This window comes from Yersinia aldovae ATCC 35236 (assembly GCF_000173735.1).
In the GTDB taxonomy this organism is placed as follows: Bacteria; Pseudomonadota; Gammaproteobacteria; order Enterobacterales; family Enterobacteriaceae; genus Yersinia; species Yersinia aldovae.
This window is the reverse complement of record NZ_ACCB01000022.1, coordinates 1-57671: the sequence shown is the minus strand read 5'-3', so window position 1 is coordinate 57671 and position 57671 is coordinate 1. Positions and strand designations below refer to the sequence as shown.

Genomic DNA, 57671 nt, shown 5'->3' with positions numbered 1-57671 from the left:
GGGGGTCACAGATGTTACTCTACGTGACAATTTACTAATGGCAACAATATGTTGGCGATAGTGTCAGGTATGGAAACCGTGGATGTTAAGGAAAAATAACGTTAATTACGCTTTTATTCGTGGTAAATACTGATTTTAAATTAAGACGTCAGCTTATTTTCTGTAAATAATATGTGATGCAGGGGTTAATTAAAAATAATTCCGAGGCGTCATAAATAGGCACCTCGGAATCACTCAGTTAGAAATTATATTTAATTGAGTAAATGATACCATCTTGTAAAAAATCTTCGCCTAATTTGTTATAGGCATAACGATACTGAATACCGGTAGTAAATTGCTTAACCGGTGTCCACCAAAGCGCGATGGCGCCATTTACCCCATTACGGCCACCATTACCTGCGGCATAACGCTCTGCACGGTTGAATTCAAGCTCGTTCCAGTTGGTGATACTGAATTTTTCTTCAAAAGCGGTAAAGTCATAACCGGCAACCCAACCGACCACATAACCGTTGTTACCTGAATAGTAAGTCTGGTCAACATAGTGCAGTGCGACGAAAGGCTTCATCCACACGCCAGCGACGGTGGCGTTATAGCCGATCCCGTACAGGGTATTTACTTCGTGGAAGTTGCTGTAATTGTTGCCTTCAGCGCTGGGCAGTGAGTAAGTGCCGTAAACATGACCATACAAGTTGAAACCGCTATCGCCTAAATAGTAACGACCCGTCGTTTTGAAGGTATAGCGTTGATTATCACCCGGTTGTGCTGTCTTTGAGTTGAATGGGTTTTCCAGGTCAAAGAAACCGTAAACCTCGCCCCAGCTAAAGCCAGCGCCGCCTTCCAACTCGATATAGGCGAAGTCATCTTTATGTGAAGAATCACCTGATTTATGCGTAGTGCTGCGGGTCCAGTCAAGGTAGTTCATGCTGATATTACCAAACCCCCACTGGTACTCAGCTTGAGCTGCCGGAGCCAAAGTGATTGCAGTCAGTGCGAGCGCACCGATAAGAATTTTACGCATAAATGCCTCTGTGTAGTTAAAAGATGTCAGAAGAAACAAAAGGACACAGTCCTTAACAAAAAGTGCGCTCATCATAGTCTCACAGCACGAAAGGATAAATAGTTCAGAGTGATGGAGATCTCGTTTTATGAATAATAATTTGCAAGGGTTGCTGAAACTTGTGATGTGGCTCAATAATTGATTGGTGATGTATTTGGCAGATTTATTCATCAGGTATAAAAAAGCCAGCACAAGTACCGGCCTTATGTTGTCAATATGGTGTATTACGCGAGTTTTTCCCGCCTGAGTGCCAGATAATCCAGTATCCCGCCTAACACCATGCCCACCACGCTGAGCTGAATTCCGCGCAATAGCAAGATATCGGCCACTTCTGTTGCAGAAGTCCAATCCAGTGCATTGGTGATAAGCAAAATTAGCCATGCTGCAAGTAATGCGCAGCCGATGGTTAAGAAGCGCAGCGCCCAACGGTAGGCATTTTTAAAGGCGGTTCGAGGTAGAAATTCATCCGTTTTCTGGGTGTGTTCCAGTGTTTGGCGACAGATATAGAGCAGTATTAACCCTGGAATGGCTGCTGCAATTGAGAATAAATAGAAAAGAGGCCAGCCATGAGTCTCAACAAACCAACCCGCAATAGGGCCGACATAAACTCGCCCCACAGCCGAGAGTGCTGAGAGCAAAGCAAATTGTGTCGCGGAGAACGATTTATTACACAGTGTCATCAGCAAGGCGACAAAAGCGGCAGTTCCCATGCCACCACACAGGTTTTCCAGGAAGATGGCGCTGCCCATCGATAAGATATTTTTATCAGTGATGGATAGCAGCCAATAACCCACATTCGAGATTGCCTGCAAAATACCGAATATCATCAAAGCACGGAATAAACTCAGCCGCTGCATTAACAGGCCGCCATATAACGCACCAATAATGGTAGCAATCAGCCCCAGAGTCTTGTTAACCAGCCCCACTTCGCCAGCATCAAAACCAACGCCACGGATTAAAAATGTGGTGCTTAAGCTGGCCGCAAAAGCATCACCCATTTTGTACAATACGATCAATAGCAGGATCAACCAGGCATTGTTGCGACCAAAAAAATCACGTAATGGTGCGACGATTGCCTCTTCCAGCGTTTTTGGCGGAGCAATTCGGAGGTCGGGTTCAGGAGCGAAAATGGTGGCGAATACGCCAATTAACATTAAACCAGCCATCAGCCAGTAAGTGGATTGCCAGCCAAGATAGCGATCGGCAATCCATAGCGCCAACCCGCCAGAAACTAACATCGCCAGCCGGTAGCCTAATACTGATATGGCAGCCCCCGTGCCGCGTTCTTCTGCCGTGAGTAAGTCGGTCTTATAGGCATCAAAAACAATATCTTGCGATGCAGAACAGAACGCGACCAACACCGCAATAGCCGCCAGCCACCATAAATGTTTAGCCGGTTCCATAAAGCCCATCGCGACAATGGCGACGATTAATAACAGTTGGCTGATGATCAACCAGCCGCGCCGTCGCCCCAGAAAGGAAGGGGTGTAGCGATCCATCAACGGGGACCAGAGGAACTTAAAGACGTAGGCTTGACCAACCAAAGAGAAAATACCAATGGTCTTTAGGCTGACGTTTTCAACCGTCATCCAGGCTTGCAACGTACCACCGGTCAGAGCTAAGGGAAGGCCCGAAGCAAACCCCAACAATAAAAGTACCAGTGAATTACGTTGGGTAAAAAGGTTCGAATAGCGATTGGACATGGGTAACCTACATGCTCCGCCCTATGGCCGCAGCAGAGCATTCTGTTAAGCCGAAATAATGATATTAAGCGAACACAGGATTAACGGGCGTTTTGTTTGATAAAGCTACTGACACTGGTATCTTGCGCCATATCCGCGATCACATCGCTCAACACCGTGTTAACAGCATTGGTGATTTTTTCGTTAGTGGCGGTAAATGCGCCCTGAACGTTGTAAGACGCACGGTAGTTTTTAACCTGCTTGTTGCCGTTTTTCGCCGTAGCAGTGATAGAAATATCGGCTTTGGTGGTGATGTTGTAGCGCAAATTACCTTCCTGAACGTCGGCAAATAGTTGATTTACCACAATTTGCAAATCAACTGGAGCATTAGTGCCAATCATATAACCACGGGCTGTCATTTGCTTTTCGAGCACTTCTTGTAACAGGAAACGCAGATCACGAGACGGTGTTAATACGACCAGTTGGCCATCACGATTCACTTTAGCCAAGGCAGAATCCTGGCGCTGATCGGCGCCATTAATGCTGATAGTCACCCCCATCAGCGTTGGATCTTGGGGTGGCAAGACCACTTTCGGGGTAACGTTCAAGGTGTTGTTACTGGCCGCACAGCCCGCCAGTATAAAAACAGCCAACAGCGGGAAAAGAATTTTTTTTAGCATGTTCACTTTCTCAATAGTTATGGAATTCTTTAATAAACAGAGCGGGATAGCTGCCATATTATTTTGCGAATTTGCAGTTGCAACATCATAACACTGCCATTGGCCGGGGGAAGATCCCGATGGAGAGAAATTCAGCAAAAAAGCGTTTTCCCTTCGGTCATCTTCCATTCTCGCGAAAGACCTTACAAGTTAACCTTTCAACTGGCTATCGGATTTGCCCCATAGCGCTGCACCTATAAGGTGGAGATGTGCAAGATATTTTGTAGCTTAAATGTTATAAAACAGCGAAAATCAACTACTATTGCAATAGTAGCGTGGGCAGTTTTTTTGCCTCAGTAGTAAGGAGAGTTAAGATGATTTTGATTCGGGAACAAATTGAAGAAAAACTAAAATTGGCATTCGAACCGGATCATCTGGAGGTGATTAATGAAAGTTATCGCCACAATGTTCCGGCCGGTTCTGAAAGTCATTTTAAAATAGTGATCGTCAGCGATAAATTTCAAGATCAACGCTTTTTAAGCCGTCATCGTGCGATTTATGGTGTGTTGGCTGATGAACTGGCGGGCAGTGTCCATGCGCTGGCATTGCACACTTATACCCAAAAAGAGTGGGAGGGGTTGCAAGATACTGTACCTCGCTCGCCGTCTTGCCGTGGTGCAGGTACATTGGCTTAATTTGTTCATTTTATCGGAAATAGAGTGAATAGCAGTAGTAATTCTGACCTAATTTAGGGTATTAAGTAGATGAGAATTTTGCAAACGGCCTCAGGGCCGTTTGTGTTTCTGTATAGGCGACACCGTTGTTTCATTAGTGTGCCGCAGGAGTTTTAGCCGAGGGATCAACTCACGCGTGAATTTTACCGCGACAACATTCGCTTGCTTTCCTCGACTCATACCCTGCGCACCGCTATAATGTCGCGTCTTATTTTTCCGGAATGGTTTCGGGACGCTTCTGACATCTGGGATACTCGGTTCTGTTTAATGCGGCCGTCCCGGTTCTTAGAAGGTGTTTTCAGAGTTCGCATCATTCCTGAAAGGGGAGTGGTGGTGCTTCGTTTGCAGCTTCTGGAGTTGACCGAGCACTGTAATTTTTTTGAGGTAACAAGATGCAAGTTTCTGTTGAAACCACCCAAGGCCTTGGCCGCCGTGTAACAATTACCGTTGCTGCTGACAGCATTGAGAAAGCCGTAAAAAGCGAATTAGTGAAAGCCGCTAAAAATGTTCGAATTGACGGCTTCCGTAAAGGCCATGTGCCAATGAACATCGTTGAACAACGTTACGGCGCTTCTGTTCGCCAGGACGTTTTAGGTTCCCTGATGCAACGTAACTTCGTTGATGCGATCATTAAAGAAAAAATCAACCCAGCTGGCGCACCTAACTATGTGCCGGGCGAGTACAAAGAGGGTGAAGATTTTACTTATTCCGTTGAGTTTGAAGTCTATCCAGAAGTTGAGCTGAAAGATCTGGAAAGCATTGAAGTAGAAAAGCCAGTTGTTGAAGTAAATGACGCTGACGTTGATACCATGCTGGAAACGCTGCGCAAGCAACAAGCTACCTGGAAAGAAGCTGACGCTGTAGCAACGGCTGAAGATCGCGCAACTCTGGATTTCACCGGTTCTATCGACGGTGAAGAGTTTGAAGGCGGCAAAGCGACTGATTTCGTACTGGCAATGGGTCAGGGTCGTATGATCCCAGGCTTCGAAGAAGGTGTTATCGGCCACAAAGCCGGTGAAGAATTCACCATCGACGTAAACTTCCCAGAAGATTACCACGCAGAAAACCTGAAAGGTAAATCCGCTAAATTCGACATCGTGTTGAAGAAAGTTGAAGTGCGTGAACTGCCAGAACTGACTGAAGAATTCATCAAACGTTTCGGCGTTGCTGATGGTTCAGTTGCCGGTCTGCGTGCTGAAGTACGTAAAAACATGGAGCGTGAGCTGAAAGGCGCAGTACGTAACCGTGTGAAAACTCAGGCAATCGACGGTTTAGTTAGCGCGAATGAAATCGACGTTCCAGCGGCACTGATCGAAGGTGAGATCGACGTTCTGCGCCGTCAGGCTGCACAGCGTTTCGGTGGCAACGAAAAACAAGCTGCTGAACTGCCACGCGAATTGTTCGAAGAACAAGCTAAACGTCGCGTTGTTGTCGGTCTGTTGCTGGGCGAAGTTATCAGCCAGCATGAACTGAAAGCTGATGAAGATCGTGTTAAAGCATTGATCGAAGAAATGGCTTCTGCTTATGAAGATCCACAAGAAGTTATTGAGTTCTACAGCAAGAACAAAGAGCTGATGAACAATATGCGTAACGTTGCTCTGGAAGAACAAGCGGTAGAAACTCTGCTGTCTAAAGCCAAAGTCACTGAAAAACCAACGACCTTTAGTGAACTGATGAATCAGACCACGGCGGCGTAATAGTTTTTAGCGCATCAAACCGGATATAATCTATCTGGTGTATTGAAAAAGCCCGTAGCCCTCTGGTCACGGGCTTTTTCTTTTAGTAACAATAATCCCTCAATAGTATGATTAATCTGGCATGTTTCTGAGTAATCTGCGCTATATTTGAAAAGTGAATGAAGTGCTTAACCGATAATTAAACTATAGGGCGTCGGGATTACGGCAGAGGTAACGAAGGTCGGCTGAAAAGAGCATTGTTGGGTTAAAAAACGTGATTAGGCTAAAAAGATGTCAGTGGGGCTTGAAAATGAAGAGTAATCCCCCAATTAACCTAACAGACGTTCATATAAGGTGTTGATGAAACACTGGCTGATTGCCACGGTCGAATGTATCTGGATAACCAGACGGCTTGCACGCGACCTTGATGCATGAATATAGTCATCATTACTTATCTCAAGTAGAATCGGTTATGAATGGCGCCAAAGTAAATTCTATTAGGAGACGGTAATGTCATACAGTGGCGAACGAGATCAATTTGCACCTAACATGGCTCTGGTGCCTATGGTGGTTGAGCAGACTTCACGCGGGGAACGTTCTTACGATATCTTCTCCCGTCTGTTGAAAGAGCGCATTATTTTCCTGACCGGCCAGGTTGAAGACCATATGGCCAACCTGATCACTGCACAGATGCTATTTTTGGAAGCGGAAAATCCAGAAAAAGATATCTTCCTGTATATCAACTCACCTGGTGGGGTGATCACTGCCGGGATGTCAATTTATGACACCATGCAATTCATTAAGCCAGATGTGAGCACGATTTGTATGGGGCAGGCGTGTTCAATGGGGGCATTCCTGTTGACGGCTGGCGCTAAGGGTAAACGTTTCTGCTTGCCGAATTCACGGGTCATGATTCACCAACCGCTGGGTGGTTTCCAGGGGCAGGCCACAGATATTGAAATTCATGCCAAAGAGATTTTGAAAGTGAAATCACGCATGAATGAACTGATGGCACATCACACGGGCAAATCTCTCGAAGAAATAGAGAGAGATACGGAACGTGACCGTTTCCTGTCTGCGCAGCAGGCTGTAGAATACGGATTAGTTGATTCCGTGTTTACCCGTCGTGACTAACGACTTATTTCTGTGAGCCGATATACTATAGTTGTAGGTAAACAACCGTTGTAGGTAAACAACAGTGGAATGGAAATAGAACAATTCGTGTAATCGAACCGTTGTATTGCACCGTGTTGAGTGCCTGCCTGATATATCGGCTGCCCGCTGAACGTTAGCGTGGTGTCCAGAAATAGCGAGAATAGTCTCACTGCCACCCTAGTTTCCGGTATGGCAGATACTGAAGAAGAGGTTTACTGATGACAGATAAGCGCAAAGACGGTTCTGGAAAGCTGCTGTATTGCTCTTTCTGCGGCAAAAGCCAGCATGAAGTGCGTAAGCTAATTGCCGGGCCGTCAGTGTATATCTGCGATGAATGTGTCGATTTGTGCAATGACATTATTCGCGAAGAGATCAAAGAAGTTGCCCCGCACCGGGAGCGTAGCTCGCTGCCAACGCCGCACGAAATTCGCCACCACCTTGATGATTATGTCATCGGGCAAGAACCGGCGAAGAAAGTGCTGGCCGTTGCTGTGTACAACCACTACAAACGTCTGCGTAACGGTGATACCAGTAATGGTATCGAGCTGGGTAAAAGTAACATTCTGCTGATTGGCCCGACCGGTAGTGGTAAAACGCTGTTGGCGGAGACATTAGCTCGCTTCCTGGATGTGCCATTTACAATGGCAGATGCGACCACGCTAACTGAAGCAGGTTACGTGGGCGAAGATGTTGAAAACATCATTCAGAAGTTATTGCAGAAATGTGATTACGATGTGCAGAAAGCGCAACGTGGTATCGTCTATATCGATGAAATTGATAAGATTTCTCGTAAGTCTGATAACCCATCTATCACCCGTGACGTGTCAGGTGAAGGTGTGCAACAGGCTCTGTTGAAATTAATTGAAGGGACGATTGCCGCTGTGCCACCACAAGGCGGGCGTAAGCATCCACAGCAGGAGTTCTTGCAGGTTGATACCTCAAAAATTCTGTTTATCTGTGGTGGTGCTTTTGCGGGCCTGGACAAAGTTATCGGCCAGCGCATTAACACCGGTACCGGTATTGGTTTCGGGGCGACGGTAAAAGGCAAGTCAGAAAAGGCAACCGAAGGCGAGTTGTTGAGCCAGGCTGAACCAGAAGACTTAATTAAATTCGGTTTGATTCCTGAGTTTATTGGTCGTCTGCCCGTGGTTGCAACCTTGAGTGAACTGAGCGAAGACGCGCTGATTCAGATCCTGAAAGAACCGAAAAATGCGCTGACTAAACAGTATCAGGCGTTGTTCAATCTTGAAGGTGTTGAGCTTGAGTTCCGTGATGAAGCGTTGACCGCTATTGCCAAGAAAGCGATGGCGCGTAAAACAGGTGCTCGTGGCCTGCGCTCTATCGTGGAAGGTGCCTTGCTCGATACCATGTACGACTTACCGTCAATGGACAGTGTGGAGAAAGTGGTGGTAGATGAGTCAGTTATTGCTGGTCAATCTGCGCCAATGCTAATTTACGGTCAACCGGAAGCGCAGGCCTCTGGCGAATAATTAGCCAAATAATCCAGGTGGTTAGTGTGACAATGGGGGATTTTATCCCCCATTTCTTTTTCCTCGCATTGTTATCGTTGAATGTAAGACATTCGTCCCCATATACTCAAATACCTATTTAGTGAAACTCGTGATGACTCGTGTTTCACGAGATTCCCAGTAATCTGGCGGAAGCTAAACTAAGAGAGAGCTCTATGAACCCTGAGCGTTCCGAACGCATAGAAATCCCCGTATTGCCTCTGCGCGATGTGGTGGTTTATCCGCATATGGTGATCCCACTGTTTGTTGGCCGGGAGAAGTCGATTCGGTGCCTGGAAGCGGCAATGGACCATGATAAAAAAATCATGCTGGTTGCGCAGAAAGAAGCCTCGACGGATGAGCCTGGTATCAATGATCTGTTTTCAGTCGGCACTGTAGCCTCGATTTTACAAATGTTAAAGCTGCCTGATGGTACGGTAAAAGTGCTGGTTGAAGGGCTACAGCGTGCGCGTATCACCACGCTTTCCGACAGCGGCGAGCATTTTGCGGCCCAGGCTGAATATCTTGAAGCACCCGTGATGGATGACCGTGAGCAAGAGGTCTTGGTGCGCACGGCGATTAATCAGTTTGAAGGCTATATCAAACTGAACAAAAAGATCCCACCAGAAGTTCTGGCTTCGTTGCACAGTATTGATGATGCAGCGCGTCTTGCAGATACTATTGCAGCGCATATGCCATTGAAATTGAATGATAAACAAGCTGTTCTGGAAATGTTCGATATCACCGAGCGTCTGGAATATCTGATGGCAATGATGGAATCCGAAATCGATCTGTTGCAGGTCGAAAAGCGGATTCGTAATCGTGTCAAAAAGCAGATGGAAAAGAGCCAGCGCGAGTACTATCTGAATGAGCAAATGAAAGCCATTCAGAAAGAACTGGGTGAAATGGACGATACGCCGGATGAACATGAAGCGCTGAAGCGTAAAATTGAAGCGGCTAAAATGCCGAAAGATGCGCGCGAAAAAACGGAAGCGGAACTGCAAAAACTGAAAATGATGTCACCGATGTCGGCGGAAGCTACCGTGGTGCGTGGTTACATCGATTGGATGTTGCAGGTGCCGTGGAACAGCCGCAGTAAAGTTAAAAAAGACTTGGTAAAAGCGCAGGAAGTTCTGGATATCGATCACTACGGTCTGGAACGCGTTAAAGATCGCATATTGGAATACCTCGCAGTCCAGAGCCGGGTCAGCAAAATTAAAGGGCCAATCCTGTGTCTGGTTGGGCCTCCAGGGGTGGGTAAAACCTCGCTCGGGCAGTCTATTGCTCGGGCAACAGGCCGTCAGTATGTGCGTATGGCGCTGGGTGGTGTGCGTGATGAAGCGGAAATCCGTGGCCACCGTCGTACCTATATTGGCTCGATGCCGGGGAAATTGATCCAGAAAATGGCGAAAGTTGGGGTGAAAAACCCACTCTTCCTGTTGGATGAAATCGATAAAATGGCCTCCGATATGCGCGGTGATCCGGCGTCTGCCTTGTTGGAGGTATTAGATCCAGAGCAAAACGTGGCGTTTAACGATCACTATCTGGAAGTGGATTACGATCTGTCGGATGTGATGTTTGTTGCGACCTCTAACTCCATGAATATTCCAGCACCGTTGCTGGATCGTATGGAGGTGATTCGTCTGTCCGGCTATACCGAAGATGAGAAACTCAACATTGCCAAGCAGCATTTGCTGCCAAAACAATTTGAGCGCAACGCCATTAAGAAAGGCGAGCTGACCATCGATGACAGCGCCATCATGAGCATTATCCGTTATTACACCCGTGAAGCTGGGGTGCGTAGTCTGGAACGTGAAATCTCCAAACTGTGTCGTAAAGCAGTAAAAAATCTGCTGATGGATAAAACGGTTAAACACATCGAAATCAACGGTGACAACCTGAAAGATTTCCTTGGCGTGCAGAAAGTCGATTATGGCCGTGCTGATACTGAAAACCGTGTCGGTCAGGTGACTGGCCTGGCATGGACAGAAGTGGGCGGTGATTTGCTGACCATCGAAACCGCGTGTGTACCGGGCAAGGGCAAGCTGACTTACACCGGTTCACTGGGTGAAGTGATGCAAGAATCCATCCAGGCTGCGCTGACGGTAGTGCGTGCGCGTGCGGATAAATTAGGGATTAACCCTGATTTCTACGAAAAACGTGACATTCATGTGCATGTGCCTGAAGGTGCCACGCCGAAAGATGGCCCAAGTGCCGGTATTGCAATGTGTACCGCGCTGGTTTCTTGTTTAACCGGTAACCCGGTGCGTGCTGATGTGGCGATGACCGGTGAAATTACCTTACGTGGTCTGGTATTGCCAATCGGTGGTTTGAAAGAGAAATTACTGGCCGCTCACCGTGGTGGGATTAAAGTTGTGTTGATCCCAGATGATAACAAACGTGATTTGGAAGAAATTCCAGACAATGTTATCGCCGATCTGGAAATTCATCCGGTTAAACGAATTGATGATGTTTTAGCCATTGCATTGCAAAATCCCGCCTTCGGGGCACAGCCGGTAGCGTCAAAATAGTGACGGATCGCAAGAAGTATTGATAAAACTGATGCTGGTAAGTGAAATGCTACTTGCCAGCTATTTTTTGTGCCGCTAAGTTAGTTCGGCTGTCCGGCAAAAGTTTAAGTCTTTGGGCTGCTTGCCAAGGCTGGGCAGGATTGATATAACAGCTGCGCTGTCGTGTTGTCCGTAGGGATTTTCGGCGCGACAATAGAATTTTAAAGGGGATGAAAGAGTGAATAAGTCACAACTGATCGACAAAATTGCCGCAGGTGCTGATATTTCTAAAGCGGCCGCTGGGCGCGCATTGGATGCAATTATTGCTTCTGTTACTGAATCTTTGAAAGAAGGGGATGACGTAGCTCTGGTTGGTTTTGGTACTTTTGCAGTACGTGAGCGTTCTGCACGTACTGGCCGTAACCCTCAGACAGGCAAAGAAATCAGTATTCCAGCAGCCAAAGTACCAGGCTTCCGCGCCGGTAAAGGTCTGAAAGACGCTGTAAACTGATTGCCGCGTCAATACTCAGCGGTGTTTGTGTTAAACAATAACCTGACGCAATTGAGTTGGTAAGGTAAGATACAAGGCGCATCGTTAATGATGCGTCTTTTTTTTCGTTTAGTTGCCGTGCTGACATCATATATGGGCCTGGCGTAAGTCTGCCAACGGCTGAGCGTTGATAAGTAAAGTAAGATAAGTACGGTAACAAAAGACAGTAAGCAGTTTTAACGCGCAGCAGCACAATGGGCTGTCGCAAGGAATGCTGGGTTTATTTAGACCTGCGCAACAGTTTTAATCCACATTACAGCGGAGTATTGTCACATTATGATGGACAATTTACGCGCGGCTGCTAATAACGTCGTGCTCAAAATCATTCTGGCCCTGATCATGTTGTCCTTTATCCTGACCGGGGTTGGCAGCTATTTGATTGGAGGCTCCAACGACTATGCAGCCAAAGTTAACGGCCAAGACATTAGCCGTGCCCAGCTAGAACAAGCTATGCAGAGTGAACGTGGCCGCTTGCAACAGCAATTGGGCGAACAGTTCTCCGCGTTGGCCGCGAACGAAGGTTACATGCTGCAACTGCGTCAGCAGGTGCTCGGGCAGTTGGTCAACAATATGCTGCTTGACCAATATGCTCAAAAATTGGGTCTGAGTGCCAGTGATGCGCAAGTGAAAGAGGCCATCCGTCAGGCACCTTATTTCCAGACCGATAATAAGTTCGACAATAACAAGTATCTCGAACTGGTTAACCGGATGGGATATACCCCTGAGCAATTCGCGCAATTACAACGTCAGCAGCTTATCAATCAACAATTGCTGCAAGCCTTTGGTGATACCGGATTTGTCCTGCCAATCGAAGCACAGGCGATGTCAGAGCTGATTTTGCAGCAACGCGACGTTCGTTTGGCCACCATTGACCTTAAAGCTCTTCAAGCACAGCAGAAAGTGACCGATGAAGAGCTGAAAGCGTATTACGAGCAAAATAAAAATAGCTTTATTGCACCGGAACAGATGAAAGTCAGTTTCATTGCGATGGATGCTGCCGCGATGCAAGACAAAATCACGGTAACTGAAGAAGATATCGCTGCGTATTACGAGCAACATAAAAGCAGCTATACCCAACCTGAACGCCGTAACTACAGTGTCATTCAGTTTAAAACAGAAGCTGAAGCCAAAGCTGCGTTGGATGAACTGAAAAAAGGTGCTGATTTTGCTGCGATGGCAAAAGAGAAATCGACTGACATCATTTCGCGCAAAAACGGCGGTGAGTTGGGTTGGTTGGAGCCTGAAACGACCGCTGATGAGCTGAAACAAGCGAATCTTACGGAAAAAGGCCAGTTATCTGATGTGGTTAAATCCTCTGTGGGTTATTTGATTGTTCGTTTAAACGACATCAAACCAGAACTGGTTAAGCCGCTGTCAGAAGTGCATGAGGCACTGGCTAAGCAGGTTAAGCAGGAAAAAGCGGTTGACGCATACTATGCGTTACAGCAAAAAGTGAGTGAAGCTGCAACCAGTGATAACGAGTCACTGGCGTCAGCAGAAGAAGTCGCCGGCGCTAAAGCCCAGCAGACCGGGTGGTTTACCCGTGATGCGGTGCCAACTGAGGTTAATTTCAAACCTGTGGTTCAGGCAATCTTTGACGGTGGTCTGGTTGGTGAGAGTGGCGCACCCGGCAGCAACTCAGATGTCATTACTGTTGATGGCGATCGTGCTTTTGTTATCCGCATTGTCGGTCACAAACCAGAAGGGATAGAACCATTTGATCAAGTTCGTGATCAGGTCGCGGAATTGGTAAAACGTCAGAAAGCAGAGCAAGAAGCCCGTCTTGATGGCGAGAAGATTCTGACGGCACTGAAACAAGGTAAAGGTGAAGAGGCCATGAAAGCCGCTGGCCTCACCTTCGGCGAGAAGAAAACCTTGTCACGCGCGCCAGATGGTGATCGATTAGTACAAACTATCTTTGCGCTGGCTCATCCGCAGAAAGACCAACCAGTATATGGTTTGTCTCAGGATCGCCAGGACAACATCGTATTGATCGAACTGCTGTCCGTGACGCCGGGTAAATTACCGGAAGGCGAAATGAAGACCTTTACCGCTAAAATGGCCGAAGGAGCAAGCAATGTTACCTTTGATGCGTTGATGGCAAATCTGCACAAACAGGCAACCATCAAGATGGGGCCTGCGGAGCAACAACAAGCGCAATAACGTCATTGCCGCAATAAGGTTCGCATTGATTTGCAAACCGATGTAACAACGAAAGGTCGCTCTGGCGGCCTTTCGCATATCTGGAATCTGCCCTTTGCGATGAAGCAAAGGCTGCGGCAAGGTAGCCATGCTGTCAAACACAAGGAGGATACAGCATGAAATTCATAGGAAAATTATTTGTAATCACCACATTACTTGCCAGTCTTAATATCCATCAGGCAGTGAGCGCGGCTCCTGTTAGTGCTGACAGTCGTTCTCAGGAAAAAGTACTGAGTCAGCCCCTTAGTTCAGCAACCGATAACATCAGCAAAAAGTCTGCAAAAGTGGCTGAAGGTAAATCTGAGAACCCTAAAACAATCGCTGCTCACCCAACAGAAAATCAGACGAACCAAATCAATGTAAATAGTGCCAGTGCAGAACAACTAGCACAGTTTCTCAGTGGTATTGGCAGAAAAAAAGCTGAAGCGATCGTTAATTACCGCGAACAGTTTGGCCCTTTCTCGGATGCAGAACAACTCCTTGAGATTCCCGGCATTGGCCCTTCATTTTTAGAGAGAAATAGCAATAAGCTCAAAATGTGATTCTGGTTTGCCATAAGTCGATGTACTGGTCAGGCGGATATTAATGAGTATTTGCCTGGCCCTTTCGTCACAAATTGTTGTTTAGAAAATCGATGTTTAATTAACGATCCTCTGTTGCTCACCATGCAAGACAACAGAGGCATTAACGTAAAACTGTGACTCTGATCGAGATTATATAGCGGGCTTGCTATGGAGTGATTTTCCTCTGCTAATCTTGCCATGAGGTCTAACCAGTAGCGTTAGTGACCCTATAAACTTCAATGATTAGACTGGAGAATCTCGTCGTTATGCATACTTATATTAAAGTCCGGGGATTCCATATTGATGTATTTCAACATGTTAATAATGCCCGCTACTTAGAGTTCCTTGAGGAAGCGCGTTGGGAGTGGTTAGATGGACAGCCAGCATTTGATTGGATGACTGAGCGCCAGATTGCTTTCATTGTGGTGAATATTAATATTAATTACTGCCGACCGGCAGTGTTGGGTGACCTGCTGCGCATTGATAGCCAGCTACTGAAACTAAACGGTAAAAGTGGTGTGATGAAACAAACCGTAACACTTGAGCCCGCAGGAGCCGCAGTTGTTGATGCCGAGTTGACATTTGTGTGTATCGATTTGCGTAGTCAGAAGGCTTTACCATTGGAAGGTGACTTACGTGTCAAGCTGGAAGAACTGGTCAATCGGGTTAGTTGAGGTTAGCAAAACGCACTGAGATTAACAAAACAATGGGGTTGCCTTATTTATATAAAATCAGGCAACCAAACTATCAGCGTATCAAACTATCAGCATATCAAACCAAACCGGTCTTCTTTTTCAGGCTCAATAGCACTTGTGCCTTATTCGCCAAATAGTGTGACAACCCTTTAGCCCGTAGATGGCAAGCCGCACATTGGCCGCAGCCCTCACCCTGAATCCCGTTATAACAGGTCAGTGTATGATGGCGAACAAGGTCCAGTTGTTGATAATAATCGGCTAAAGCCCATGTTTCAGCTTTATCCAGCCACATCAGTGGGGTAATAAACGCAATATCACGGCCAATGCCTAAATCGATAGCGTGGTTGAGTGCTTTGACAAATTTATCACGGCAATCTGGGTAACCAGAGAAATCCGTCTCGCAGACACCGGTTATCACCGCCTCAGCCTGCACTTGATAAGCATAGATAGCTGTCAGTGTCAGAAAAAGGATATTGCGGCCAGGGACAAAAGTGCTCGGAACGCTATCTTCATCCTCCTCGTCAAAGGTTGGCACGGGGATGCTGTCGCGGGTCAGGCTACTGACAGCTAATTCATTAAGCATCCCCACATCGAGCACTTTGTGGGCTTTTGCTCCAAGTTGAATTGCAAGCTTACGGGCAACATCGATTTCTGCACGGTGGCGTTGCCCATAATCGAAAGTGATGCAATGGACTTCATCATATTGCTGTAACGCCTGGATCAGACAAGTCGTGGAATCCTGCCCGCCACTAAAGACAACTACGGCACGTTTCATAAAACTACCTCATACAGCTACGCGGTAGTGATATTCATCAAACCGGCAGCAAAAATTAATAACTGTCGGTATGTTACCCAGTTAGCTGACTAAAAGGTAGGTACCTGTCGTTCGGTAGCTCATCGCGCGGGCTGTGGCGCTCTGTATTGATCAGGTTGTTGTCGGGGGTAGCCAAGCCTGACAGAAATCGAACCAACCGTAAGCGGTTAACATTACGCCGTTAATTCGCGGTGGCGCATTGACCTGATATTGATAATTAAACAGCGGCAATATTAAGCCTGCTTGCATTAGATGATTGTAATATGCCCGCAATTGACGAAAACGCTCCGGGGCATTTTCTATCTGCTGAATGAGCATTAAAGTCTGTTGCTGCTGTAGCCACTGTTCAGAAGAGAGGATGCCGCGCCATAATGGGTCAAGTCGCAACCAGCTTTCCATTGTCGCCTCTGGAGATTCGCCAACTAAATGATCTGCCAATAATAAATCGGCTTCTTCAATCTGGTGAGTATCTTTCCAGTGTTTGTCATGGCTGGCTCGTATTGTTAGCGTGCAGCCATGCGCAGCTAACACTGTTTTGAGCCGTTGGGCAACCACTTCAAGCTCCATTGGTGGTTGATAGGTTAATATCAGATGAGCTGGAAGTGGTTGATCTTCATCCGCTGTAAATTGAGGAATAGGCCAACCGGGCAGCATTTCATGACTCGGTGTGACCACGCCGTGGCTTATTGATAGCTCTTCTAATATGCCAGAAGTTTGCATTAACATCAGTAACCTGGCTGCTTGTTGTGGTGAGATTTTACTGAGGTGATGATTAATAGCCAGATAGCAAAAACCGAGGCTCATGCTGCGCTGAACGGGGCGAACTTGGGGGAAATCCTCTTCCTGACCGATAGTAATGCGCACCGGGTGTTGGCAACTGCTGTCAGTCGGGTGTACCGCCGCTTTGGGCGTTATCCAGTATTCGATAATTTCCAGATAAGGGTGCTGCAAATGGTAAAATTCGTGTTGCTCCAGCCGCACCAGGCGTTTATCAAATGTGGCCAGCTTAAATGGGCCAGCCCCCAGTGATGGTGAGTCAGGATGAAACAATCGGCATGGCAAATCTGCCAGACGGTGTGCCAGCCAATAATCAGGTTGGGCAAGCGTAAATTGCAGACACAGTGCATGGGGCAGGGTGATAGCCAAAACATTGGTAAAGCTGGGTTGGCTGCGTGGGTTTGCCTGTAAGAGTATCAGTGTTTGCAGTAACTGTTTGCCGTGGATGGGGTCACCATTGTGCCAACGTAATTGGCTACGTAAGAAGAATTGCCAGGTTAGACCATCTTCGCTGACCTGCCAGTGATGCGCGAGATCGGGTTTGGGCTGTGGGTCACCGGTATTAAACCGGGTCAGGCCAGCATACAAGGTATAAATTAGGTGCTGCTCCGCCCGGCCCGCCACCATCATTGGATTTAAGGGTTCCAGTTCGCGATAATAAGGAATTCGCAGAATTGGGCTGTCAGCTTGCCATTGCCCGCCCATATGCGGGTTAAGCAAGGCTTGTAGGCGTTCTGGCTCCAGTTTTGCCAATTCGAGTGCGGCTTGATGATCACCTCGTTCAAGGAATAGTTTTAGGTAAGTTGCGCGCAATAGATCAGGGGTTTTCAGGCATTGCAACTGTGCGCGTTTGCCCCGGCCAACCTGCGAATGCCAACTTAACCACTCATTAGCCTGTAGCTGCTGAATTAGGGTGCGGGTATGTCGTTCGCTGCAAAAAAGTAAGCCGGCGAGTTCACTGACAGTCGTGGCAGCAGGGTGATCACCGAATTTCTGATATAAACGCTGATATTGGGTTAGCCGGTGAATAATGCGCATAATTAAGAATCTACCCATTAGGACTATTTTATTTGCCATTTTGAACTCGGTAGTGCACAGAATCCGCATGTACTGCGAGTACGCTACGGTTCTTCCGCGCTATCTATGTTCAAGCTGCCTGTCACAATGACACCTACTGAGATAGGCTCTAAATCCGGAATAGTTTAAATTATTTGTTCACTATTAGTTCCGTAAATACTACGTCATAATTTTATCCATGCCATTAATTTCACATTCTTCGAGGTTTTAAATGTATCGCCTGGCCGCTTTTGATATGGACGGAACCTTGTTGATGCGTGATCATAATATTGGTGGTGCCACACTGAGCGCGCTACATCAACTTGTGGACAGCGGAGTGATTCTCACTTTTGCAACAGGCCGCCATTATCTTGATATGAAAGGGATTTTATCTCATTTTTCCCTGGGCGGTTATCTGATTACTGGCAATGGTACTCGGGTTTGTGACGCGCAGGGTGAAGCGCTGTATGGTATGGATTTAGCGGCGGAGCTGGTGGCGTTTGTGTTGCGTACTCCTTGGAAGACCACGGCCACTCTCCATATATTCCGTGACGAGGGGTGGTTTACCGATTGTAATGATCCGTCGCTACTGGCAGCCCATAAAACCAGTGGTTTTCATTTCCATCTCACCGCACTGGATACATTACCGCTGACCGGAAACCACAAAATTTGTTTCATTGCACCCCATCAGGAATTGGTGGCGCTCAAGGAACAGTTGGAGCAGCAGATGGGCAATGAGGCCGATTTCTGTTTCTCGGCCATCGATTGTCTGGAAGTCTTGCCGCGTGGATGTAACAAAGGAGCGGCTTTAGAACGGTTGAGCCATCACCTCGGTTTAACGCTGGCAGACTGCATGGCATTTGGTGATGCGATGAATGACAAAGAGATGCTGTCGCGCGTTGGGCATGGATTAGTGATGGGTAATGCATTACCTCAATTGAAACAAGAGTTACCTCATTTACAGGTTATTGGTCGCTGCGAGCAACAAGGCGTCGCCCACTATTTGCAACATTGGCTAAGTTCACCACACCTCACCTATTCCCCCGAATTCTGAGGTTATATGCCCTTGGTTCTTGATAGTGAACTTTGGGGATAGCTATTAGCCAGCCGGATAACCATCCGGTTTTTTCTTCAGAAAGGCGGTTTTCCCCATTATCGATTAATACGGGAAAACCGCTTTTTATCATGGGATTATAGGTTAGCTAATTCATTGCTGAATGGGGTCAAGTCACCAATATTGTTGCTGACCCATTCAGTGTTGTAATAAGTATCCAGATAACGTTCACCACTGTCACACAGTAAGGTCACGATGGCACCGGTTTTACCTTGCTCACGCATCTGCTTGGCTAACTGCAAGGCTCCCCAGACGTTAGTGCCAGTTGAAGCCCCAACTTTGCGCCCCAGGATACCTTCCAGCCAATGAATCGTTGCCACACTGGCGGCATCAGGCACACGCAACATGCTGTCGATCACTTCCGGAATAAACGAAGGTTCAGCCCGTGGACGGCCAATCCCTTCAATGCGGCTACCACAACTGCCGGTTACCGTGCGATCACGATTGCAAAAACAGTCATAAAATACCGAATTTTCCGGATCAACTACCACCAGTTGCGTATCATGCCCTTGGTAGCGAATGTAGCGGCCCAATGTGGCTGAGGTACCGCCAGTGCCAGCACTCATCACGATATAGTCGGGGACCGTGAACGGTTCTCGCGCCATTTGGCGGAAGATGCTATCGGCAATATTATTATTGCCGCGCCAGTCGGTAGCACGTTCGGCATAAGTGAACTGATCCATGTAATGGCCGTTTAGGTCATGTGCCAATTGTTCTGAGGCGGCATAAATCTGCCCGGCGCTCTCGACAAAATGGCAGCGGCCACCGTAGAAGGTGATCTGTTCAACTTTGCGCCGTGCCGTGCAGCTTGGCATAACAGCAATGAAGGGTAAGCCTATCAAGCGGGCAAAGTAGGCTTCAGATACCGCAGTGCTGCCGGATGAAGCCTCAATGATGGTTGTCCCTTCGGTTATCCACCCATTACATAAGCCATATAAAAACAGTGAGCGTGCCAGACGGTGTTTCAAACTACCCGTCGGGTGGGTGCTTTCATCTTTTAAATAAAGATAGATGCCGGGAAACGCCGGTAAATTTAAGCGGATCAGGTGAGTATCAGCGGAGCGTTGAAAATCAGCTTCTATTTCACTGATAGCATTTTTTACCCAAGTATTGGTCATATTATGGCCTGCGATGTCGGGAGTTAACTAATGATGACTAGAGTAACGGTTAGCAAAGAAAAAAACGTTGCCATTTTTACTTCTTTATCGCCAAATGGTAGAAATTTATTCTATCGGTGACCGATATGTTAGATAAAACAGACCGCAAGTTACTCCGTATGCTGCAAGAAGACTGTACGCAATCACTGCAAGTACTGGCTGAAGCCGTTAATCTGACCTCGACGCCTTGCTGGAAACGCTTGAAACGCCTGGAGGATGAGGGATTTATTCGCGGGCGGGTGGCGTTACTGGATAGCGAAAAGTTAGGATTAGGATTGACAGCATTTGTACTGATCAAGACGCAGCAGCATAATAGTGGCTGGTATCAGGAGTTTGTTGAATTTACTAAGCAAATGCCTGAGGTGTTAGCATTTTACCGTATGGCAGGTGAATTTGATTATCTTATGCAGGTCGAAGTTGCTGATATGAAAAGTTACGATAGTTTTTACAAACGTATGGTGAACGGCGTACCGGGGCTGATTGATGTGACATCGAGTTTTGCGATGGAGAAGATTAAATACACCACGGTACTACCTGTCCCCGAGTGAATACTGTTTTAGCAAGGGTATTCTCGTTTAGCGGGAAGAACATCCCTCTAATTTGTTGTTAGACCAGGAATAAAACCGAGTGAGACTGTTTGCACAATTAGGCTGGTATTTCCGCCGAGAATGGCGTCGCTATGTAGGTGCGGTGCTGTTGCTGATTATTATTGCAGTTCTGCAATTATTGCCACCTAAGCTGGTAGGGGTAATTGTGGATGGCATTAGCGCTAAACAGATGTCCGCCGATAGGTTACTGGTGTGGATTGGTGTCATGCTAGTGACTGCGGTGGTGGTTTATCTGCTGCGTTATGTCTGGCGAGTGCTCTTATTCGGTGCGTCTTATCAATTGGCCGTGGAGTTACGGGCTAATTTCTATCGCCAACTTAGTCGGCAGGCTCCTGGCTTCTATCAGCGTCATCGCACTGGTGATTTGATGGCCCGAGCGACCAACGATGTCGACCGCGTGGTTTTTGCCGCAGGCGAGGGGGTGCTAACGTTGGTTGATTCACTGGTGATGGGCTGCGCGGTATTGATTGTGATGAGTACCCAAATTAGCTGGCAATTAACCCTGCTATCACTGTTACCGATGCCTGTGATGGCGGTGGTGATCAAATATTACGGCGACCAACTGCATCAACGTTTCAAATCAGCCCAAGGCGCTTTCTCAATGCTCAATAATCAGGCGCAAGAAAGCCTCACCAGTATCCGCATGATTAAGGCCTTTGGGCTGGAAGAGAGCCAGTCGCAGCAGTTTGCGCAGGTGGCATCAGAGGCCGGTGCCAGAAATATGTATGTGGCACGTATTGATGCCCGTTTTGATCCGACTATTTATATTGCTATCGGTGTTGCCAATTTATTAGCCATTGGCGGCGGTAGTTGGATGGTGGTTAACCACAGTATTACCTTGGGGCAATTAACCAGTTTTGTGATGTATCTGGGGCTGATGATCTGGCCGATGCTGGCATTGGCCTGGATGTTTAATATCGTGGAACGCGGGAGTGCCGCCTATAGTCGCATTCGCAGTTTGCTCGAAGAAGCGCCGGTGGTTAAAGACGGTGATATCGAATTATCTGACGGGCGCGGCACATTAACGGTAAATATTCGCCATTTCCATTATCCTGCCACTGAACAACCGGCATTACATGATGTGGCGCTGAAATTGGTTCCAGGCCAAATGCTGGGGCTGTGCGGGCCAACCGGTTCGGGTAAAAGTACCTTATTGGCACTGATTCAGCGGCAATTTGATGTAGATGATGGTGCCATTTGTTATCAAGGGCATCCGCTGGCGGATCTGCGTTTAAATGATTGGCGTGGCCGTTTATCGGTGGTCAGTCAGACCCCTTTCCTGTTCTCCGATACTGTTGCTGGTAATATTGCTTTGGGTAAACCTGACGCCACACCAGCGCAGATTGAGCGGGCCGCTCGTTTAGCCAGTGTGCATGAGGATATTTTGCGTCTGCCCCAAGGTTATGACACCGAGGTTGGTGAGCGTGGCGTGATGCTTTCTGGTGGGCAGAAACAGCGTATTTCTATTGCCAGAGCACTGCTGTTAGAGACCGAAATTCTCATTCTTGATGATGCTCTTTCCGCCGTTGATGGCCAGACCGAATATCAAATTCTGAAAAACCTGCGTGAGTGGGGAGAGTATCGCACGGTGATTATTAGCGCGCATCGTCTCTCTGCGTTGACCGAGGCCTGCGAAATTCTGGTGATGCAGCATGGCACGGTGGTGCAGCGCGGAGCACATAACTTATTGGTCAATCAATCCGGTTGGTACCGGGAGATGTACCGTTATCAGCAATTAGAGGCCGCACTGGACGAGGGTGAGCCAGAGGTGCCAGCAGATGAGTAAGGTTCAGCAACTTTGGCCAACACTAAAACGCCTGCTTTCCTATGGTTCCGCGTACCGTAAGCCGTTGGGGTTGGCGGTATTGATGTTGTGGATAGCGGCGGCCGCAGAAGTCAGTGGCCCGCTGCTGATCAGCTATTTCATTGACCATGTGGTGGCAAAAGGCACTCTTCCGCTAGGGTTGGTTAGTGGTTTGGCATTCGCTTATCTGCTACTGCAACTATTGGCGGCAGCATTGCACTATTTTCAGGCATTGTTGTTTAATCGTGCGGCCGTTGGTGTGGTGCAACGCCTGCGAATTGAAGTGATGGATGCGGCTTTGCGTCAACCGCTCAGCGCGTTTGATACTCAACCGGTAGGGCAATTGATTTCTCGCGTAACCAACGATACTGAAGTTATCAAAGATTTGTATGTCATGGTGGTGTCGACGGTATTGAAAAGTGCGGCGCTGATTGGCGCAATGCTGGTGGCAATGTTCAGCCTGGACTGGCGCATGGCGCTGATTTCAATCTGTATTTTCCCTGCGGTGCTGGTGGTTATGGCGATTTATCAGCGCTACAGTACGCCGATCGTGCGCCGTGTAAGGGCTTATCTGGCTGATATTAACGACGGTTTTAATGAAGTCATCAATGGGATGAGCGTCATTCAGCAATTCCGCCAACAAGCCCGATTTGGCGAACGGATGGCATCAGCCAGTCGCGCCCACTACGTTGCGCGTATGCAGACGCTGCGGCTGGAGGGCTTTTTATTACGCCCATTATTAAGCCTATTTTCAGCACTGGTGTTATGTGGTTTATTGCTGTTATTTGGCTTCAGCCCGGAAGGTTCGGTTGGGGTTGGTGTCCTGTATGCCTTCATTAATTACCTTGGCCGCCTGAATGAACCATTAATTGAACTGACTTCACAGCAATCAGTCTTGCAGCAAGCTGTGGTTGCGGGCGAACGCATTTTTGACCTGATGGATCGCGCTCAACAGGGTTATGGCACCGATGATCGCCCTCTGACCAGTGGCCGTATTCAGGTTAATAATGTCAGTTTTGCGTATCGTAGCGACAAGATGGTGCTGCAAAACATCTCTCTTGATGTGCCCTCACGCGGTTTTATCGCGTTGGTGGGGCATACCGGCAGTGGCAAGAGTACGTTAGCTAACCTGCTGATGGGTTATTATCCGGTCGTGCATGGTGAGATATTGCTCGATGGGCGGTTGTTGTCGGGGTTATCTCACCAAACTCTGCGTCATGGGGTGGCTATGGTGCAGCAGGACCCGGTGGTATTGGCTGACTCGTTTTTTGCCAATGTGACGCTGGGGCGTGATATCAGTGAGCAGCAAGTGTGGGATGCACTTGAAACAGTACAACTGGCACCGTTAGTTCGCGCCTTACCTGACGGTTTGCACAGTTTGCTGGGTGAGCAAGGCAATACGTTGTCTGTGGGGCAAAAGCAGTTGCTGGCGATGGCGCGGGTGTTGGTGCAGACGCCGCAAATCCTGATCCTCGACGAAGCAACCGCTAACATTGACTCTGGCACCGAGCAGGCGATACAGCGAGCGTTGCAGTTGATTCGCCAAAATACCACGCTGGTGGTCATTGCCCATCGCCTTTCAACGATTGTTGATGCTGATACTATTTTGGTGTTGCATCGCGGTGTCGCGGTTGAACAAGGTAAGCATCAGGCATTGCTGGCTGCTCATGGGCGCTATTATCAGATGTACCAATTGCAGTTAGTCAGTGAAGACTTGGCCGCAATTGATCAAGTTGAAAGCGCGGTGAGTTAACAAAACTCCGTTGGGGCTGAAGGTCATGGCCCCATCTTTCCCAGAACCCTACGGCTACGATGTTATCGCTCTATTAATGCACATCTATGATGACTGGAGCACCCTAATCAGGCAGAGCAATTGTGCAGCGAAGGGCGCACGCACTTTTGTGACGCATATCGCACTCTTTTGGTGCGCAAAAACTGTTCACTGCCATCGCTAATCTCATATCTCCTCTGAATCAGTCCGTTTGACCTGCCTGTATCTGCCATTTCGACGCTAAATCATGGTCTGCTCAATTTGTGGCATAGCCTTTGCTTTATTTGTTTTGTGGCAGGCATGTGTGGGTGGCGGAGATAAATTCGACTTAACTCGAGAAGGGGAAAATATGAAGCTGGTTACCGTGGTGATAAAACCATTTAAACTCGAGGATGTGCGTGAAGCCTTATCCTCTGTGGGTATTCAGGGGCTGACCGTAACCGAAGTCAAAGGATTTGGTCGTCAGAAAGGACATGCAGAACTCTATCGGGGAGCGGAATACAGCGTCAATTTCTTACCTAAAGTAAAGATTGATGTCGCGATTGCCGACGACCAATTGGATGAAGTGATTGATGTGATCAGTAAGGCGGCCTACACCGGCAAGATTGGTGATGGCAAAATTTTCGTTGCTGAATTGCAACGTGTTATTCGCATCCGTACTGGCGAAACAGACGAATCAGCACTGTAATTTGTAGGCTCAAATTGAGTGAATAGGGATGGGTTGATGATGAAAAAACTTTTATCCATGTTGGGCCTGAGTACGGCAGCGATGCTGCCTTCTTTGGCAATGGCCGCAGCCCCGGCTGTGGCTGATAAAGCAGATAATGCTTTTATGATGATCTGTACCGCTTTAGTTTTGTTTATGACTGTCCCCGGTATTGCCCTGTTCTACGGTGGCCTACTGCGCTCTAAAAACGTGTTGTCGATGATGACGCAGGTGATGGTGAGTTTTGCGCTGGTGTGCGTTCTGTGGATTCTCTACGGTTACAGCCTGGCATTTAGTGCCGGTAATGCTTTCTTCGGTGGTTTTGATATGGCAATGCTGAAAGGTATTGGCCTGACCAGCTTGAGTGGCACCTTCTATCAATATATCCATGTGGTATTTCAGGCGTCATTTGCCTGTATCACGGTGGCATTGGTGGTGGGATCATTCGCTGAACGTATTCGTTTCTCTGCGGTATTAATCTTTGCGGCGCTGTGGTTCACCTTCTCCTATCTGCCAATGGCGCATATGGTGTGGGGCGGCGGTTTCCTGGCAATGGATGGTGCGCTGGACTTTGCTGGCGGCACCGTTGTACACATTAATGCGGCGATTGCGGGCTTGGTAGGCGCTTATTTACTGGGCAAACGCGCAGGTTTCGGCAAAGAAGCATTCAAACCGCATAACTTACCGATGGTGTTTACCGGCACTGCCATTTTGTATATTGGCTGGTTTGGTTTCAATGCCGGTTCAGCCAGTGCAGCTAACGAAATTGCGGCACTTGCCTTCCTAAATACCGTGGTCGCCACTGCCGGGGCTATTTTGTCCTGGGTATTTGCCGAATGGATTTTACGCGGCAAGCCTTCATTGTTGGGCGCATGTTCAGGATGTATCGCAGGTTTGGTTGCGATCACTCCCGCTGCGGGTACGGTGGGGGTCGGGGGCGCACTGATTATCGGCTTGGTCGGGGGTGTTGCTGGTCTGTGGGGCGTGGTTCTGCTGAAGAAATGGCTGCGTGTAGATGATACCTGTGATGTGTTTGGTATCCACGGCGTTTGTGGGATTATCGGCTGTATCTTAACCGGCGTTTTCACCTCTGCTTCATTGGGAGGTACAGGTTATGCTGCGGGTGTCACGATGGGTCATCAGGTCGGTGTCCAGTTATTCAGCGTCGGTGTATGTCTGGTTTGGTCTGGTGTTGTTGCCTTCGTTGCCTTCAAAATCGCTGATTTGGTTGTGGGCCTGAGGGTGCCAGAAGAACAAGAACGCGAAGGGTTGGATGTTAATAGCCACGGCGAAAATGCTTATAATCAGTAAGTTAGCAATGTTAGAAAATAAATAATAAGAAAGTAAAAGGGGCGATGAAGATATCGCCCCTTATCTATTTGGCTGGTATCAACGATGTAATCGGATAACCCCTTCCTGCACTGTAGAGGCCACCAATACACCTTTACGGTTGTATATCTGCCCGCGAACAAAGCCGCGTGCACCAGAGGCTGACGTGCTTTCGACCGCATAAAGCAGCCAATCATCCAAACGGAATGGCCGGTGGAACCACATAGAATGGTCAATGGTGGCAATTTGCACGCCTGGCTCAAGGAAACCGATGCCGTGAGGTTGCAAGGCGGTAGGCAGGAAATTGAAATCTGAGGCATACCCCAGTAAATATTGATGAACCGATAAATCATTTGGCATGGTGCCGTTAGCACGGAACCAGACAGCGCGATGCGGTTCGGCCACTGCGCCTTGCAGCGGGTTGTGGAACTTTACCGGGCGCATTTCAATGGGCTGATGGCCAATAAATTTTTCCCGCACTTTTTCAGGAATTAAATGAGCAAACTTATGGGCAATGTCAGTTTCAGACATCAAACCTTCAGGTGGCGGCACATTCGGCATGGTGTTTTGGTGTTCGAAACCGGCTTCCTGGCTTTGGAATGAGGCCGTCATATAGAAGATGGGCTTGCCATTTTGAATCGCGCTGACCCGACGGGCGCTAAAACTGGTGCCATCACGCAGGGTTTCTACATCATAGATTATGGGTTTGCTGCTGTCGCCGGGGCGCAAAAAATAGCTGTGGAAAGAGTGGGCAGCGCGCTCTGCGGGCACCGTCTGCTTGGCTGCATAAATAGCCTGACCCACCACTTGGCCACCAAAGACCTGACGCAAGCCCAAGTCTTCACTTTGGCCACGGAATATCCCTTCCTCAATTTTTTCCAGAAAGAGTAGATCGAGCAGTTTTTGTAATGCCTGGCTCATGTTGTGGCCTCTGATAATTGAGTTCATACACAGTGTGCTGAATCTGCTGGTCAGTCGTCAATATATTGCGGTGAAAGCCAAATTTGTTGCTGATTTTCTGATAAGGAATCGTCTGATAAATAGCTTAATTGGGTATGAACTGATAATAAATAGCACTTTGTGCTATAATTAGCTTGCTAGGTGGTTGAAGCCACTTATTAAACGCAAGCTTATGTCAATAGCCTGCATCTTAATAATAAGAAGGAGTGCGACCTATGAAACCTTGGCAACCAATGAAATTCTGGCAGATCGTGGGTGGTGCAGCCGTTGTGGTCAGCCTGGCCGGTTGTGCTCATCAAGGGGCTGATGTTCCGGTACCTGCGCCCGCAGGCTCATCAACGGCGAACGCCGCTATTGCACAACCTGCGGTGAAGGGGACCGTGAATATCCGCGAGCGCGTAGCATTACCACCCGATGCGGTAGTGACCGTCACGCTGTCGGATGCTTCACTGGCTGATGCACCATCACGGGTGATTAGTCAGAAAGCGATGCGCACTGAGGGTAAGCAGGCACCGTTTAATTACATTTTGCCGTTTAACCCAGCAGATATTCAGCCAAATGCACGGATAATCGTCAGTGCAGCCGTTACCCATAACGGGCGGCTATTGTTTATCACTGATACCATTGCGGAAGTGATAAACCGTGGTGCAGGCACCCAGGCTAATTTGTTGCTGGTTCCTGTTACCTCTGTCGCGATCGAGACAACGCCTCTGGCAGCACCGACACCAGGCGTTGCGACCATACAGTAGTCCCACACACGCATAAACTGACATAGCGCCGCAGGCTACTCGTTATGCTGTGGCGCTATTTTGTTCGGTTTTTCCAACGATACTGTGGTAAGTCAACCCGGCCAGCCGCATCCATTTCGATTCCTTCGGCCTGTAGCGCCTTCTTTTGCCTCAGGTAATCTTCGCCGGTCAGCGATATTTCACCATAACGGTTGATCACCCGGAACCAAGGCAGCGTCGAGCCTTCAGGTAAGCGTTTCAATACGCCACCCACCTGCCTGGCCGCTCTGGGGGAGCCGATGAGTTGCGCAATATCGCCATAAGTTGCTACCTGACCATGAGGAATAGCAGCAACCACATAGAATACCCGTTGACGAAAGCTGTCCTGATGGGGCGGAGTGTCTTGCCGGGCGGCGTCAGACCCATTTTGATCCACGCTAGCGTATTTTGATGGCATCACCGCCTCCTGTTACTTGCCATTCGCCGTTACCTGCATAAAGGCTATCATCGGCGATTTTAGTGTCTGAGGAAAATAGATTTAACGCTAAGTTGATGATGGCTGGACAAGAAAGCACCGGTCAGCGCGTGTTGCCTTGCTATTTACTGGCTCATGGCCGATAATGCCCACCGCTCCAGAGTTTAGGGGCCGTCAACGTCAATGGAGGCCCTGTTGGTTCTCCCGCAACACTAACTTGTGAACTCGGTCAGATCCGGAAGGAAGCAGCCGTAGCAGGCGAGGTGTGTGCCGGGATGTAGCTGGCAGGGCCTCCACCATTTCTGTAGCTTAATTTATTAACCACTCAGTGCCACTCGCACTACTATTACCTCCTTTTGTTATCTATTTGATGGGTACCTTGACCTGTTTAACTGTTGTATTGCTAACTGTCTGACATGCTTTGCATCAATATCACCCGATGGGCGTTATTCTTATCCTCTGGGATTTTATTTTATCGATAAGACATTGTTGTGGCATATGTTAATGCATCGGTAAATTGTAACCGGAAATGGGATTTTTCTTATTATGTAATGAAGTCTGTTTCTATGTGGGTTTTTAGTAAGCTAAATATAACGGACTAATAATATGTTTCAATTATCGGCTATTAACTAAAATTGAATAAATTGGAAAGTTCCTGGCTACTTTACTTAAATGCTCTTACATAAGTCTGATGACTCAGGTGTTTTACCTAAACTCGAGGTACACAATAACGCAGGATTGAAATTTGCTTTCAATACCGTTACTTAATCAATAAGTCATCAAAAATTAAAACACTTACTCACCACCGAACTCATTGAAGCCGATAGCGATTATCGGCTCAACGTTGTGTGTCTTAACCAGCGTTAAGCAGACTATTTCACATGTTGCCAGACAGTTGGTGGGATTTTATCATAAAGCTTATTCATTGTTAGCTCAGCCAGACGGTGGTCCGCAGCAGAGTAAAACAATTCCAACTCGTCATCAGAAAGCTCATACTTATTTTTTTCAATTACACGTTCCAGCGTATCAATAGTTGTACATTTTCTTAAACGCATCAGGTAGTCAGTTTTTGTCATGGTGGTTTTTCTTCTCGATATACAAATTAATATAGGGAAACTATCCCTTAAGTTTTCATCAGGGTACAGATGTATTCCCCTGAGAAAAGTCTGAATAAACGCTCTTTAGTTTTTTGCCAGCGGTGCAATTCGGGATCATTGATGCCATAACTACTAAACAGAGTATAAGTATCGTCTAAATATTCTTCCACTAACTCTGACAAATCGCCGTCATCTGGGTATTTTATTTTAAAACTCATCACAAATGAAGCTATATGCTCGATCAAATCATTAAGCTGAAGGTTTACCGCAGATGTAGGATCATTTACCCAGCCATGATGGCTATCGCCAAGGGTTGCAATGCCTTCATCATACAGGTTTTCGCATAAAAATTTCAACTGGGCAATGTCATGCCGCTTAGGCGAGTACTCATCCATATCATCCCCTCCGTAAAGACTTAATTCGGTGTTGATAACACAATGTGAGTAGATTGATAATCGTATAAACGCAGAGGCTTATCTTTAAACTAAATAAACTTGCCATACTATGAATATAAATCATTTCTCCACTCGCCGCGTAACTTTATTACTTAATCTTACAATTCATCTGCGGTTGAAGGTCTGTCGTTGTTAATTATATCAAAGAGAATTCTTTTGGGATGTACAATAAATGTTACAGCGTTCGTTAGAAGTTCTTCAGTATTGATATCCAGACATGCGTTAAAGAGATACCACTGATATCGGTAAGTCATTGAATAACGGTTATCTTCGATATGCATAATCTCAAGAATCTCTAATGAACCCGGTGTATAGTGCGCATCTTCCGAATAATACATTAACCCGGAAACAAAACTTTCTTCGATTGTATGGATATTATTTCGGATAACATTTTTCAGTAATGAGATCGGGTAATGACCTGAAGTGAAGTCGCCAGCTATTTCATTGTTCATTAATTGTCCGTTTATGATAGTGGGAATAATTCATTTTTGCCGGGCAATACTCAAAAGAATGTACTGTTTTTTTCGATAGTAACTACTTACATGATTTAAATCAGAAAACTCAAGATAAATGAGATTTTCAACACATGCTGCCATTTAAGCCATCATGGCGTTATTTGAGCCATCATTCTTCGATAAAATAACATCCTCTAAATAGGATTTCCCATATTAAAGTCTATTACTAACAGTAAATCTAACATTTCGCTCTATTAAGCTAGAAGGTATTGTGGGTTTGGTCAAGAAGGGGCGATTTTGCATCCGTTCATGCAAGCTGTAACGATATGGTTTGCTATGTTTAAAGTCTGACAAATACTCAGGGCCACTTGAATTTGGTTATCTTATGTGATGTTATAATGTATCACTTAATATTCAATCATTTTCGCTATGAATAAACAGGATTTCCTTACCCGATTAAATTCGCTGCCTTATTGGACGCTATTTTCACTACCCTCATTGCAGCGTGTAGCAGGAGTCGCTTTACTGTGCCTGCTGTTATGGTGCGCCATCATTTGGGCGAATGTATTACCATGATAAATCTGGAAAACATTACACTGGGTTATGAGCGAGAGGCTCTGACACCCCCGTTAACGGGTTGCTTTAGGAAGGGTTCATTGACTGCGGTTATTGGTGCCAATGGTACCGGTAAATCGACATTACTTAAAACGTTGGCCGGGTTACAGCCTGCGCTCTCAGGGAAAATGAGGTTCACTTGCGGGAAATCGCCTCAAATTGCCTATCTTCCTCAACAGGCTGAATTGGATAAGCAGTTTCCGATCGTAGTGCAAGATGTGGTGGCGATGGGGTGCTGGCCGCAATGCGGGTTACTCGCTGGGCTGAGCCATCTATCACGACAACGTATCCAGCAGGCGTTGGATGCCGTTGGGATGGCTGATATGGCACGCCGACCTGTTGCCGAACTGTCGGGCGGGCAGCTGCAGCGGGTATTGTTTGCGCGCGTATTAGTACAGCAAGCGCAATTGATTCTGTTGGATGAGCCTTTTAGCGGTATTGACAGCCAGACGGTGCAACTTTTACTCGCAGTCATCCATCAGTTACATACTGAAGGCCGCACTATTATTGCGGTGTTGCATGATATGTCGATGGTCGCAGATCATTTTACAGAGGCATTGTGGTTAACGCCCCAACACTATGATTGGCAGCAATCGGCCCGGGTTCTTGCGCGGTTACATCAATCACAGCATACCTCTTGTCCCCTTTCCTCAGTGTTGCGTCAGCCCGAATCTCAGGCGGTTATCAATTTATGATGGTATTTCATTTGCTTACCGATCCTTTTGTTGACTTCGGTTTTATGCGACGGGCGTTGGTTGCGTGTCTGGCATTGTCACTTAGTGCAGCGCCACTTGGGGTTTTCTTATTATTGCGACGAATGAGTCTGGTAGGCGATGCTTTGTCTCACGCGGTATTGCCCGGTGCGGCTATCGGCTATTTGATCTCCGGCATGTCGCTGGTGGCGATGGGGATAGGGGGGTTTATTGCTGGTTTGGCGGTGGCTATGATGTCTGGTTGGGTGAGCCGCCGGACATTATTAAAGGAAGATGCCAGTTTTGCGGGTTTTTATCTTGGTTCACTGGCGTTAGGGGTCACATTGGTTTCGCTGCGCGGTTCCAATATGGATCTGCTACATGTTTTGTTTGGTTCTATTCTGGCGGTCGATAGAGAAGCCATGACGCTGGTCGGCGCGATTACCACCGTGTCGATGCTGGTTTTAGCGGCTATTTATCGTGCGCTGGTGATTGAGTCATTTGATCCGGTCTTTCTGCGCGTCAGTATGGGCCGCTGGTTGATGGTGGTACACGCCTTGTTTCTCTCATTGGTGGTTATCAATCTGGTCGCCGGATTTCAGATCCTTGGTACGTTAATGTCAGTAGGATTAATGATGTTACCGGCTGCCAGCGCCCGTTTCTGGGCAAAAAACCTACCAAATACGCTGGTTGTCGCCATGTTGATTGGTGTGGCTGCTAGTGTTATCGGCCTGCTCTGGTCGTATTACGCATCATTACCCGCCGGGCCTGCCATTGTGCTCAGTGCCAGTTTTATCTTCTTTTTGTCTATTTTATTTGGAACGCGTGGTGGTGTTTTGACTGCCGCGCGCCGTTGAGAAGTGCCTGTTATTAAAGGAGAGTTAAATGAAGCGTTTACCTATTGGTTTGGCGGTAGCTGCCCTGCTGTCAAGCCCGCTGGCAATGGCTAAAGTCGTCGAAGCGGTAGCCAGTTTTTCTATTTTGGGTGATATCGTCCAGCAGGTGGGGGGCGAACATGTCAATGTGGTCACACTGGTTGGGCCGAATGGCGATCCGCATGGTTTTTCACCGTCACCGAAGGACAGTAAACAGATAGCGAAAGCGGATGTGGTATTTATCAGTGGTTTGGGGTTGGAAGGGTGGCTGGAGCGTTTGGTTACCGCATCTGGCTATAAAGGTCAGGTCATTACGGCTTCACATGGGGTTGATAGCCGCAAAATGGATGAAGAGGGTAAAACTGTCACAGACCCTCATGCATGGAACAGTATGGCGAATGGTATCAAATATGCTAACAATGTAATGAATGCTTTGATTGCAGCAGATCCCGCAGATGCTGATTATTTCCGCAAACGTGGTGGAGAGTACATTCAGCACTTGGAAAAGCTGGATGCTTTTGCGAAAGCGCAGTTTGCCGCAATTCCCGCGCAACAGCGTAAAGTGCTGACCAGCCACGATGCTTTCGGCTATTTCGGCCAAGAGTATGGGGTTACTTTCTTGTCACCTGTCGGTTTCTCAACCGAAGCTGAAGCCAGCGCTAGCGATGTGGCTGGCTTGATCAGGCAAATCAAACAAGAAAAAGTAAAAACCTATTTTATTGAGAATCAGACCGATCCCCGCTTGGTAAAACAAATTGCCGCAGCCAGCGGCGCTCAGGCGGGAGGCGAGCTTTATCCTGAGGCATTGTCCCTAGCCGATGGCCCGGCAGCGACATATACCGACGCTTTTAAACACAATGTGGATACTCTCGTGAAGAGCATGAAGTAATGGTGTAAACATGAGTGCTGGCCTCTGATTTGAAATGAGGCCAGTCTTCACTGACATTTCTGACAGGCAAAAAAAGCCCCGTTGGGCAGCAACAGGGCTTTGACTTACAAATAGCTTCACCAGCAATATCACCGCTTTTTATGGGTTCCCCCCTGAACTGCTTTAAAACGCGGGTTACTTTTACAAATCACATAGACACGGCCACGGCGACGGACGATTTTACAGTCTGGATGGCGGTTTTTCGCAGAACGTAATGAACTTAATACTTGCATGGTTAATTCTCTGGGTTAGCTGGTTTTTTTGGTTAGGAAACTGCCAAAGCGTTGGTTGAAGCGTGCAGTACTGCCTTCTTTTGCATACTCTTTTTGTTTTCCGGTGTAATACGGATGTGACGCCGAGGAGATATCCAGTGTGACATAAGGATAGGTTTGACCATCACGCTCGATAGTGCGGCTGGTCGCGATGGTTGATCCGACGGTGAAATAGGTATCTGCACTGGTGTCATGAAAAACCACCGTACGATAGTTAGGATGGATGCCCGTTTTCATAAGAATCTCATATGTTATGTTATAATATAACATTAATTATGCACTCTTCACTTGGGGGTTTCAAGCCTAATAAAAAAGAAAAAAGCCCACAAATTGAAGTTCGCAGGCTCTATGAATGGCGTTCGACTGCTGGCGTTGTATTAGGCGACGGGGTGTCATTTTGGTATGTGTGGCTTCATTACCTAAGGTCACAGGGTTACTACGTTCAATCAGTTGCGGGGTTCAGCTAACTGCTTCCAGAAAGAGCGGCCATTCTGTGGTGCCTTGGCTGCGAAAAATTCGCATACCGTTGCACCAATGTCTGACATTGTTTGGCGTATGCCAAGCTGTGTTGCGGTTTGATTGATGCGATAAACCAGCACCGGAACGTGCTCGCGGGTATGTTTACTGTGGCCGATAGTGGGATCGTTACCGTGATCCGCCATTACGACCAGACAATCATCGATTGTCATGGCGGCCATGATTTTGCCTAACATGCTATCGACCAATTGCAGACGTTCTGCGTAGCGCTCCACATCCTGCGCGTGTCCTGCAAGGTCAGTTTCCTGAATATTGGCACAAATAAACGCACTCTTCGGGCGCTGAACTTCTGCCAATGTGATATCTAAAATGGTTTGCGAATCAACCCGCTGCGGGTAACTCCGCCCAGCACAATTGGCCACGATATCAGCAACTTTGCCAACCAATATCGTTGGCACTCGAACTTGATCAAGTTGATGAGGTACCTGAACATCGGCATCGACACCATAACCGAGATGAATAACCTGAAATCCGTTATCATAAACACCAGACTTCGGGCTATTAATGCCAATATATTGCTGTTGTTTAACTTCAGCTGATCTTATGATTTCATGGCTGTCCATCAATAGCCCGCCATAGGCAATGACACGGTTTACCTCCACGCAACGGCGGACAATACGGCCCATGTTTTCTACCTGCTCAAAATTGATGGCATTTAAATTAGCACAAATATTAAATACCTGGCCTAAGTCTGCCTCAAGATTGTCACCGATGGCGACAGCATCGTTTACCCACAGAAAGCGTAACTCGCTGCTATCGTCAGGCGCACCGCGCTCCTCAACCTGATAACCTTGCCGGATCAACGCATTAGCCACACGCGCTTTTACCCTGGAAAAGGGCATAAGACGCGGAGCGCACGGCAGGGTTCCCATAATTTCCTGATGCCCCATAAAGGTATCGCCGCCAACATGTTGTAATCGGGCAACACCAAAGCAGGCTTGTGGATTCTCCTGCATGACGCTATCAGTGAAATGGGGAGCTGCCAGATGTAAGGCATTCATCAGACCTAGCTTTTCCAGGTGGGGTAAACGCATTTGCGGATAGGTTTGTAAAATATGACCACAGGTATTAGCTTCGACATCTTGTGGGCGAATCTGTGCAGCATCAGGCATAGCACCCACCCCAAAGCTATCAATCACCAAAATGATGAATTTACTCATAACCCCTCCTAATGTGTGGATGGTGGAATGGTATTTCCCTGGCTATCAAAAATGCCGAGGAGCATGGGCTGGCCTGACTGGATGCCGGTTACCAAAGCCACATCACTGCGGGTAACAAAAATTTGGGTACGAAAACACATAATGACCGGGCTGCCGACAGGGAACACTTCAGCCAGGCCGAGGGTATAATCAATGCTGTCATTATCGTGGCTCAATACGTTGCCTGGCCGCCATTGTTGGTCATACACCAGAGCGTGATTGAGGTGTCCGCGCCGATAGTACCCACCGCCATAGCAGTAACTATGGTTCTGATAACAATGGGATATTTCAGAGAGATAGAGCATCGCAATATGTTCGGGCTGCTCACCTTGCTGATTGGAAGGCATCGTGCCGGTCAATGAATGGCCGGGTTCGGCATGGGTAATGCCATAATGTGCGAGTATCGGGATACTCTCGACGCTGGTTGCCGATGGGCCATTGACCTGATCGACACAAATCCCCTGATGCTCAAGAATACTTTTTGCCTCAAGCAGCGTATTGAGGTTCGGGCTGGGTAAGGTTTTGCCTTTTTCACTGTCAAAAAGCAGGCAAGGGAAGTGGGTGACGCCCGCCAGTCGCACACCGGCTAGCATTTTTATTTCACTAATGACCTCAGGCAGTTCATCTAGCGAGAATCCGGCTTCCTGCCCCGGATAAATCAAGTCATCGGGATGGGAGACTTTCAGCAGCAAGGCTTGTTTTATTCCCAGACGTGTCGCGGCGGCGGCGATTTCCTTTGCTTTTGCCACGCTGTAGACCGTAATGACCTCCGGTTGGTGGGCAACTATCTCATCCACCATTCCGCTTGGGATCTGCACCAAGTGGCCGATATGAGCGACGGGCAAATGGTGCCGATAAAGCTGGCGTGCCTCTTTATAATCGACGGCGACAATACCTTTATAGCCACATTCCAACAGGATTTTGCATAGCTGTGGATTGCGGCCAAACTGCTTGCTCATCAGGTAAAGGGTAATGCCATAGCGTGCTGCGGTTTCCAACAGTAAACGGGCATTGTCTTTGACCTGATCGACGTCAATAACGTAGGTATCCGGCTTAATGGCCCCCCGTTGCCATAATGTGAGCGCTGCATCTATGAGTGCTGGATTCTGTTTTTCTAGTGCTTTCAGTAGCATATAAATCCCTTTGCGATTCCCTTCTTGCTTGACGTTACACCGTTATTCGCCGCCCAGCGGCAATCTCAATAGCATTAGATCGACATTATATAATTTCATTATTTTGAATATTTAATCTGAGTATAGGACGAATTTGGTGTGGCAGTCATATTATCGCTCTACTGTTATAAATACTCAGGTGTATTCGCTGTGTGGCTACTCTCTTGGGTTATATTCATTTTTATGAGGGTTTTTATCTTAGTAACTTATTACCTGACTGTAAATGCGTAAGATGCTACTCGATAGACTGATCACAATATAACCCTACTAATGCAGCGGATGACTGAATAATAGTGATAGCGTGCTGTTTTATCTGGTCTAAAGTGGGACTGGTGAGCCAAAAGAAAAGGCCGCTGAGCGGCCTTTATGGTAATACATGAACTCGGTATCTAATACCTATACGATTTACTTCACCGTATGGTCAACCGCATGAGTGTGCTCTATATCTTCATTTTTTCTACTGAAGCGGCGGCGAACCACCACAAAGAATACCGGAACAAAGAAGATAGCCAATACGGTCGCGGTGATCATCCCGCCCATAACACCGGTACCTACCGCGTTCTGTGCGCCAGAGCCTGCACCACTACTGATAACCAGTGGCAGAACCCCAAGGATAAAGGCCAGTGAGGTCATCAGAATTGGACGCAAACGCATACGAACCGCTTCCAGTGTTGATTCCACCAGGCCTTTGCCTTCTTTATCCATTAAGTCCTTGGCGAACTCAACAATCAAAATGGCGTTCTTGGCCGATAGCCCGATAGTGGTCAATAAGCCCACCTGGAAGTAAACGTCGTTATTCAGACCGCGTAAGGAAGCGGCCAGTAACGCACCCACGACACCCAGTGGTACCACCAACATTACGGAGAACGGAATCGACCAGCTTTCATACAACGCCGCCAGACACAGGAACACGACTATCAGCGAGATGGCATACAGTGCCGGAGCCTGATTACCAGACAGACGTTCCTGATAGGACATTCCCGTCCAGTCATAACCGACGCCGCTTGGTAATTTAGATGCCAACTCCTGCATCAGGTCCATTGCCTCACCGGTACTTTTACCCGGTGCAGCCTGACCCAGGATTTCCATTGATGGCAACCCGTTGTAGCGTTCAAGTCGCGGTGAACCGTATTCCCATTTCGCGCTGGAGAAGGTATTAAACGATACCATCTGACCGACGTTGTTACGGACATACCACTTATCAATATCATCCGGTAACATGCGGAATGGTGCAGCAGCCTGGACATAGACTTTCTTCACACGACCACGGTCGATAAAGTCGTTTACATAGTTGCCGCCCATAGCTGAACCGAGCGTAGTATTGATGTCAGAGATAGAGACTCCCAGAGCCTGGGCTTTCTCCTGATCCACTTCCACTTTGAACTGCGGCGTATCTTCCAACCCGTTCGGCCGCATCCCGATCAGCATATCCGGATGTTGTGCCGCCATGCCAAACAGTTGGTTACGTGCTTCGGTTAATTTCTGATGCCCGACGTTACCCTGATCAATCAACTGGAAGTCGAAACCGGTAGCCGTACCCAATTCAACAATGGCGGGTAAGTTAAAGGCGAACACCAAACCGTCTTTAATTTGCGAGAAGGCTGCGGATGCACGATCTACAATTGCCGGAACCTTGTTTTCAGCCCCCGGACGTTCGCTCCAGTCTTTAAGACTGATGAATGCCAGACCGGTATTCTGCCCCTGACCACTAAAACCGAAGCCGTTAACGGTAAACACCGAGTTAACGACATCTTTTTCTTTGTCGAGGTAATAGTCAGTCACCTGATTGAGCACTTTCTGAGTACGTTCTTGTGTCGCACCTGCTGGCATCTGCACCATCGTTAGGAACACGCCCTGATCTTCTTCTGGCAAAAATGAAGAAGGTAAACGCAGGAACAGCACGCCCATACCAACTACAATTGCCAGGTAGATCAACAAATAACGGCCAGTGCTGCGCAGAATGTTGGCTACGCTGTCAGTATAGTGGTGAGTGCTTTTTTCGAACATGCGGTTAAACCAACCGAAGAAGCCGGTTTTCGGCCCATGTTCGCCTTTGGCGATAGGTTTTAGCATGGTGGCGCACAGCGCGGGTGTCAGAATCAATGCCACCAGAACCGAGAGCACCATTGCCGAAACGATAGTAATAGAGAACTGACGATAAATCGCCCCGGTTGCACCGCCGAAGAAGGCCATCGGGATAAATACCGCCGACAGTACCATCGCGATCCCCACCAATGCGCCCTGGATCTGCTCCATCGACTTCTTGGTGGCTTCTTTCGGTGGTAACCCTTCTTCTTGCATGACACGTTCGACGTTTTCTACCACGACGATGGCGTCATCCACCAATAGCCCTATCGCCAACACCATCCCGAACATCGTTAGGGTGTTTATCGAATAGCCAAAAACAGAAAGTATGGCAAAGGTACCTAGCAATACTACCGGCACTGCAATCGTTGGGATCAAGGTTGCGCGGAAGTTTTGCAGGAACAGGTACATTACCAGGAACACCAGAATAATAGCTTCTATCAGCGTCTTAACCACTTCGTGGATTGAAATCTTAACGAATGGTGTGGTGTCGTACGGATAAACCACTTTCAACCCGGCAGGGAAGAAGGGTTGCAATTTTTCCAGTTCGGCTTTAACCGCCGCAGAGGTGTTCAGGGCGTTAGCACCGGTTGCCAGCTTAATACCAATACCCGCAGCAGGTTTACCGTTATAACGGGCGATGACGTTATAACTTTCAGCACCCAGTTGAACGATAGCCACATCTTTCAGGCGCACCTGAGAGCCGTCAGTATTGACTTTCAGCAAGATCTGGCTGAATTCTTCCGCGTTAGTTAACCGGGTCTGCGCAATGATTGATGAGTTCAGTTCCTGACCCGGTACTGGTGGCGTGCCGCCGAGCTGACCGGCTGCTACCTGGTTGTTCTGCACTTTGATAGCATTGATAACATCAACCGGCGTCAGGCCGAAGTTATTCAGTTTGTGCGGGTCCATCCAGATACGCATTGCGTATTGGGAACCGAATAACTGAACATCCCCCACCCCAGCGGTACGGCTGATAGGATCTTTGATGTTAGAACCTACATAGTCAGCGATATCTTCCTGTTGCATGGTGCCGTCTTCAGAAATAAAGCCGGCCACCATCAGGAAGCTACTACTGGACTTTTCAACACTCACACCTTGCTGCTGCACTTCTTGCGGCAGCAATGGCATGGCCAATTGCAGTTTGTTCTGGACCTGAACCTGAGCGATATCCGGATCAGTGCCTGAGTTAAAGGTCAACGTCAACTGCACGCTACCGGATGAGTCACTGCTGGAAGACATATATAACAGGTTATCGATACCGTTCATGTTCTGTTCGATAACCTGCGTTACTGTATTCTGCACAGTGGTCGCATCGGCGCCTGGATAGTTGGCGGAGATTGAAATTGCCGGTGGCGCGATGGTTGGATACTGCGCAACGGGTAATTTCATTATCGCAAGGGCACCCGCCAACATGATGATGATGGCGATAACCCATGCGAAAATAGGGCGATCTATAAAGTACTTAGCCATGAATTACCGGCTCCTTTTAAGACTTCTTCGCTGTTTCAGCCGGGGCTGGTTTTTGCGCCGGGTCAGTAACTTCCTGCACTTTAACCTGTACGCCCGGTTTGATTTTCTGCAAGCCGGAAACAATCAGGCGATCACCTGCTTTCAATCCGTCAGTAACCAACCACTTATTACCAATAGCCTGATTAGCGGTCAGCGTGCGCATTTCAACTTTGTTATCTGCACCAACCACCATTGCCGTTGCTTCACCACGCGGGTTACGGGTAACACCTTGTTGCGGCACTAACAGCGCATCAGGTCGCACACCTTCATCCAAACGGGCGCGAACGAACATTCCTGGCAGCAGCGCTTCATTCGGGTTAGGGAAGATAGCGCGGATAGTAATTGAACCGGTGGTTTCATCGACGGTCACACCCGAGAACTCCAGTGTCCCGGTTTCAGCATATTCAGTGCCGTTTTGCAGCAACAAACGAACCTTAGCTTTACCGTTTTCCTGCTTGAGCGTGCCATCAGCCAGCTCTTTTTTCAGGCGTAGGAACTCGTCACTTGATTGCGTTACATCAACGTACATTGGATCAAGTTGTTGAACCGTGGTCATTGCTGTCGCCTGACCACTGGTTACCAGAGCGCCTTCGGTAACTGAAGATTTACCTGTACGGCCAGTGATAGGCGAGGTTACTTGAGTATATGCCAGGTTAATGCGGGCAGTTTCCACAGCGGCTTTCGCTGCCAGAACCGCAGCATTGGCCTGCATAGAATCAGACACCGCCTGATCATACTCTTGTTTACTGATGTAGTTGGTACCCAGTAATGGTTTGTAGCGGTTTACCGTCAGACGCGCAATTTCAGCGGCGGCTTGTGCTTTGGCTAAATCACCTTTAGCGCTGTCATAAGCGGCCTGGTAAGTCGCCGGATCAATTTGATAAAGGGATGTTCCGGCGGTGACATCACTGCCTTCAACATAGTTACGTTTAAGGATAATACCGCTAACTTGCGGACGAACTTCTGCAATACGGAATGCGGACGTGCGGCCCGGTAGTTCGGTTGTGATATTCAGCGGTGCTGCTTTCAATGTCACAATACCAACTTCAGGAGCCTGTTGAGCATGGGCTTGTGCCGCATCTTTATCATTACATCCTATAAGTACTAAGCTGCCTGAAAGTACCAGAATTGCAGCCAGAGGCATTACCCCTCTGTTTTTGCTCATAGATAAACCTCAAGTGTCCGATTTTTAATTTAATTCAATGGATCACAAGCTTTAAAACCCATTGCTGCGTAAATTGTATGTGCGTGCTATGGTACATACATTCGTGAATGTATGTAAATCGCACCCCCTCGAAAAAACAACCCTATGGCACGAAAAACCAAACAGCAAGCCGAAGAGACCCGGCAACATATTCTGGATGCCGCAGTGCGGGAATTCTCCGCGCATGGTGTTTCCGGCACCTCTCTTACTGATATTGCTGTCGCCGCGGGCGTAACCCGAGGCGCTATTTACTGGCACTTCAAAAACAAGGTAGACCTGTTTAACGAAGTTTGGGAGTCATCAGAGTCTAAAATTGATCAGCTCGAGTTAGAGTATCAGGCAAAATATCCCGATAATCCACTCCGTATATTGCGTGAAATCCTTATTTATATTCTGGTTTCCACCCGCGAGGACCGCCGACGTCGTGCTTTGATGGAGATTGTATTCCATAAGTGTGAGTTTGTCGGTGAAATGACCTCTGTCCATGACGCGCGTAAAGTCCTTGATTTAGCTAGTTATGAGCGAATTGAACTGGCTTTGCAAGGCTGTATTTCGGCCAATCAATTACCAGCAAATCTTGATACGCGTCGTGCTGCGATTATCATGAGAGCCTATATTACCGGCTTGATGGAAAATTGGCTTTATATGCCAGAAAGTTTTGATATAAAACAAGAAGCTCCGGTATTAATCGATGCCTACCTGGAAATGCTGAACTATAGTCTTTCATTACGCAAAGAGGCTAATAGCAAGCTATCGGATTAACTGGAAGGAAAGTGATATGAATACAAATATGAGTGAAAAGATGAGTTCGCTGGTTGTGATTGCCAATGGTGCCGCTTATGGTCATGAATCTTTATTCAATGCGCTGCGTTTATCTATTACTTTAAAAGAACAGCAAGTTTGCCTGGATTTGCGCCTATTCCTGATGTCGGATGCGGTAATTGCCGGTTTGAAGGGGCAGCAGCCACGCGAAGGTTATAATTTACAGCAAATGCTGGAAATTCTGACTGCCCAGAATGTGCCAGTTAAATTGTGCAAAACCTGTGCCGATGCCCGTGGCGTGAGTGGGTTAACATTGGTTGAGGGTGTAGAGATTGGTACGCTGGTGGAGCTTGCTCAATGGACTCTGGCGGCAGATAAGGTTTTGACGTTCTAAACCATTAGAGGCTTACTGTGATTTCGTTTACTCATCAACTGATATTGCTAGTTGTTACATCCTCTTCAATCACAAGTGCGTAACGGCCCGCATTCTTACAGCCATTCATGCTCTGAAAGACTTTTCTTATTATGGCCCGAGACTGAACGTGATAGGATTTCAGCCTCTCTGTTGAAATGAAGTTCAAATATGAACAGCAGATTTCATGCACAATCTTCTTTAGTCCTGTATTCACGCTTTTCATTGCCATTGACCGCGTCATCGGGCGTATTTTTATTACGCCAGTGGATGATGGTTACCATGCTTATAATTAGTTTGATTTGCATGTCGTCGGTATTTGCGGCGGGAATCAATATTGATGTTCCGACCCGCAATGAAGTGATGAGTCAGTTAGATGCGTTATCCAAACAAAAAATATTGTCGCCAGCGGAAAAGCTGTCGCAGCAGGATCTCACCAAGACGTTAGAGTACCTTGATACCATTGAACGCACCCGTCAGGAAGCCAATCAGCTTAAACAACAATTAGCACAAGCTCCGGTGAAGCTACGTCAGGCCACTGAGGGGTTGGATGCACTTAAGAATAGTTCAGCAGATACATTAACGCGTGAGTCACTGGCAAACTATTCTCTGCGCCAATTAGAGTCGCGTTTGAATGAAACCCTGGACGATTTGCAATCCGCTCAGGAAGACCTCTCAGCCTACAATAGCCAATTGATCTCTCTACAAACTCAGCCCGAACGGGTGCAGAGTGCGATGTATAACGCATCTATGCGTTTAATGCAGATTCGCAATCAACTGAATGGATTGTCCCCAAACCCGGAGGTTTTACGTCCTAGCCAGCAACAAGAGCTGTTAACTGAGCAGGTAATGCTCAATGCGCAACTGGATTTACAACGTAAAAACCTGGAAGCCAATACCACGTTACAAGATTTACTGCAAAAACAGCGGGATTACACCACCGCTCACATTAACCAACTGGAGCGTTATATTCAGTTGCTGCAAGAGGTTGTCAGTGGTAAGCGGTTGATTCTTTCGGAAAAAACAGCCAAAGAAGCTCAGGTGCCGAATGATGCCACCGATATCCAGAATGACCCGCTCGTCAGCCGTGAATTGGCGATTAACAAAGAGTTGAGCCAACGGCTAATTAACGCCACGAAAGAAGGTAACACACTGGTTCAACAGAATATCAGAGTAAAAAACTGGCTGGATCGTGCGCTGCAATCTGAGCGGAATCTCAAAGAGCAAATCACGGTATTGCGCGGCAGTTTGCTGCTATCACGTATTCTGTACCAGCAGCAGCTAAACTTACCCGCCTCCGGTTTGATTACCAATATGGGGCCGCGCATTGCTGATTTGCGGCTAGAGCAATTTGAAATTAATCAGCAGCGCGACCAGCTATTCCAGGGGGATGATTACATCCAAACCCTGATTAATGAGAGCAAAGAAAAGATTAACTCAGACGTAGAAGATGCACTGGGGCAGATTGTTGACATTCGTCGTGAGCTGCTGGATCAACTCAATAAACAGCTAGGTAACCAACTGACACTGGCAATTAATCTGCAAATTAACCAGCAACAGCTACTGAGTGTTAATGAATCGCTACAACACACGCTAACACAGCAGATTTTTTGGGTTAGCAGCAATAAACCGATGGATTGGTCCTGGCTGAAAGCATTGCCAGGTGCTCTCAAAGCCGAACTGAGCAGCTTCAACTTTACTCTGTCACTGGGTGATGTTTTGACTGGCCTCATTAATTCGCTGGTTTTCCTGATACCAATGCTACTTGTAGCTGGGGTAATCCGCTCCCGTTATGGTGTCATTAATAAGCATCTGAACCGGTTGGCCGCCGATGTCGGGCAATTAAAACACGACAGCCAAATGCACACCCCAAATGCTATTCTGCTGACCTTGCTGAAAGTTTTACCCGGCTCATTAGTTATATTAGGTATTGGTTACTGGTGTCTGCGCTCTGACTTCAATCTCAGCGAATTATTTTGGAGCTTCTTCCAGCGTTTGGCGCTGTTCTGGCTGGTATTCGATCTGACTTATCGCATGTTGTCCCCCGGCGGGATTACTGAACGGCACTTTATGATAGCGGTTGACCGCTGCGCGCATTATCGCCGTCAGATGGTGCGCTTAGGGGGGGCGTTACTGCCCGTGATATTCTGGTCTGCATTGGGTGATAAAAGCCCGCTACGATTGGTTGATGATGTTATCGGGCAGGTCGTGATTGTTATTGCCTTGGCATTATTAGCGTTATTTGTCTACCCATTCTGCCGTGATAGCTGGCGCGAGAAAGACTCCCATGCGGTGCGGTTAGTCATTGTTACCGCAGTGGCTACCACACCCATTATATTGATAGGTTTAATGGTAGCAGGGTATTTCTATACGACGTTACAACTTGCAGGGCGTTGGATAGATAGCCTGTACTTATTATTCCTATGGAATATTGTTTATCTGACGGCAATCCGTGGCTTAGGTGTTGCAGCGCGGCGTTTGGCTTATCGTCGAGCGATTGCCCGAAGGCAAAGTTTGGCAAAAGAGGGGGCTGAAGGTAGCGAACCCGTAGAAGAACCCCCATTGGCACTGGATCAAATTAACCAGCAGTCATTGCGTTTGACCACCTTGGCGCTGTTCGTGATTTTCGCCACCTGTTTCTACTGGATCTGGGCCGATCTGATTACGGTTATCTCTTATCTGGATAGTATCTCTTTATGGCATTACAGCACCACAGTTGCTGGCGCGGGCGTCACGCAGGCGGTGACGTTGGGCAATATGCTAGTGGCTCTGATGGCGTTGGTCGTTGCTTACATTTTGACGCGCAACCTGCCCGGCTTGCTTGAGGTCGTGGTACTGTCACGTCTACAACTGCGACAGGGCACTTCATATGCCATCACCACTATCCTAACTTACCTTATTACCGCCATCGGCGGGATAACTGCGCTGAGTTCACTGGGTGTATCGTGGGATAAATTGCAGTGGCTGGTTGCTGCGCTGTCGGTCGGTTTAGGGTTCGGCTTGCAGGAAATCTTTGCCAACTTTGTCTCGGGCTTGATTATTCTATTTGAACGTCCAGTTCGTATCGGCGACACCATCACCATTGGTACCTTCTCGGGCAATGTCAGTAAAATACGTATTCGGGCGACGACAATCACCGATTTTGACCGCAAAGAAGTGATTATCCCGAATAAAGCATTTGTCACAGAGCGCCTGATTAACTGGTCACTGTCCGATACCATCACCCGAATAATTATTAAAGTGGGGGTTGCGTACGGTTCTGATTTGGAAAAAGTAAAAGAGATACTTCTGCAGGCCGCTCATGAAAACCATCGTGTCATGACAGATCCTGAGCCTCAGGTGTTCTTCCTTAACTTTGGAGCCAGCACTCTGGATCACGAGCTGCGTTTGTATGTGCGGGAATTACGCGATCGCAGTTATACGGTAGACGAATTGAATCGTGCAATTGATAAATTATGCCGTGAAAATGACATCAATATCGCATTCAATCAGTTGGAAGTGTATCTGCATAAGGCGGATGGCACCGAGGTACAAGAAGTGAGTCGCCCGCTTGATGCTAAAGGCTTACCTGTACCGCAATCTGGTTTAGGTGATACTAAACCAGACTTACCGGATATCAACAAGCCACTGGCTTGATAACATAACTTATCAGGCTCGACTCTTTTTCGTCAGCCTGATAAGTATTAAACGCGTAGTCGGAATATTCAATCTGAGATTTTATGACCGAGCTTACGTTGATAATCAAGTTGCACGATTGCCAACGCGGCCAATGCAGTTTCCGGCGCGATTTCATTGCATTCGAGCAGATAGATAAGATCTACTGCCAGTTGCAATTCTGGTGAAGCTTGTTCAACTGACATAAGGTAGCCAACATTTTTAATCTTCAGTTAATAGGGAAGTCATACAGCAGATTGCTATCTGGCTTCAATCGATTCATAAATATTATAGAGAACAAATCGATGCCGGAACCCTATCAATTCAAAAAATGTGACAAATATTCAAAAACCGTTCTCTTTTCGTTCAATACTGCGCTCTATTTTGATTAATGCCTGGCGGCAGCGCATCAAGCGGCCCTCCAGTGCGGCCAGCTCTTTTTGGATTTTTTGCTGTTCGGATAACAGACTCTGTTTACCCAGTTGGCTCTCTCTATCGTGGATCATTACCAGAATTCGCCGCTCATAATCTTGATGCTCAGCCAGCTTGTGGTAAGGGTCCATCTTGGTATCGCGGGGTTCAGGATTGGATTTTCGCAGCTTTTGTGTGGCAAGTTCTCTTTGTAGCGCAGAAATTTGGGCGACCAGTTTTTCCGCCAGGAACGCAACCTGCTGTGTACGGCTTTGTGCAACAACCTGTTTCAGTTGCGTCATGTTTTTGCGAACTTCCTGTAGGTAATCGCGAAAACGGTTACCATGATTACCAAACAGATTCAGGTCAAAGCGTGCCTGTTGTGAAGGGGCATTGGCCTGCGGAGCGATTTGTGTCGACAGTGCTTCGATCTGGCTTTCAAGCACCTGCAATAACTTTTCTGTACTCATGGCGCTTCTCCTGAACGTTTGCCGCTAGCTTGCCTATGAACTGCGGGGGTTACAAGCGGTCTGACAGGTATATAAAAGGGGATGAACCCAGTTGTAGTCATAATGGCAATAATATCTGTTGAAGGTCAGCAACGCATACGTTAATGATAACGCCATGTTGTTTAGTATTATAAAGGGAGTATATGTCTCGTTGGTTGTTAATAGCACTGGGGTGGTTAGCGGTTGTATTGGCGACCTTAGGTGTCGTGCTTCCTCTTTTACCCACAACGCCTTTTTTGTTGCTGGCGGCAGGGTGTTTTGCACGTTCTTCGCCCCGTTTTCACCATTGGCTGCTCTATCGTTCGTGGTTTGGCAGCTATATCCGAAGTTGGCAACAGCACCGTGCGTTACCTCCTGGGGCGAAATGGAAAGCAGTATTGATTACCCTGCTAACATTTTCCCTTTCACTTTGGTTAGTGAAAATTTGGTGGGTGAGAGGCATATTACTTCTGATACTAATCATATTGTTGACCTTTATGTTGCGCATACCGGTTATTGACCTGTCGCAACAAAAACGGCGCTGAGTGCTGCTCATCAGTTGCAATTTTGCGCCAGTTTGCATAGATTTGAGCGTTTTCGTGCGCGGGGTAATCCCTCGTTGTGTCCTTAGAGTTCAGGATGCAGTGATTTAAACTATCGTGGAGTCATTGATAGAGTCAATTACTTAGCCAATGCCACCTTGGTATTGGCTGCCGCGCTTTAGTATGTACAGCAGTTTTATCCAGGCACAAATTATGACCGCTACTGCAACTAATACAGCACAACAGCTTAAATATATTAAAGACAGTATCAAAACTATTCCAGATTATCCAAAAGCGGGAATACTGTTCCGTGATGTGACCAGCTTGCTGGAAGACCCATTAGCTTATGCTGCCAGCATCGAATTGCTGGTAGCGCGCTATTTGGATGCGGGCGTGACGAAAGTCGTCGGTACTGAGGCCCGTGGTTTTCTGTTCGGCGCTCCGGTTGCCTTGTCTCTGGGCGTTGGTTTTGTTCCCGTACGCAAACCCGGTAAATTACCGCGAGAAACTATCAGCGAAAGCTATGAGTTGGAATACGGCACTGACAAGCTGGAAATTCACACTGACAGCATCAAACCAGGCGATAAGGTCTTGGTTATTGATGACTTGTTAGCCACCGGTGGGACAATTGAGGCCACTGTAAAACTTATCCGTCAACTTGGCGGTGAAGTGACTGACGCGGCGTTTGTAATTAATTTACCTGAATTAGGGGGCGAAGCACGTCTAACCCAGCAAGGGATTCATTGCTACAGTTTGGTTTCATTCGACGGCCATTGATTTTATACCCAAAGAGCCAGAAGGTGCCGGTAGGCTGCAAGTGAACAACAAATCGGCTGAAAACCGATTTTAATCGCATTGATGCCAGTCGGTAGGGGGAGCCTCAAGGAGGAGGCTCATTAAACCTGATGAACCGATTCAAGTCGTCTTAATTACAACTAATTGATTCAGTTAGCGAACTCGCTAGCAACGCTACAGCCTCAAGCCCGAAGGGGAATTGAAAATATCGGCCTCGCGGTCAGTGCCGAGGCTGTGTTAGCATGACCTACTGGATTATCCAACTTCTCCGGTATTAATGAGCTATTAGTATCGTAATTAACTTTCCCCCTATGAATTTTAAATGAGAAAACCATTTTTATATTAAATCTCAACTAATTATGTTTTTTTCATGATGTCAGTTAGTCTCATGAAATCCCACTAAAAACCACTGAACCCTACATTTTACTGTAGGTCAAAATATAGGTTGCTGATTATCTGTGGTATAATATGCGTCATATAGTAGTAACAGCATATGGAGCTAACAGGTTGAAAAAACAGATGAAAATCCACTATCAACCAAAGTCATTGAAGCAATGAAGCCCGCTGACAAAGATAAAGCAGATACCGGTGAAAACCGAGGATTACGGCTTACTTGTGTGCTACTGGTGTTAAACCTTTTTCTATCGTTATACCAGTCCTCTAACCCACAAACTCACCCAAATTAAGATAGGCCACTTTCCCAACATCACCCTTGCGCAAGTTAGAGCTAAACTCCAAGACCTAAAACAAGTGAAGAATGAAGGGCGCTGTCCTACAACTGAAATCAAAGCAGCTAACCAACTTAAAGCTGATGAATATAAAAAGCAGCAGGAGCGGACTCTGGCGCTAGAGGGGCTTGTTGAACTGTATTTGACTCAACGTATTGAAGATCGAAAAGGGCCAGATGGTCGGATTATTCTTGGTTCACGTAACAAGCTAGGACAGGCTGAAATAAGACGAACTCTTCATAACGATGCCGCGGGGTAAACGAGTATTTTCTGACAAGGAACTCTCCCTCTTTCTAAGCTGGTTAACTAATTCAACCTATTTAGCGACGATCAAAAATATATTGCAGCTAACTTTATGGACAGGGTGCCGTACTGGAGAAGTCTGCAAAATGGCTTGGGGTAATATAGATTTTGATAAAAGTACAATCCACCTTAAAGAAACGAAAACAGGTGCTGAACGCTTTGTTCAACTTTCTTATCAAGCAAGGCAGTTTTTGGAAACTTTGCACTCTTCCTCTGATATCCATATTTTCCCGTCCAGAGGTGGTAAAACCCCTTTTCATCAAAAATCACTTTCATAGTCCTCATGTAGCTTATGAAGACATTACTAACACCGGGGTGTACTAATCAACGGGGAGCAGGTCACAGAAACTAATAATGATTTATTACTGCATCGCAGGGTACAAAGAATCGACAAGTCTACTTCCACAAAGTAAATTTCTGGGAATGACGATGGTCGTACTGGTACACTAAGATTCAGCCTGTAGTTATTTGGGTTAATGTGTTAGAAAACAGACCATTTAATATATGTAGGTTAAATTGTTGTTTTTTTATTGGTGATTAAATTATTCTTTATAAATCAATGATGAAGTATTAATGAGCTATCAGGTCCTTGCCCGTAAGTGGCGCCCCCAAACGTTTGCAGATGTCGTTGGTCAGGAACATGTACTGACGGCGCTGGCTAATGGCCTTTCGTTAGGGCGAATCCATCACGCCTATTTATTATCCGGTACCCGCGGTGTCGGTAAGACCACTATCGCTCGATTGTTGGCCAAAGGCCTCAATTGTGAAACTGGGATTACTGCCGCGCCATGTGGTGTTTGTGCGAATTGTCGGGAAATTGAGCAAGGCCGTTTTGTCGATTTAATCGAGATAGACGCCGCTTCACGAACGAAAGTAGAAGATACCCGTGAGCTGCTGGATAACGTGCAATATGCTCCGGCTCGTGGCCGCTTCAAAGTGTACTTGATCGATGAAGTTCACATGCTGTCGCGCCATAGTTTTAACGCATTATTGAAAACCCTTGAAGAGCCACCAGCCCATGTGAAGTTTTTGCTGGCAACGACGGACCCACAGAAATTACCGGTTACGATCCTTTCCCGCTGTTTGCAATTTCACCTCAAAGCCATTGATGTTGAACAGATTCGTGCGCTGCTCGAGAAAATTTTGCAAGCTGAGCAAATCACCAGTGATGCCCGCGCCTTACAATTACTGGCTCGGGCTGCTGATGGCAGTATGCGGGATGCGCTAAGTCTGGCGGACCAGGCTATTGCTATGGGGCAGGGGCAAATCACCACCTCGACGGTCAGCCAGATGCTGGGTTCGTTGGATGATGAACAGCCGCTGGCGATTATCGAAGCGCTGGTCAGTGCCGATGGGGCTAAGGTTATGGCACAAGTTGAGCAGGCGGCTTCACGCGGCATTGACTGGGAAAATTTATTGGTCGAAACCTTAAGTCTGCTGCATCGCATTGCGATGGTGCAATTATTGCCATCAATGCTTGATAATCATTATGCCGCCATTGAACCACGATTACGTGAGCTGGCTCGCACATTGCCCCCTGTTGATATTCAGCTCTATTATCAAACGCTGTTAATGGGGCGCAAAGAGCTGGCTTATGCTCCGGATCGCCGCATGGGGGTTGAAATGACCTTATTGCGCGCGCTGGCTTTTCATCCGAAGGCTATAATTGCTGAATCGCAGATTGTGCCTGTGAATGCTCCGGTTGCGATAACCAATAATACGACTCCCGCTCCTTCGCGTGATTCAAAGGCACAACTACCGGTGTCAGCAATAGCAGATGTACCTCCTCCACGGGGGGCGGCTGAGGTGAATGGCCAGCTACCCGATGCCACCGCGCAACTTCTTCAGGCGCGCACACAGTTACTGCGGCAATCAGGGACGACCACACCAAAAAAGAATGAGCCGGCAGCGCCAGGAAAAGCGCGGCCGGCAAACTCAGCGCTGGAGCGTTTGGCTTCAGTGACTGAGCGCAGCCAGCAGCGTCTGGCGGCCAAAATAACAGAAGAAAAGAAACCAGCGAAAAAAGAAGCCTATCGTTGGACTGCACAGAACCAGCCGGAAGCTGCGCCAGAGCCGGTAACGACGCCTAAAGCGTTGCGTTCTGCGCTGGAGCATGAAAAAACGCCAGAGTTGTCCGCTAAGTTAGCTGAAGAGTCTATGGCACGAGACCCGTGGGCGGCAGAGATTGATAAATTACAAATTCCTAAATTGGTGCAGCAGCTTGCTCTGAATGCATTTAAACAAGAAATAGAACCGGGTAATATTTGTCTTCACCTGCGTTCTGCTCAGCGTCATTTAAATTCGCCGTCAGCTCAAAAAGCGCTGAGTGATGCGTTGAGTGAATTACACGGTAGCACGGTTACACTGAGCGTCGTGGAAGACGATAATCTGGCGGAACGTACCCCGCTGGAATGGCGGCAGGCTATTTATGAAGAAAAACTGGCGCAAGCGCGTCAGTCAATTATTGCGGATAATAACATTCAGACACTGCGTCGTTTCTTTGATGCAGAACTGGATGAAGAGAGTATCCGGCCAGTTTAATCGCTGCGATAAGTGCATGGTGCACTGACGCGGCCCCTTGCGATGAGAGATGACTATGTTTGGTAAAGGCGGTATTGGCAATTTAATGAAACAAGCCCAGCAGATGCAGGAAAAAATGCAGCAGATGCAGGAAGAAGTCGCCAAATTGGAAGTTACCGGTGAATCTGGCGCGGGCTTGGTAAAAGTAACCATCAATGGGGCGCACAACTGCCGCCGGGTTGAAATTGACCCAAGTCTGTTGGTTGAAGACGATAAAGAAATGCTGGAAGACTTGATTGCTGCCGCATTAAACGATGCTGCTCGTCGCATCGACGAAACGCAAAAAGAAAAAATGGCGTCTGTATCCAGTGGTATGCAGTTACCACCAGGCTTTAAGATGCCGTTCTGATGCAAACCAGCCCTCTCCTTGAATCATTAATGGAGGCGTTGCGCTGCTTGCCGGGCGTTGGCCCGAAATCAGCGCAACGTATGGCCTTCCAATTGCTACAGCGTGATCGTAGTGGCGGAATGCGTCTGGCGCAGGCATTGACTCAGGCAATGTCTGAAATCGGTCACTGTGCTGATTGCCGCACTTTTACCGAGCAAGACCGTTGTACTATCTGCTCTAATCCGCGTCGTCAGCAAAATGGCCAAATCTGTGTGGTCGAAAGCCCGGCAGATATCCATGCTGTAGAACAAACTGGCCAGTTCAGTGGGCGCTACTTTGTGCTGATGGGGCATTTATCACCGATGGACGGTATTGGCCCCGGTGATATCGGTTTGGACTTGCTGGAAGAGCGTCTCTCTACAGAGACGATCACTGAAGTTATTCTGGCAACTAACCCGACAGTGGAAGGGGACGCGACCGCCAACTATATTGGTCAGATGTGTGGTCAGTATGGCGCATTAGCCAGCCGTATCGCTCATGGCGTACCGGTAGGCGGTGAGCTGGAAATGGTCGATGGTACGACACTGTCGCACTCACTGGCCGGACGTCATCCCATTAAGTATTGATACCATTCTCTACCGTGGGCGGTGGCCTTGTTATTGATTAGCTTACGAATAAATTTATTCGGGATAACAAGTCAATCGCCCTCGATTCTCTATTTTTTCTGTGTGTAGACTTGAAACCTTCATCCATTGGCCCCATCTGATCCTCATTGTTCGACTTTATCTACCTATCGATAATTTGGATTGAGGTAATTAATGAGTATGAAAGGTCAAGAAACCCGTGGATTCCAGTCTGAAGTAAAGCAACTTCTCCATTTGATGATTCACTCGCTTTATTCTAATAAAGAAATCTTCCTGCGCGAGCTGATCTCCAATGCCTCGGATGCTGCGGACAAACTGCGTTTCCGTGCGTTATCTAACCCGGAATTGTTCGAAGGTGATGGTGAGCTGAGAGTGCGTTTATCTTTTGATAAAGAGAAACGCACGTTGACCCTGAGTGATAACGGCATCGGTATGAACCGTGATGAAGTCATCGATAACTTAGGTACTATCGCCAAATCAGGTACTAAAGCATTTCTTGAATCTATTGGTTCCGATCAAGCTAAAGATAGCCAGTTGATCGGCCAGTTTGGTGTGGGCTTCTACTCGGCGTTTATCGTGGCAGATAAAGTCACGGTGCGTACCCGCGCCGCGGGTGCTCCAGCCGATGCCGGTGTGTTCTGGGAGTCGCAAGGCGAGGGTGATTACACCATCGCGGATATTACCAAAGAAGAACGTGGCACAGAAATTACGCTTCACTTGCGTGAGGGTGAAGATGAGTATCTGGATGACTGGCGTCTGCGTTCAGTTATCAGCAAGTATTCAGACCATATTGCGCTGCCGGTTGAAATCCAAAGTAAAAATGAAGAAGATGGCACCGTTACTTGGGAAAAAATCAACAAAGCGCAGGCTCTGTGGACTCGCGGTAAAGCAGATATCACTGACGATGAATACAAAGCATTCTACAAACACATTGCTCATGACTTTACCGACCCGCTGAGTTGGAGCCACAACCGCGTTGAGGGTAAACAGGAATATACCAGCTTGCTGTATATCCCGGCACAGGCACCGTGGGATATGTGGAATCGCGACCACAAGCATGGCTTGAAACTTTATGTGCAGCGCGTGTTTATTATGGACGACGCTGAACAGTTCATGCCGAATTATCTGCGTTTTATTCGTGGCCTGATCGATTCCAACGACCTGCCGTTGAACGTATCGCGTGAGATCCTGCAAGACAGCCGTGTGACTCAGAACCTGCGCAGTGCGCTGACCAAGCGCGTACTGCAAATGCTGGAAAAACTGGCTAAAGATGATGCTGAGAAATATCAGCAGTTCTGGCAGCAGTTCGGTATGGCGCTGAAAGAAGGCCCGGCGGAGGATGGTAGTAATAAAGAAACCATCGCCAAATTATTGCGCTTCGCGTCGACCCATACTGACAGTTCAGCACAGACCGTCTCGCTGGAAGATTACGTTAGCCGTATGACCGAAGGGCAGGAGAAGATTTATTATATCACTGCCGATAGCTATGCCGCCGCGAAGAGCAGCCCGCACCTGGAACTGTTCCGCAAAAAAGGCATTGAGGTCTTGCTGCTATCTGATCGTATAGATGAGTGGATGATGAGCTATCTAACTGAGTTTGATGGTAAATCCCTTCAGTCAGTCAGCAAAGCAGACGACTCGCTGAATAAGCTGGCAGATGAAGAGCGCCCAGAGCAGCAAGAAGCTGATAAGGCATTGGAACCGTTCGTTGAGCGTGTGAAAACTCTGCTGGGTGAGCGCGTGAAAGATGTGCGTCTGACACATCGCCTGACAGATACCCCGGCGATTGTGACCACTGATTCTGATGAAATGAGCACTCAGATGGCTAAACTGTTTGCTGCTGCAGGGCAGCAAGCGCCGGAAGTGAAGTATATCTTCGAACTGAACCCGGAGCACAGTTTGGTTAAGCGCGCAGCAGATGTCACTGATGACACTCAATTTGCTGAATGGGTCGAACTACTACTGGATCAGTCACTGTTAGCTGAACGGGGAACGTTAGATGATCCCAATCAGTTTATCCGTCGAATGAATCAGTTGTTAACGGCATAATGCCTCATACAATGCCCCTGATTAATGTCTTATCAGGGGCGTTTTTTTTGATAGATGCTTGAGTTGACGCCCTATTTCACTCTGTTTTCTCCGCAGTAATCTTGCCAACTGGCCTCACGCGCCTTGAGCCAACCCCCCTGAAAATGGTATGGTTGCTTGTTTTCCACAATTTCGATTTGTTTAAGTAAAAACACATAGAAAAACTACATAGCAAGGGGATTTACGCAATGCGTATCATTCTGCTGGGCGCTCCGGGCGCTGGTAAGGGTACTCAGGCTCAATTCATCATGGAGAAATACGGTATTCCGCAAATCTCTACTGGTGATATGTTGCGCGCCGCTGTAAAAGCTGGTTCTGAGTTAGGTCTGAAAGCGAAAGAGATTATGGATGCTGGCAAGCTGGTTACTGACGAGCTGGTTATCGCATTGGTAAAAGAGCGTATCACACAGGATGATTGCCGTGACGGTTTCCTGTTAGACGGGTTCCCACGTACCATTCCTCAAGCTGATGCCATGAAAGAAGCCGGTATCAAGGTTGATTATGTGCTGGAGTTTGATGTTCCGGACGAACTGATTATTGAGCGTATCGTTGGCCGTAGGGTACATGCTGCTTCTGGTCGGGTTTATCACGTTAAATTTAACCCGCCTAAAGTTGCAGATAAAGATGATGCTACCGGTGAAGAACTGACAATCCGTAAGGATGACCAAGAAGACACGGTGCGTAAGCGTCTGGTTGAATATCATCAACAAACTGCTCCTTTGGTTTCTTACTATCGTAAAGAAGCTGATGCTGGCAATACACAGTATTTTAAGCTGGATGGAACCCGTAAAGTGCCAGAAGTTAGTGCAGAATTAGCGACTATTCTCGGTTAATCCTGGATGCTAAAATAGAAAGGCGGCCTAGGGTCGCCTTTCTATTTTACAGATATTAGCTAAGGTGTATTCGTTAGCTCGAATAATCGGCGTAGCATATACAATAAGGACATCTGGCATGATTCAAAGCAAACTCGGTGTACTGATGGTCAATCTGGGCACACCGGATGCTCCGACTGCACAGGCGGTCAAACGTTATCTGACTGAGTTTCTGAGTGATCGCCGGGTGGTTGATACCTCACCGTGGCTGTGGTGGCCCTTGTTACGCGGTGTAATTCTTCCTATTCGATCTCCTCGTGTAGCAAAGCTCTATCAATCTGTCTGGATGGAAGAGGGGTCACCACTGCTGGTTTATAGCCGCCGCCAGCAAAAAGCCTTGGCAGCACGTATGCCCGAAATCCCAGTAGAGTTGGGGATGAGTTATGGTTCGCCAAATCTGCCTGATGCCATTGATAAACTGTTGTCACAAGGTGTCACCAAGCTGGTGGTTTTGCCGCTTTACCCACAATACTCCTGTTCAACCAGTGCTGCGGTTTGGGATGCTGTTGCTCGCATATTGAAGGGCTATCGCCGTTTGCCTTCAGTTACATTTATCCGTGATTATGCAGAACATCCAAGCTATATCTCAGCATTAAAACAAAGCGTCGAACGCTCTTTTGAACAGCATGGCAAACCCGATCGATTAGTCCTATCATTCCACGGGATACCAAAACGCTATGCGAAACTAGGTGATGACTATCCGCAACGTTGTGAAGATACTAGCCGCGCTTTACGTGCTGAAATAGCATTACCGGCTGAGAAAATCATGATGACATATCAATCTCGCTTTGGTCGTGAACCGTGGTTAACTCCCTATACCGATGAAACCTTAAAAAGCTTGCCCTCTCAAGGGGTTAAGCATATTCAGTTGATGTGTCCTGGTTTTTCTGCCGATTGCCTGGAAACGTTGGAAGAGATCAAAGAACAAAATCGCGAGATTTTCTTACATGCAGGGGGTGAAAAGTTCGAATACATCCCTGCTTTGAACGATGATGAAGGGCATATTGATCTTTTAGAACAGCTAGTTATAGAAAAATCACCATGTTAGTGGCTAAATAACCTTAGGATGGCTATATTCATATCGATCAAAATAATTACATATGTATTAAATTGCACTAATTTAATGGTCCTACTGACGGCTTTTAAATTATTTCAATCAGAAAATACCGAAACAATATTCACATGATGATAACTTACTTGCATTGTGAAATATCAGAAAATAATATGTTTCACATTTCTCTTGTAATGCTAGGTTATATGTAAGAAAATTAGCTAAAATATTATCGAACAACATGCTTTGACATTAGCTAAAAGCGGTGAGAATTTAATAGTTTTGGTCGGTAGAAATACAGTCTAAATGTGGCATGTGTGTAATGTTACTAATTTGGGTATCATATATCAGTGTATTGGTTACTGTAAGCCAAGGGCGGTAGCGTATTTTTTACCTAACACTTCATGTAACCAATTGATTTTAAATGGTAATTTTCGCTTGATGATTAGTCTAGTGAACTCTTTAGTTGGCTATATATTAAGTTTCACATATGTCATGTATTAATACATGACATATGTGAAATAGCTGAGTTTTGATTTATGTTATTTTAAGTTAATACTCTAGCAATTAGGGGTTTAATTTGAAAGTGCAGTGTTAGCAATAATTTTAGATACTGTTATTAGTT

Annotated in this window: 51 protein-coding genes, 1 other RNA gene and 1 other annotated feature; of the genes, 33 read left to right on the top strand and 19 right to left on the bottom strand. The window is 47.3% G+C overall.

What is annotated here, in order from left to right; genetic code table 11:
- Positions 1–238: 238 nt before the first annotated feature.
- From YALDO0001_RS11655 to YALDO0001_RS11645, 3 genes are all read right to left on the bottom strand, one after another.
- A complete protein-coding gene (locus tag YALDO0001_RS11655) occupies positions 239–1018 on the bottom strand; it encodes a nucleoside-specific channel-forming Tsx family protein (protein WP_004703386.1) in 780 nt (259 codons plus the stop codon).
- A gap of 263 nt (positions 1019–1281) precedes the next feature.
- On the bottom strand, positions 1282–2760 hold the full coding sequence (gene ampG, locus YALDO0001_RS11650) for a muropeptide MFS transporter AmpG (RefSeq protein ID WP_004703384.1): 1479 nt from the start codon (positions 2758–2760) through the stop codon (positions 1282–1284).
- A gap of 80 nt (positions 2761–2840) precedes the next feature.
- A complete protein-coding gene (locus tag YALDO0001_RS11645) occupies positions 2841–3419 on the bottom strand; it encodes a lipoprotein (protein ID WP_042839899.1) in 579 nt (192 codons plus the stop codon).
- Between the two features lie 353 nt (positions 3420–3772).
- On the opposite strand from YALDO0001_RS11645, the gene bolA reads away from it, so the two are divergent.
- The 9 genes from bolA to YALDO0001_RS11600 all read left to right on the top strand — a co-directional run bounded on the left by bolA (position 3773) and on the right by YALDO0001_RS11600 (position 14970).
- Positions 3773–4093, top strand: coding sequence for a transcriptional regulator BolA (bolA, locus tag YALDO0001_RS11640; protein ID WP_004703374.1), 321 nt, complete (start codon positions 3773–3775; stop codon positions 4091–4093).
- Between the two features lie 431 nt (positions 4094–4524).
- Positions 4525–5829: a trigger factor gene (tig, locus tag YALDO0001_RS11635; RefSeq protein WP_004703366.1), complete on the top strand. Its 1305-nt coding sequence runs from the start codon at positions 4525–4527 to the stop codon at positions 5827–5829.
- A 489-nt stretch (positions 5830–6318) separates the two neighbouring features.
- A complete protein-coding gene (gene clpP / locus YALDO0001_RS11630) occupies positions 6319–6942 on the top strand; it encodes an ATP-dependent Clp endopeptidase proteolytic subunit ClpP (RefSeq protein WP_042546635.1) in 624 nt (207 codons plus the stop codon).
- A gap of 239 nt (positions 6943–7181) precedes the next feature.
- Positions 7182–8453 (top strand): ATP-dependent protease ATP-binding subunit ClpX, encoded by a 1272-nt coding sequence (gene clpX / locus YALDO0001_RS11625; RefSeq protein ID WP_004703362.1) that lies wholly within the window; start codon positions 7182–7184, stop codon positions 8451–8453.
- Positions 8454–8647: 194 nt separating this feature from the next.
- The gene (gene lon, locus YALDO0001_RS11620) at positions 8648–11002 is read left to right on the top strand and encodes an endopeptidase La (RefSeq protein ID WP_004703361.1); all 2355 of its coding nucleotides are present in this window, start codon (positions 8648–8650) and stop codon (positions 11000–11002) included.
- A 217-nt stretch (positions 11003–11219) separates the two neighbouring features.
- Positions 11220–11492 carry a nucleoid-associated protein HU-beta gene (gene hupB / locus YALDO0001_RS11615; RefSeq protein ID WP_004392663.1) on the top strand — a complete coding sequence of 91 codons (273 nt, stop codon included), beginning with the start codon at positions 11220–11222 and terminating at the stop codon, positions 11490–11492.
- A gap of 315 nt (positions 11493–11807) precedes the next feature.
- Entirely contained in the window at positions 11808–13694 is a 1887-nt protein-coding gene (gene ppiD, locus YALDO0001_RS11610; RefSeq protein WP_004703360.1) for a peptidylprolyl isomerase, read from the top strand.
- Between the two features lie 155 nt (positions 13695–13849).
- On the top strand, positions 13850–14275 hold the full coding sequence (locus tag YALDO0001_RS11605; protein WP_004703359.1) for a ComEA family DNA-binding protein: 426 nt from the start codon (positions 13850–13852) through the stop codon (positions 14273–14275).
- Positions 14276–14562: 287 nt separating this feature from the next.
- Entirely contained in the window at positions 14563–14970 is a 408-nt protein-coding gene (locus YALDO0001_RS11600) for an acyl-CoA thioesterase (RefSeq protein ID WP_004703358.1), read from the top strand.
- A 97-nt stretch (positions 14971–15067) separates the two neighbouring features.
- Here YALDO0001_RS11600 and queC read toward each other — a convergent pair whose 3' ends face one another.
- Both queC and YALDO0001_RS11590 read right to left on the bottom strand, forming a co-directional pair.
- Entirely contained in the window at positions 15068–15766 is a 699-nt protein-coding gene (queC, locus tag YALDO0001_RS11595) for a 7-cyano-7-deazaguanine synthase QueC (RefSeq protein ID WP_004703357.1), read from the bottom strand.
- A gap of 150 nt (positions 15767–15916) precedes the next feature.
- A complete protein-coding gene (locus tag YALDO0001_RS11590; RefSeq protein WP_004703356.1) occupies positions 15917–17620 on the bottom strand; it encodes an SgrR family transcriptional regulator in 1704 nt (567 codons plus the stop codon).
- Positions 17621–17870: 250 nt separating this feature from the next.
- Between YALDO0001_RS11590 and cof the strand changes: the two genes are divergently transcribed.
- Positions 17871–18692: an HMP-PP phosphatase gene (gene cof / locus YALDO0001_RS11585; RefSeq protein WP_004703354.1), complete on the top strand. Its 822-nt coding sequence runs from the start codon at positions 17871–17873 to the stop codon at positions 18690–18692.
- Positions 18693–18829: 137 nt separating this feature from the next.
- On the opposite strand, the gene YALDO0001_RS11580 is transcribed toward cof, so the two are convergent.
- Complete coding sequence (locus YALDO0001_RS11580; RefSeq protein WP_004703348.1) at positions 18830–19870, bottom strand: PLP-dependent cysteine synthase family protein; 1041 nt, start codon at positions 19868–19870, stop codon at positions 18830–18832.
- A 125-nt stretch (positions 19871–19995) separates the two neighbouring features.
- Here YALDO0001_RS11580 and YALDO0001_RS11575 point away from each other — a divergent pair, with 125 nt between their 5' ends.
- The 5 genes from YALDO0001_RS11575 (at position 19996) to amtB (ending at position 26109) form a co-directional block, all read left to right on the top strand.
- Positions 19996–20457: an Lrp/AsnC family transcriptional regulator gene (locus YALDO0001_RS11575; protein WP_042546630.1), complete on the top strand. Its 462-nt coding sequence runs from the start codon at positions 19996–19998 to the stop codon at positions 20455–20457.
- 79 nt (positions 20458–20536) lie between these two features.
- Positions 20537–22303, top strand: coding sequence for a SmdA family multidrug ABC transporter permease/ATP-binding protein (locus tag YALDO0001_RS11570; RefSeq protein ID WP_004703346.1), 1767 nt, complete (start codon positions 20537–20539; stop codon positions 22301–22303).
- On the top strand, positions 22296–24074 hold the full coding sequence (locus YALDO0001_RS11565) for a SmdB family multidrug efflux ABC transporter permease/ATP-binding protein (protein WP_042839886.1): 1779 nt from the start codon (positions 22296–22298) through the stop codon (positions 24072–24074). Before YALDO0001_RS11570 ends, YALDO0001_RS11565 begins: the two co-directional genes overlap by 8 nt.
- A gap of 367 nt (positions 24075–24441) precedes the next feature.
- Positions 24442–24780 (top strand): P-II family nitrogen regulator, encoded by a 339-nt coding sequence (gene glnK, locus YALDO0001_RS11560; protein WP_042546627.1) that lies wholly within the window; start codon positions 24442–24444, stop codon positions 24778–24780.
- A 39-nt stretch (positions 24781–24819) separates the two neighbouring features.
- A complete protein-coding gene (gene amtB / locus YALDO0001_RS11555) occupies positions 24820–26109 on the top strand; it encodes an ammonium transporter AmtB (RefSeq protein WP_042839896.1) in 1290 nt (429 codons plus the stop codon).
- Positions 26110–26187: 78 nt separating this feature from the next.
- Here the strand turns inward: amtB and tesB are convergent, their stop codons facing one another.
- A complete protein-coding gene (gene tesB / locus YALDO0001_RS11550; protein WP_004703342.1) occupies positions 26188–27048 on the bottom strand; it encodes an acyl-CoA thioesterase II in 861 nt (286 codons plus the stop codon).
- Positions 27049–27302: 254 nt separating this feature from the next.
- On the opposite strand from tesB, the gene YALDO0001_RS11545 reads away from it, so the two are divergent.
- On the top strand, positions 27303–27836 hold the full coding sequence (locus YALDO0001_RS11545; protein WP_004703340.1) for a YbaY family lipoprotein: 534 nt from the start codon (positions 27303–27305) through the stop codon (positions 27834–27836).
- 55 nt (positions 27837–27891) lie between these two features.
- Here the strand turns inward: YALDO0001_RS11545 and YALDO0001_RS11540 are convergent, their stop codons facing one another.
- Entirely contained in the window at positions 27892–28272 is a 381-nt protein-coding gene (locus YALDO0001_RS11540; RefSeq protein WP_082039561.1) for an MGMT family protein, read from the bottom strand.
- Between the two features lie 211 nt (positions 28273–28483).
- Here YALDO0001_RS11540 and ffs point away from each other — a divergent pair.
- An RNA gene (ffs, locus tag YALDO0001_RS20200) (signal recognition particle sRNA small type) lies at positions 28484–28580 on the top strand.
- A gap of 582 nt (positions 28581–29162) precedes the next feature.
- Here ffs and ymoA read toward each other — a convergent pair.
- From ymoA to YALDO0001_RS11525, 3 genes are all read right to left on the bottom strand, one after another.
- Positions 29163–29366 (bottom strand): expression modulating protein YmoA, encoded by a 204-nt coding sequence (gene ymoA / locus YALDO0001_RS11535; RefSeq protein ID WP_002208622.1) that lies wholly within the window; start codon positions 29364–29366, stop codon positions 29163–29165.
- Between the two features lie 47 nt (positions 29367–29413).
- Positions 29414–29782, bottom strand: coding sequence for an Hha toxicity modulator TomB (tomB, locus tag YALDO0001_RS11530; protein ID WP_004703332.1), 369 nt, complete (start codon positions 29780–29782; stop codon positions 29414–29416).
- 158 nt (positions 29783–29940) lie between these two features.
- Complete coding sequence (locus YALDO0001_RS11525) at positions 29941–30294, bottom strand: hypothetical protein (RefSeq protein WP_042839885.1); 354 nt, start codon at positions 30292–30294, stop codon at positions 29941–29943.
- Between the two features lie 575 nt (positions 30295–30869).
- Between YALDO0001_RS11525 and YALDO0001_RS11520 the strand changes: the two genes are divergently transcribed.
- The 3 genes from YALDO0001_RS11520 to YALDO0001_RS11510 are packed head-to-tail and all read left to right on the top strand — an operon-like array spanning position 30870 to position 33368.
- On the top strand, positions 30870–31607 hold the full coding sequence (locus YALDO0001_RS11520; protein ID WP_042839894.1) for a metal ABC transporter ATP-binding protein: 738 nt from the start codon (positions 30870–30872) through the stop codon (positions 31605–31607).
- Positions 31604–32461, top strand: coding sequence for a metal ABC transporter permease (locus YALDO0001_RS11515; protein ID WP_042546622.1), 858 nt, complete (start codon positions 31604–31606; stop codon positions 32459–32461). Before YALDO0001_RS11520 ends, YALDO0001_RS11515 begins: the two co-directional genes overlap by 4 nt.
- A 28-nt stretch (positions 32462–32489) precedes the next feature.
- Positions 32490–33368 (top strand): metal ABC transporter substrate-binding protein, encoded by an 879-nt coding sequence (locus YALDO0001_RS11510; protein WP_004703326.1) that lies wholly within the window; start codon positions 32490–32492, stop codon positions 33366–33368.
- Between the two features lie 128 nt (positions 33369–33496).
- Here YALDO0001_RS11510 and ykgO read toward each other — a convergent pair whose 3' ends face one another.
- From ykgO to acrA, 6 genes are all read right to left on the bottom strand, one after another.
- Entirely contained in the window at positions 33497–33640 is a 144-nt protein-coding gene (ykgO, locus tag YALDO0001_RS11505) for a type B 50S ribosomal protein L36 (RefSeq protein ID WP_002208618.1), read from the bottom strand.
- 15 nt (positions 33641–33655) lie between these two features.
- Positions 33656–33916, bottom strand: a complete 261-nt coding sequence (locus YALDO0001_RS11500) for a type B 50S ribosomal protein L31 (protein WP_004703318.1) — start codon at positions 33914–33916, stop codon at positions 33656–33658.
- A 209-nt stretch (positions 33917–34125) separates the two neighbouring features.
- Positions 34126–35376, bottom strand: coding sequence for a phosphopentomutase (locus YALDO0001_RS11495; protein ID WP_004703316.1), 1251 nt, complete (start codon positions 35374–35376; stop codon positions 34126–34128).
- 8 nt (positions 35377–35384) lie between these two features.
- Positions 35385–36548 (bottom strand): YhfX family PLP-dependent enzyme, encoded by a 1164-nt coding sequence (locus tag YALDO0001_RS11490; protein ID WP_004703315.1) that lies wholly within the window; start codon positions 36546–36548, stop codon positions 35385–35387.
- Between the two features lie 444 nt (positions 36549–36992).
- On the bottom strand, positions 36993–40145 hold the full coding sequence (gene acrB, locus YALDO0001_RS11485; RefSeq protein ID WP_004703313.1) for an efflux RND transporter permease AcrB: 3153 nt from the start codon (positions 40143–40145) through the stop codon (positions 36993–36995).
- A 16-nt stretch (positions 40146–40161) separates the two neighbouring features.
- Positions 40162–41349 carry an efflux RND transporter adaptor subunit AcrA gene (acrA, locus tag YALDO0001_RS11480; RefSeq protein WP_042546619.1) on the bottom strand — a complete coding sequence of 396 codons (1188 nt, stop codon included), beginning with the start codon at positions 41347–41349 and terminating at the stop codon, positions 40162–40164.
- Between the two features lie 144 nt (positions 41350–41493).
- Here acrA and acrR point away from each other — a divergent pair, with 144 nt between their 5' ends.
- From acrR to mscK, 3 genes are all read left to right on the top strand, one after another.
- Positions 41494–42150, top strand: a complete 657-nt coding sequence (gene acrR / locus YALDO0001_RS11475) for a multidrug efflux transporter transcriptional repressor AcrR (RefSeq protein WP_004703309.1) — start codon at positions 41494–41496, stop codon at positions 42148–42150.
- Positions 42151–42190: 40 nt separating this feature from the next.
- Entirely contained in the window at positions 42191–42544 is a 354-nt protein-coding gene (locus YALDO0001_RS11470; RefSeq protein ID WP_042839892.1) for a DsrE/DsrF/TusD sulfur relay family protein, read from the top strand.
- A 189-nt stretch (positions 42545–42733) separates the two neighbouring features.
- Positions 42734–46198: a mechanosensitive channel MscK gene (gene mscK / locus YALDO0001_RS11465; protein WP_004703305.1), complete on the top strand. Its 3465-nt coding sequence runs from the start codon at positions 42734–42736 to the stop codon at positions 46196–46198.
- A gap of 68 nt (positions 46199–46266) precedes the next feature.
- On the opposite strand, the gene rsmS is transcribed toward mscK, so the two are convergent.
- Positions 46267–46422: a pleiotropic regulatory protein RsmS gene (gene rsmS / locus YALDO0001_RS11460; protein ID WP_004703304.1), complete on the bottom strand. Its 156-nt coding sequence runs from the start codon at positions 46420–46422 to the stop codon at positions 46267–46269.
- Between the two features lie 138 nt (positions 46423–46560).
- Positions 46561–47097 (bottom strand): primosomal replication protein PriC, encoded by a 537-nt coding sequence (gene priC / locus YALDO0001_RS11455; RefSeq protein WP_004703302.1) that lies wholly within the window; start codon positions 47095–47097, stop codon positions 46561–46563.
- A gap of 182 nt (positions 47098–47279) precedes the next feature.
- Here priC and YALDO0001_RS11450 point away from each other — a divergent pair, with 182 nt between their 5' ends.
- The 10 genes from YALDO0001_RS11450 (at position 47280) to hemH (ending at position 57043) form a co-directional block, all read left to right on the top strand.
- Complete coding sequence (locus YALDO0001_RS11450) at positions 47280–47660, top strand: DUF454 family protein (RefSeq protein WP_042546616.1); 381 nt, start codon at positions 47280–47282, stop codon at positions 47658–47660.
- Positions 47661–47870: 210 nt separating this feature from the next.
- Positions 47871–48434 carry an adenine phosphoribosyltransferase gene (gene apt, locus YALDO0001_RS11445; protein ID WP_042548534.1) on the top strand — a complete coding sequence of 188 codons (564 nt, stop codon included), beginning with the start codon at positions 47871–47873 and terminating at the stop codon, positions 48432–48434.
- Positions 48435–49202: 768 nt separating this feature from the next.
- A complete protein-coding gene (locus tag YALDO0001_RS21955) occupies positions 49203–49439 on the top strand; it encodes a hypothetical protein (RefSeq protein ID WP_004703296.1) in 237 nt (78 codons plus the stop codon).
- Complete coding sequence (locus YALDO0001_RS21950) at positions 49426–49761, top strand: tyrosine-type recombinase/integrase (RefSeq protein WP_071986403.1); 336 nt, start codon at positions 49426–49428, stop codon at positions 49759–49761. The genes YALDO0001_RS21955 and YALDO0001_RS21950 overlap by 14 nt, the downstream gene beginning before the upstream one ends.
- Before the next feature lie 295 nt (positions 49762–50056).
- Positions 50057–52024, top strand: a complete 1968-nt coding sequence (gene dnaX / locus YALDO0001_RS11435; RefSeq protein WP_004703294.1) for a DNA polymerase III subunit gamma/tau — start codon at positions 50057–50059, stop codon at positions 52022–52024.
- Positions 51355–51418: a sequence feature (DnaX frameshifting element), on the top strand. It overlaps the preceding gene by 64 nt.
- Before the next feature lie 55 nt (positions 52025–52079).
- Positions 52080–52412: a YbaB/EbfC family nucleoid-associated protein gene (locus YALDO0001_RS11430; protein ID WP_004718772.1), complete on the top strand. Its 333-nt coding sequence runs from the start codon at positions 52080–52082 to the stop codon at positions 52410–52412.
- The gene (gene recR, locus YALDO0001_RS11425; RefSeq protein ID WP_004703292.1) at positions 52412–53017 is read left to right on the top strand and encodes a recombination mediator RecR; all 606 of its coding nucleotides are present in this window, start codon (positions 52412–52414) and stop codon (positions 53015–53017) included. The genes YALDO0001_RS11430 and recR overlap by 1 nt, the downstream gene beginning before the upstream one ends.
- Before the next feature lie 198 nt (positions 53018–53215).
- The gene (htpG, locus tag YALDO0001_RS11420; protein WP_042839890.1) at positions 53216–55084 is read left to right on the top strand and encodes a molecular chaperone HtpG; all 1869 of its coding nucleotides are present in this window, start codon (positions 53216–53218) and stop codon (positions 55082–55084) included.
- 227 nt (positions 55085–55311) lie between these two features.
- Positions 55312–55956, top strand: coding sequence for an adenylate kinase (gene adk / locus YALDO0001_RS11415; protein WP_004703286.1), 645 nt, complete (start codon positions 55312–55314; stop codon positions 55954–55956).
- 118 nt (positions 55957–56074) lie between these two features.
- Positions 56075–57043 carry a ferrochelatase gene (hemH, locus tag YALDO0001_RS11410; protein WP_004703284.1) on the top strand — a complete coding sequence of 323 codons (969 nt, stop codon included), beginning with the start codon at positions 56075–56077 and terminating at the stop codon, positions 57041–57043.
- The last annotated feature ends 628 nt before the right edge of the window (positions 57044–57671 follow it).

Coding starts and splice junctions, on each gene's coding strand:
- YALDO0001_RS11655 (WP_004703386.1), bottom strand. CDS start 1,018: ATGCGTAAAATTCTTATCGGTGCGCTCGCACTGACTGCAATCACTTTG.
- ampG (WP_004703384.1), bottom strand. CDS start 2,760: ATGTCCAATCGCTATTCGAACCTTTTTACCCAACGTAATTCACTGGTA.
- YALDO0001_RS11645 (WP_042839899.1), bottom strand. CDS start 3,419: ATGCTAAAAAAAATTCTTTTCCCGCTGTTGGCTGTTTTTATACTGGCG.
- bolA (WP_004703374.1), top strand. CDS start 3,773: ATGATTTTGATTCGGGAACAAATTGAAGAAAAACTAAAATTGGCATTC.
- tig (WP_004703366.1), top strand. CDS start 4,525: ATGCAAGTTTCTGTTGAAACCACCCAAGGCCTTGGCCGCCGTGTAACA.
- clpP (WP_042546635.1), top strand. CDS start 6,319: ATGTCATACAGTGGCGAACGAGATCAATTTGCACCTAACATGGCTCTG.
- clpX (WP_004703362.1), top strand. CDS start 7,182: ATGACAGATAAGCGCAAAGACGGTTCTGGAAAGCTGCTGTATTGCTCT.
- lon (WP_004703361.1), top strand. CDS start 8,648: ATGAACCCTGAGCGTTCCGAACGCATAGAAATCCCCGTATTGCCTCTG.
- ppiD (WP_004703360.1), top strand. CDS start 11,808: ATGATGGACAATTTACGCGCGGCTGCTAATAACGTCGTGCTCAAAATC.
- YALDO0001_RS11605 (WP_004703359.1), top strand. CDS start 13,850: ATGAAATTCATAGGAAAATTATTTGTAATCACCACATTACTTGCCAGT.
- YALDO0001_RS11600 (WP_004703358.1), top strand. CDS start 14,563: ATGCATACTTATATTAAAGTCCGGGGATTCCATATTGATGTATTTCAA.
- queC (WP_004703357.1), bottom strand. CDS start 15,766: ATGAAACGTGCCGTAGTTGTCTTTAGTGGCGGGCAGGATTCCACGACT.
- YALDO0001_RS11590 (WP_004703356.1), bottom strand. CDS start 17,620: ATGCGCATTATTCACCGGCTAACCCAATATCAGCGTTTATATCAGAAA.
- cof (WP_004703354.1), top strand. CDS start 17,871: ATGTATCGCCTGGCCGCTTTTGATATGGACGGAACCTTGTTGATGCGT.
- YALDO0001_RS11580 (WP_004703348.1), bottom strand. CDS start 19,870: ATGACCAATACTTGGGTAAAAAATGCTATCAGTGAAATAGAAGCTGAT.
- YALDO0001_RS11575 (WP_042546630.1), top strand. CDS start 19,996: ATGTTAGATAAAACAGACCGCAAGTTACTCCGTATGCTGCAAGAAGAC.
- YALDO0001_RS11565 (WP_042839886.1), top strand. CDS start 22,296: ATGAGTAAGGTTCAGCAACTTTGGCCAACACTAAAACGCCTGCTTTCC.
- glnK (WP_042546627.1), top strand. CDS start 24,442: ATGAAGCTGGTTACCGTGGTGATAAAACCATTTAAACTCGAGGATGTG.
- amtB (WP_042839896.1), top strand. CDS start 24,820: ATGAAAAAACTTTTATCCATGTTGGGCCTGAGTACGGCAGCGATGCTG.
- tesB (WP_004703342.1), bottom strand. CDS start 27,048: ATGAGCCAGGCATTACAAAAACTGCTCGATCTACTCTTTCTGGAAAAA.
- YALDO0001_RS11545 (WP_004703340.1), top strand. CDS start 27,303: ATGAAACCTTGGCAACCAATGAAATTCTGGCAGATCGTGGGTGGTGCA.
- YALDO0001_RS11540 (WP_082039561.1), bottom strand. CDS start 28,272: ATGCCATCAAAATACGCTAGCGTGGATCAAAATGGGTCTGACGCCGCC.
- ymoA (WP_002208622.1), bottom strand. CDS start 29,366: ATGACAAAAACTGACTACCTGATGCGTTTAAGAAAATGTACAACTATT.
- tomB (WP_004703332.1), bottom strand. CDS start 29,782: ATGGATGAGTACTCGCCTAAGCGGCATGACATTGCCCAGTTGAAATTT.
- YALDO0001_RS11525 (WP_042839885.1), bottom strand. CDS start 30,294: ATGAACAATGAAATAGCTGGCGACTTCACTTCAGGTCATTACCCGATC.
- YALDO0001_RS11520 (WP_042839894.1), top strand. CDS start 30,870: ATGATAAATCTGGAAAACATTACACTGGGTTATGAGCGAGAGGCTCTG.
- YALDO0001_RS11515 (WP_042546622.1), top strand. CDS start 31,604: ATGATGGTATTTCATTTGCTTACCGATCCTTTTGTTGACTTCGGTTTT.
- YALDO0001_RS11510 (WP_004703326.1), top strand. CDS start 32,490: ATGAAGCGTTTACCTATTGGTTTGGCGGTAGCTGCCCTGCTGTCAAGC.
- ykgO (WP_002208618.1), bottom strand. CDS start 33,640: ATGCAAGTATTAAGTTCATTACGTTCTGCGAAAAACCGCCATCCAGAC.
- YALDO0001_RS11500 (WP_004703318.1), bottom strand. CDS start 33,916: ATGAAAACGGGCATCCATCCTAACTATCGTACGGTGGTTTTTCATGAC.
- YALDO0001_RS11495 (WP_004703316.1), bottom strand. CDS start 35,376: ATGAGTAAATTCATCATTTTGGTGATTGATAGCTTTGGGGTGGGTGCT.
- YALDO0001_RS11490 (WP_004703315.1), bottom strand. CDS start 36,548: ATGCTACTGAAAGCACTAGAAAAACAGAATCCAGCACTCATAGATGCA.
- acrB (WP_004703313.1), bottom strand. CDS start 40,145: ATGGCTAAGTACTTTATAGATCGCCCTATTTTCGCATGGGTTATCGCC.
- acrA (WP_042546619.1), bottom strand. CDS start 41,349: ATGAGCAAAAACAGAGGGGTAATGCCTCTGGCTGCAATTCTGGTACTT.
- acrR (WP_004703309.1), top strand. CDS start 41,494: ATGGCACGAAAAACCAAACAGCAAGCCGAAGAGACCCGGCAACATATT.
- YALDO0001_RS11470 (WP_042839892.1), top strand. CDS start 42,191: ATGAGTTCGCTGGTTGTGATTGCCAATGGTGCCGCTTATGGTCATGAA.
- mscK (WP_004703305.1), top strand. CDS start 42,734: ATGAACAGCAGATTTCATGCACAATCTTCTTTAGTCCTGTATTCACGC.
- rsmS (WP_004703304.1), bottom strand. CDS start 46,422: ATGTCAGTTGAACAAGCTTCACCAGAATTGCAACTGGCAGTAGATCTT.
- priC (WP_004703302.1), bottom strand. CDS start 47,097: ATGAGTACAGAAAAGTTATTGCAGGTGCTTGAAAGCCAGATCGAAGCA.
- YALDO0001_RS11450 (WP_042546616.1), top strand. CDS start 47,280: ATGTCTCGTTGGTTGTTAATAGCACTGGGGTGGTTAGCGGTTGTATTG.
- apt (WP_042548534.1), top strand. CDS start 47,871: ATGACCGCTACTGCAACTAATACAGCACAACAGCTTAAATATATTAAA.
- YALDO0001_RS21950 (WP_071986403.1), top strand. CDS start 49,426: ATGCCGCGGGGTAAACGAGTATTTTCTGACAAGGAACTCTCCCTCTTT.
- dnaX (WP_004703294.1), top strand. CDS start 50,057: ATGAGCTATCAGGTCCTTGCCCGTAAGTGGCGCCCCCAAACGTTTGCA.
- YALDO0001_RS11430 (WP_004718772.1), top strand. CDS start 52,080: ATGTTTGGTAAAGGCGGTATTGGCAATTTAATGAAACAAGCCCAGCAG.
- recR (WP_004703292.1), top strand. CDS start 52,412: ATGCAAACCAGCCCTCTCCTTGAATCATTAATGGAGGCGTTGCGCTGC.
- htpG (WP_042839890.1), top strand. CDS start 53,216: ATGAAAGGTCAAGAAACCCGTGGATTCCAGTCTGAAGTAAAGCAACTT.
- adk (WP_004703286.1), top strand. CDS start 55,312: ATGCGTATCATTCTGCTGGGCGCTCCGGGCGCTGGTAAGGGTACTCAG.
- hemH (WP_004703284.1), top strand. CDS start 56,075: ATGATTCAAAGCAAACTCGGTGTACTGATGGTCAATCTGGGCACACCG.